47 protein-coding genes (1 of these 47 running past the window's edge) are annotated in these 57671 nt (G+C 61.2%); 25 read left to right on the plus strand and 22 right to left on the minus strand.

Features of this window, described 5'->3' with window-relative positions:
• Window positions 1-516: 516 nt before the first annotated feature.
• The 6 genes from EDF61_RS17040 to EDF61_RS17065 form a co-directional block, all read right to left on the minus strand.
• Complete coding sequence (locus tag EDF61_RS17040; protein ID WP_133834923.1) at window positions 517-819, minus strand: hypothetical protein; 303 nt, start codon at window positions 817-819, stop codon at window positions 517-519.
• Window positions 820-938: 119 nt separating this feature from the next.
• Window positions 939-1592 (minus strand): TetR/AcrR family transcriptional regulator, encoded by a 654-nt coding sequence (locus EDF61_RS17045; protein WP_133834924.1) that lies wholly within the window; start codon window positions 1590-1592, stop codon window positions 939-941.
• Window positions 1589-4063 (minus strand): beta-glucosidase family protein, encoded by a 2475-nt coding sequence (locus EDF61_RS17050; protein WP_133834925.1) that lies wholly within the window; start codon window positions 4061-4063, stop codon window positions 1589-1591. The genes EDF61_RS17045 and EDF61_RS17050 overlap by 4 nt, the downstream gene beginning before the upstream one ends.
• Complete coding sequence (locus EDF61_RS17055; RefSeq protein ID WP_133834926.1) at window positions 4060-5196, minus strand: LLM class flavin-dependent oxidoreductase; 1137 nt, start codon at window positions 5194-5196, stop codon at window positions 4060-4062. The genes EDF61_RS17050 and EDF61_RS17055 overlap by 4 nt, the downstream gene beginning before the upstream one ends.
• Before the next feature lie 52 nt (window positions 5197-5248).
• Entirely contained in the window at window positions 5249-6226 is a 978-nt protein-coding gene (locus EDF61_RS17060) for a LysR family transcriptional regulator (RefSeq protein WP_133834927.1), read from the minus strand.
• Between the two features lie 121 nt (window positions 6227-6347).
• On the minus strand, window positions 6348-7553 hold the full coding sequence (locus EDF61_RS17065) for a flavin reductase (protein WP_133834928.1): 1206 nt from the start codon (window positions 7551-7553) through the stop codon (window positions 6348-6350).
• A gap of 177 nt (window positions 7554-7730) precedes the next feature.
• On the opposite strand from EDF61_RS17065, the gene EDF61_RS17070 reads away from it, so the two are divergent.
• Window positions 7731-9380 carry an MDR family MFS transporter gene (locus EDF61_RS17070; RefSeq protein WP_133834929.1) on the plus strand — a complete coding sequence of 550 codons (1650 nt, stop codon included), beginning with the start codon at window positions 7731-7733 and terminating at the stop codon, window positions 9378-9380.
• 43 nt (window positions 9381-9423) lie between these two features.
• On the opposite strand, the gene EDF61_RS17075 is transcribed toward EDF61_RS17070, so the two are convergent.
• Window positions 9424-12810: a glycosyl hydrolase gene (locus tag EDF61_RS17075; RefSeq protein ID WP_133834930.1), complete on the minus strand. Its 3387-nt coding sequence runs from the start codon at window positions 12808-12810 to the stop codon at window positions 9424-9426.
• 118 nt (window positions 12811-12928) lie between these two features.
• Between EDF61_RS17075 and EDF61_RS17080 the strand changes: the two genes are divergently transcribed.
• The 3 genes from EDF61_RS17080 to EDF61_RS17090 all read left to right on the plus strand — a co-directional run bounded on the left by EDF61_RS17080 (window position 12929) and on the right by EDF61_RS17090 (window position 17939).
• Complete coding sequence (locus EDF61_RS17080; protein WP_286172324.1) at window positions 12929-15271, plus strand: glycoside hydrolase family 3 N-terminal domain-containing protein; 2343 nt, start codon at window positions 12929-12931, stop codon at window positions 15269-15271.
• A 59-nt stretch (window positions 15272-15330) separates the two neighbouring features.
• On the plus strand, window positions 15331-16965 hold the full coding sequence (locus EDF61_RS17085; protein WP_133834931.1) for a DUF5597 domain-containing protein: 1635 nt from the start codon (window positions 15331-15333) through the stop codon (window positions 16963-16965).
• Window positions 16966-17063: 98 nt separating this feature from the next.
• Window positions 17064-17939 carry an alpha/beta hydrolase gene (locus EDF61_RS17090; RefSeq protein ID WP_133834932.1) on the plus strand — a complete coding sequence of 292 codons (876 nt, stop codon included), beginning with the start codon at window positions 17064-17066 and terminating at the stop codon, window positions 17937-17939.
• A gap of 66 nt (window positions 17940-18005) precedes the next feature.
• Here EDF61_RS17090 and EDF61_RS17095 read toward each other — a convergent pair whose 3' ends face one another.
• On the minus strand, window positions 18006-20210 hold the full coding sequence (locus EDF61_RS17095; RefSeq protein WP_133834933.1) for a cytochrome P450/oxidoreductase: 2205 nt from the start codon (window positions 20208-20210) through the stop codon (window positions 18006-18008).
• 739 nt (window positions 20211-20949) lie between these two features.
• On the opposite strand from EDF61_RS17095, the gene EDF61_RS17100 reads away from it, so the two are divergent.
• The 5 genes from EDF61_RS17100 to EDF61_RS17120 all read left to right on the plus strand — a co-directional run bounded on the left by EDF61_RS17100 (window position 20950) and on the right by EDF61_RS17120 (window position 26718).
• Window positions 20950-22245 (plus strand): ABC transporter substrate-binding protein, encoded by a 1296-nt coding sequence (locus EDF61_RS17100; protein ID WP_166650867.1) that lies wholly within the window; start codon window positions 20950-20952, stop codon window positions 22243-22245.
• Window positions 22246-22312: 67 nt separating this feature from the next.
• On the plus strand, window positions 22313-23260 hold the full coding sequence (locus tag EDF61_RS17105) for a carbohydrate ABC transporter permease (protein ID WP_286172325.1): 948 nt from the start codon (window positions 22313-22315) through the stop codon (window positions 23258-23260).
• A 2-nt stretch (window positions 23261-23262) separates the two neighbouring features.
• Window positions 23263-24105 (plus strand): carbohydrate ABC transporter permease, encoded by an 843-nt coding sequence (locus EDF61_RS17110; RefSeq protein ID WP_133834936.1) that lies wholly within the window; start codon window positions 23263-23265, stop codon window positions 24103-24105.
• Between the two features lie 13 nt (window positions 24106-24118).
• A complete protein-coding gene (locus EDF61_RS17115) occupies window positions 24119-25168 on the plus strand; it encodes a Gfo/Idh/MocA family protein (RefSeq protein ID WP_166650868.1) in 1050 nt (349 codons plus the stop codon).
• Window positions 25165-26718 carry a family 43 glycosylhydrolase gene (locus EDF61_RS17120; protein WP_286172327.1) on the plus strand — a complete coding sequence of 518 codons (1554 nt, stop codon included), beginning with the start codon at window positions 25165-25167 and terminating at the stop codon, window positions 26716-26718. The genes EDF61_RS17115 and EDF61_RS17120 overlap by 4 nt, the downstream gene beginning before the upstream one ends.
• A gap of 343 nt (window positions 26719-27061) precedes the next feature.
• Here the strand turns inward: EDF61_RS17120 and EDF61_RS17125 are convergent, their stop codons facing one another.
• Window positions 27062-27259, minus strand: coding sequence for a hypothetical protein (locus EDF61_RS17125; protein WP_133834938.1), 198 nt, complete (start codon window positions 27257-27259; stop codon window positions 27062-27064).
• Window positions 27243-27494: a hypothetical protein gene (locus EDF61_RS17130; protein WP_133834939.1), complete on the minus strand. Its 252-nt coding sequence runs from the start codon at window positions 27492-27494 to the stop codon at window positions 27243-27245. The genes EDF61_RS17125 and EDF61_RS17130 overlap by 17 nt, the downstream gene beginning before the upstream one ends.
• A gap of 1150 nt (window positions 27495-28644) precedes the next feature.
• Here EDF61_RS17130 and EDF61_RS17135 point away from each other — a divergent pair.
• The 7 genes from EDF61_RS17135 (at window position 28645) to EDF61_RS17165 (ending at window position 36701) form a co-directional block, all read left to right on the plus strand.
• Complete coding sequence (locus EDF61_RS17135) at window positions 28645-29421, plus strand: DeoR/GlpR family DNA-binding transcription regulator (protein WP_133834940.1); 777 nt, start codon at window positions 28645-28647, stop codon at window positions 29419-29421.
• Window positions 29418-30395: a 1-phosphofructokinase family hexose kinase gene (locus tag EDF61_RS17140; protein ID WP_105662631.1), complete on the plus strand. Its 978-nt coding sequence runs from the start codon at window positions 29418-29420 to the stop codon at window positions 30393-30395. The genes EDF61_RS17135 and EDF61_RS17140 overlap by 4 nt, the downstream gene beginning before the upstream one ends.
• Before the next feature lie 2 nt (window positions 30396-30397).
• Window positions 30398-32392: a PTS fructose transporter subunit IIABC gene (locus EDF61_RS17145; RefSeq protein ID WP_133834941.1), complete on the plus strand. Its 1995-nt coding sequence runs from the start codon at window positions 30398-30400 to the stop codon at window positions 32390-32392.
• Window positions 32389-34071, plus strand: coding sequence for a phosphoenolpyruvate--protein phosphotransferase (gene ptsP, locus EDF61_RS17150; protein ID WP_105662633.1), 1683 nt, complete (start codon window positions 32389-32391; stop codon window positions 34069-34071). The genes EDF61_RS17145 and ptsP overlap by 4 nt, the downstream gene beginning before the upstream one ends.
• 52 nt (window positions 34072-34123) lie before the next feature.
• Window positions 34124-34402, plus strand: a complete 279-nt coding sequence (locus tag EDF61_RS17155; RefSeq protein ID WP_105657931.1) for an HPr family phosphocarrier protein — start codon at window positions 34124-34126, stop codon at window positions 34400-34402.
• Between the two features lie 129 nt (window positions 34403-34531).
• Window positions 34532-35836, plus strand: coding sequence for an MFS transporter (locus tag EDF61_RS17160; protein WP_133834942.1), 1305 nt, complete (start codon window positions 34532-34534; stop codon window positions 35834-35836).
• A 103-nt stretch (window positions 35837-35939) separates the two neighbouring features.
• Complete coding sequence (locus EDF61_RS17165; protein WP_133834943.1) at window positions 35940-36701, plus strand: polysaccharide deacetylase family protein; 762 nt, start codon at window positions 35940-35942, stop codon at window positions 36699-36701.
• 19 nt (window positions 36702-36720) lie between these two features.
• Here EDF61_RS17165 and EDF61_RS18890 read toward each other — a convergent pair whose 3' ends face one another.
• The 5 genes from EDF61_RS18890 to EDF61_RS17190 all read right to left on the minus strand — a co-directional run bounded on the left by EDF61_RS18890 (window position 36721) and on the right by EDF61_RS17190 (window position 42528).
• A complete protein-coding gene (locus EDF61_RS18890) occupies window positions 36721-37152 on the minus strand; it encodes an SRPBCC family protein (RefSeq protein WP_166650869.1) in 432 nt (143 codons plus the stop codon).
• A 142-nt stretch (window positions 37153-37294) separates the two neighbouring features.
• The gene (locus EDF61_RS17175; RefSeq protein WP_105657927.1) at window positions 37295-37669 is read right to left on the minus strand and encodes a hypothetical protein; all 375 of its coding nucleotides are present in this window, start codon (window positions 37667-37669) and stop codon (window positions 37295-37297) included.
• Window positions 37670-37801: 132 nt separating this feature from the next.
• Window positions 37802-39430: a tetratricopeptide repeat protein gene (locus EDF61_RS17180; protein WP_133834945.1), complete on the minus strand. Its 1629-nt coding sequence runs from the start codon at window positions 39428-39430 to the stop codon at window positions 37802-37804.
• Between the two features lie 23 nt (window positions 39431-39453).
• Window positions 39454-40737: an AAA family ATPase gene (locus tag EDF61_RS17185; protein WP_133834946.1), complete on the minus strand. Its 1284-nt coding sequence runs from the start codon at window positions 40735-40737 to the stop codon at window positions 39454-39456.
• A gap of 135 nt (window positions 40738-40872) precedes the next feature.
• Window positions 40873-42528: a thiamine pyrophosphate-dependent enzyme gene (locus EDF61_RS17190; protein ID WP_105657924.1), complete on the minus strand. Its 1656-nt coding sequence runs from the start codon at window positions 42526-42528 to the stop codon at window positions 40873-40875.
• Window positions 42529-42896: 368 nt separating this feature from the next.
• Between EDF61_RS17190 and EDF61_RS17195 the strand changes: the two genes are divergently transcribed.
• From EDF61_RS17195 to EDF61_RS17205, 3 genes are all read left to right on the plus strand, one after another.
• Window positions 42897-44426 carry a sodium:solute symporter family protein gene (locus tag EDF61_RS17195; RefSeq protein ID WP_133834947.1) on the plus strand — a complete coding sequence of 510 codons (1530 nt, stop codon included), beginning with the start codon at window positions 42897-42899 and terminating at the stop codon, window positions 44424-44426.
• Window positions 44427-45019: 593 nt separating this feature from the next.
• Window positions 45020-45301: a helix-turn-helix domain-containing protein gene (locus EDF61_RS17200; protein WP_133834948.1), complete on the plus strand. Its 282-nt coding sequence runs from the start codon at window positions 45020-45022 to the stop codon at window positions 45299-45301.
• Between the two features lies 1 nt (window position 45302).
• Window positions 45303-46589: a HipA domain-containing protein gene (locus EDF61_RS17205; RefSeq protein ID WP_133834949.1), complete on the plus strand. Its 1287-nt coding sequence runs from the start codon at window positions 45303-45305 to the stop codon at window positions 46587-46589.
• Here EDF61_RS17205 and EDF61_RS19135 read toward each other — a convergent pair.
• The 3 genes from EDF61_RS19135 to EDF61_RS17215 all read right to left on the minus strand — a co-directional run bounded on the left by EDF61_RS19135 (window position 46570) and on the right by EDF61_RS17215 (window position 49065).
• On the minus strand, window positions 46570-46683 hold the full coding sequence (locus EDF61_RS19135; protein WP_286172329.1) for an NUDIX domain-containing protein: 114 nt from the start codon (window positions 46681-46683) through the stop codon (window positions 46570-46572). The two genes, EDF61_RS17205 and EDF61_RS19135, sit on opposite strands and share 20 nt — an antisense overlap.
• Window positions 46684-46966: 283 nt before the next feature.
• Window positions 46967-48256 carry an adenylosuccinate synthase gene (locus EDF61_RS17210; protein WP_133834950.1) on the minus strand — a complete coding sequence of 430 codons (1290 nt, stop codon included), beginning with the start codon at window positions 48254-48256 and terminating at the stop codon, window positions 46967-46969.
• Between the two features lie 155 nt (window positions 48257-48411).
• Complete coding sequence (locus tag EDF61_RS17215) at window positions 48412-49065, minus strand: Pr6Pr family membrane protein (RefSeq protein ID WP_105657920.1); 654 nt, start codon at window positions 49063-49065, stop codon at window positions 48412-48414.
• Between the two features lie 176 nt (window positions 49066-49241).
• On the opposite strand from EDF61_RS17215, the gene EDF61_RS17220 reads away from it, so the two are divergent.
• Window positions 49242-50051 carry a MerR family transcriptional regulator gene (locus tag EDF61_RS17220; protein WP_133834951.1) on the plus strand — a complete coding sequence of 270 codons (810 nt, stop codon included), beginning with the start codon at window positions 49242-49244 and terminating at the stop codon, window positions 50049-50051.
• On the opposite strand, the gene EDF61_RS17225 is transcribed toward EDF61_RS17220, so the two are convergent.
• Window positions 50036-51271: an ROK family transcriptional regulator gene (locus EDF61_RS17225; protein WP_133834952.1), complete on the minus strand. Its 1236-nt coding sequence runs from the start codon at window positions 51269-51271 to the stop codon at window positions 50036-50038. The two genes, EDF61_RS17220 and EDF61_RS17225, sit on opposite strands and share 16 nt — an antisense overlap.
• Before the next feature lie 130 nt (window positions 51272-51401).
• On the opposite strand from EDF61_RS17225, the gene xylA reads away from it, so the two are divergent.
• The 4 genes from xylA to EDF61_RS17245 are packed head-to-tail and all read left to right on the plus strand — an operon-like array spanning window position 51402 to window position 55903.
• Window positions 51402-52589: a xylose isomerase gene (gene xylA / locus EDF61_RS17230; protein WP_105662643.1), complete on the plus strand. Its 1188-nt coding sequence runs from the start codon at window positions 51402-51404 to the stop codon at window positions 52587-52589.
• 41 nt (window positions 52590-52630) lie between these two features.
• The gene (xylB, locus tag EDF61_RS17235) at window positions 52631-54058 is read left to right on the plus strand and encodes a xylulokinase (RefSeq protein ID WP_133834953.1); all 1428 of its coding nucleotides are present in this window, start codon (window positions 52631-52633) and stop codon (window positions 54056-54058) included.
• A 9-nt stretch (window positions 54059-54067) separates the two neighbouring features.
• Window positions 54068-55336 (plus strand): FAD-binding protein, encoded by a 1269-nt coding sequence (locus tag EDF61_RS17240; RefSeq protein WP_133834954.1) that lies wholly within the window; start codon window positions 54068-54070, stop codon window positions 55334-55336.
• A 33-nt stretch (window positions 55337-55369) separates the two neighbouring features.
• Window positions 55370-55903, plus strand: coding sequence for a TetR/AcrR family transcriptional regulator (locus EDF61_RS17245; protein ID WP_133834955.1), 534 nt, complete (start codon window positions 55370-55372; stop codon window positions 55901-55903).
• 118 nt (window positions 55904-56021) lie between these two features.
• Here the strand turns inward: EDF61_RS17245 and EDF61_RS17250 are convergent, their stop codons facing one another.
• The gene (locus EDF61_RS17250; protein WP_133834956.1) at window positions 56022-56261 is read right to left on the minus strand and encodes a hypothetical protein; all 240 of its coding nucleotides are present in this window, start codon (window positions 56259-56261) and stop codon (window positions 56022-56024) included.
• A 185-nt stretch (window positions 56262-56446) separates the two neighbouring features.
• Window positions 56447-56854, minus strand: coding sequence for a winged helix-turn-helix transcriptional regulator (locus EDF61_RS17255; protein WP_128470770.1), 408 nt, complete (start codon window positions 56852-56854; stop codon window positions 56447-56449).
• Window positions 56855-56941: 87 nt separating this feature from the next.
• Between EDF61_RS17255 and EDF61_RS17260 the strand changes: the two genes are divergently transcribed.
• Complete coding sequence (locus EDF61_RS17260; RefSeq protein WP_133834957.1) at window positions 56942-57346, plus strand: RidA family protein; 405 nt, start codon at window positions 56942-56944, stop codon at window positions 57344-57346.
• 121 nt (window positions 57347-57467) lie between these two features.
• Here the strand turns inward: EDF61_RS17260 and EDF61_RS17265 are convergent, their stop codons facing one another.
• Window positions 57468-57671, minus strand: partial view of a thymidine kinase gene (locus EDF61_RS17265; RefSeq protein ID WP_133834958.1) — the 3' portion only. Its footprint extends 420 nt past the window's final position; 204 of the gene's 624 nt are visible here — the last part of the coding sequence; its start codon lies off the right edge, out of view; its stop codon occupies window positions 57468-57470.

Raw genomic sequence — 57671 nt, forward strand, 5'->3', positions numbered from 1 at the left:
GGAGAATGACCCCGATCCAATTCGAGGCTACAATGATCGAGTCTGTCGCTCTGGCAGCGTAAACCTTGGTGTCAACCAAACCTTCAGCAGACCCGCCATAGCAGATGAAGACGGAAGACCCTTGTTCCCGTTTATCAGTGGCGTCCGGGTTTAGTTGAGGCAGACAGTATAAAAATCCTGAGAAGGCGCATGGATCCGGGCACAAACGTTCTCTAACTTCTTATACCCAGCTAGATCTTCAGGATCTTCACGACAGTCCCGTTCCCCAGAGTGATGGGGGTGATGGCCGTTAGCGTTTTCTGAATTGCCCGAATCCCTTACGGACACCATTTACGTCGTCGCCTGTGACACCGACATCGGCATCCCATTCACGTAGGGGGTGGATCGCTACGTCGTGCGTGAGCGCACTGAAGCCCCTGTGGGTTGATCCGGGCGTTCATGAGGTGCAGGGAATACACCGACTGATTCCGGCTCCAGGCCTTTCAAGCAGTTTTGGAAAACCTCAGGCAACTGGGTTCAGAATGTTTCGACGTGAGCCCGAACATGGCTTCCATCGGGAGTCAACCAGCCCTTTCCGGCGGCATAGACCAGCATGTTGGCGAATCGATAATTCCAGCCTATGCCGATTCGTCCGGCGCACTCGCTTTTAATCCAGTCAACCGAGACCAGCACGTCCGAGGCATCGAGCTTGCCGGCTGCCGCGGATTCGAGAAGTTCCTGCAGGTCATCTTTTATTTCTTCCGGCAGCAAGACCTTGAAGGTGGTGCAGTCGTCGGGTTCGTCAAGCGCTACGGATCCGGGGCTAACGCGCACGTGCACGGGATATCCTTTCAATCAACAGGGGGTTCATCTTTGATTCCCACTATGCCGAAAGCAGTGGACTGTCCGGAAGACGATCTTTAGGATAGCAGGTATGGCTATTGCTTATGTCGTAAAAATCATGCGTTTGCGGCGTCCTGCAGACACGACATGAGGTAGGAGGCCACCATTCCTGCGAGCTTCTCGGAGATCTCCGGCCAGTCCAAAGTCCCGCTGCCTTCCATAGTGCTGCCGAGGCCCAATCTGCGTGCAACGACGCTGTAGACCACGTTGAAGCACCAGCCGATTTCAGCCTGGCCGAGAAAACCGCCTGGCCAGGTGCTTAATACTTTGGCAAAGTGCGAGGCAAGGGCGGCATGGGATGCCGCGCCTCGCTGCGAAATGGTTTCGTCCTGGGTAGCGCGGAGCATGAAGGGACGGAGGATGTCCGCGTACCGGCGAAGGACCTCGATGATCAGGTCAATGGCTTCCCGGGCCACGGCTTCCAGCGTAACTTCAAGTCGCGTGGGTCGGGGTTCAAAAAGACGCTCCGACACGGCGTCAATGTCATCCATTTTTCTGCCGTGGGCGATCCGAAGGAGCTCATCTTTGCCTTGGAACCGTGCGTAGATGGAGCCGATGGATACGCCGGAACGTGCGCTGACATCTGCCAGCGTGAATTCGTCGGTTCCCCGCTCCTGAAGCAAGGTCAGGGCCGCCTCTAGCGCTTTTTCAAACGACTGGCGGCTCCTGGCTTGCTTCGGCTCGCGGGACTTGGTGTTCGGAAGCGTCACAACGAGATCCTACAGAGGATTCCTTCGTCTGCTGCGTTCCTTGACGCCCTTAGTTCCCATTCCCCGGAGGGAACCCGCCAATCGGACACCGCGGCGTTCCAGCGCCGGAAGCTGAGCGGGTCCACGGCAATACTTGCCTTGGCAGTCGCTCCGGCAGCTACTTGGACAGCCGCGAAGCCCATGAGTCGGAACCCTGCCTCTCCGGCGGGTTTGCCGTAGACCTGGACAAGCTCGCGTCCGGCCGAGGCACCAGAATTTCGCACAGTGACTTCGATCGAAACCCCTTCGACTCCATCTGCCGGGGCAGAACGTTGCACCCCTTGCAGTGCTGCCTGTGCCTCTACCAGCGTGAACTTTGTATAGGTCATCCCGTACCCGAAGGGATACCGAGGTGCCCGGACTGCTTCTTGGAAGTACCGGTAGCCCATCGGTTCGCTGGCTGCGTAGTCCAAGGTGAGCCGCTCATCCAGGGTGTGACCCCAGCCCGGGATGTCCTCATCCCGTGTTGGAAAGGACACTGGAAGTCGTCCAGATGGTGCGATGTTTCCGGTCAAGACAGACGTTAGGGCCCGCCCAAATTCCTGCCCGGGGAACCATACCATCAGCAGGGCCTTTACCTTGTCCGCCCACGGCATAAGCACGGCACGGGACGCGTTCACCACCACGATAGTTTCAGTGTTGACGGCAACCACGGCGTCCACAAGTCGGTCACAGGCGGGGTCGAGCGCCGCGGTCTTCCGGTCTGCACTTTCTCGCGAGGACCCTTGCTCATCACCCACCACCACAATGACGGCGTCCGCGCAGGCTGCGATGGCTACCGCGGCGGTCAGGGGATCAGACGGTTGCTGGAGGGCTGCTACGGCCGTAATGGCCTGGACCCTGCCAGGTTGGAAGTCCATTTCTACCACCACCTCCACCTCACCTGCGGGCAGATCAAGGGTGATCTGCTGGGTTTCGGCTCGTGCCACAACGCCCATCACGTCGTCCGGCGCTGGCGGCGGTACCTCCAAGATGCGTCTGCCATCAACTGCAAGCGAGACTACGCCCGTGCCGCCCGCGCCCAGTGCCCACCGCGCTGGAGCATCAATCTGCAGGTGGGCTGTAACGCGGACACGCCCGGGTGCGTCGGCACCTATACCGGGGACGGGACCAAACCAGACGAATGAAGACGCCTGCCTGACTTCGCTGTATAGAACTTCGTCCACGGCCTCATCGCTGGGCTGGGAGAGTACCTCCAACAACACCCCGGGGGTGCCATCCGGCGCGGTGCTGCCGATGTCCGTAAGAGCTTGGGCCGATGAGGGTGTGGCGCCCGGCTCGAACAGTACCTCCACCTCCGGACCGAAAGCTTCGCGGATGGCGTCAAGCGGTGTCACCATTTCACCCTCTGGCCGGACGGTGGCGAAGGTTCCTCCTTGAAAGCACGGTTTCACTGCGTTCAGACCGACGACAGCCACTGTCTTGATCCGCACCGGATCCAGCGGCAGGACGTTATCCCTGTTCTCCAACAGCACAAATGAGGCCGCGGCCGCGCGGATGAGTGTGTCGCGTTGCTCCTCGGAAGTGCGGAGGAGGGCAGGCGCAGGAAGTGGTCTGCCGCTCCGCCGGCCAGTTCTGTCAGCAAGCCGGGTGAGCCGTTCTACGGCGTCATGCAGCCGCGCCTCGGGAACCTCACCGGCCGTGACAGCATCGGCAAAGTGCACACCCAAATACCGGGCCGGACCGGGCATCTCCAGGTCTAATCCGGCATTGGCTGCTCCAACAGTGTCGTCCACGCCAAACCAGTCAGACACCACAACACCGTCGTAATTCCAATCATTTTTGAGGATGCCGATTAGCTCTGAATGTTGCGCGCAATGCTTGCCGTTGACACGGTTGTACGCCATCAGGAGCATCCACGGGTTTGTCGAACGCACGGCAGTCTCGAAGGGCCGGAGATATGTTTCGCGTAGGGTTGCCGGCTCAACCTGGGAGTTCATCCTACGCCGTTCCGTTTCAGTGTCATTGGCCACTACATGCTTGGCGCAAGACCCTACGCCTTGGGACTGAACCCCCTTGATCCATGAGGCACCGAGCACTCCTGTGAGGAAAGGGTCCTCAGAGAACATTTCGAAAGTGCGGCCCGAGAGCGGGGACCGTGGCAGGTTTAGGTTCGGGCCTAGGACCACGGAAACGTCGCGTTCGCGGGCCTGCTGGCCTATCAATTGGCCCACTTCCGAGACAAGTTCCGGGTCCCAGGTGGCAGCCAGCGCGGTACCTGACGGCATGATGAGAGAAGTGTCCCGTTCATCCATGGCTTTGCTGACGAGGCCCAATGGACCATCCAGTAGCACCATCTCCTCGACGCCTGTTTCCTTGCTCGCGGTAGTGCTCCAGCCGTTAAGGCCGCCCGTGAGTTCAGCTCCCGCGAGGTCGGGATCAGTTTTTGCTATTTGGTCCCCATCAATGCTCATCGAGGAGTCCGTTGTCACTGGGCTGCGACCTTCTCCGCCTCATCGGCAGCTTCGGAAGAACGCAGCAGTGGAAGGACGCGCTCGGAGAAGAGACGCATGGACTGCTCCGTGAAGCGGCGGCGTTCTTCCGTAAGGGGCCCACCCATCAGGGCCAGGAGGACGTTGCCGATGCCTAGGTCAGCGTATTTTTGGAGTTCGGCGGCCACCGTTTCGGGGCTGCCGTACAGGCACCAAGTGCCTTTGTAGCCTTCAGTTCGGGCATCAGGAGCGGGGCGGAGGTTCACTCCACTGATGGATTCAGCTGCCTTGTTGGCGGCGTGTTCACGTTCCACGGCCTGCTGATACTGCTCCAGGATAATTTCAAGTTCAGCCTCTGCTTGTTCGTCCGTTTCTGCGATGTGGACGTGCTGGTAGGAATGGGTAGTCCATTCCAGTGCCGACCTGACCGCTTCCGGTGAGTGGCCAGCTGCTTCCAAGGCGTTGCGGTAGTTGGAGAAGTTCTTCTTAACTTCCTCGTAGGCGTTGCCACTATCGATGACCGGCGGTGTGAAGGCCAAGATGAACGCTGGTTGGGCCTTCTTCGCGGCACGTTCGACGCTGGAGGGTCGAGAAGCTACCGACATCACGCGCGGTTCTGGTTTGGTGTACGGTGCTGGAACGATCCGTGACACCACGGCACCGCGGTAGTGGCCATTGTCGAACGTGACGGGTTCATCTTCGGGCTGCTTGGCCCACAGCTTCTCGGCGATCTCAAGGTTTTCGTTGGCCAGACGAGAGCTGTCTTGGATGTTTACCCCAAAACCGATCATTTCCTCCGGAGTGGTGCCGCTCCCCACACCTACCAGAAGCTTGCCGTCTGTCAATTGGTCCAGCAGGGCTAGCCGCTCGGCGAAACGGACGGGATGGTGCAGGGCGAGGGTTTGGACCGAAAAGCCAAAGTGCAAGCGCTTTAGTTTGCCGGCAAGGTAGGCGGCAAAGATGAACGGGTCGCTGGCAGGCGGAGCGTAGCCCGTGAAGTGGTGGTCAGGAAGGAAGACGGCGTCGAAGCCCTTCTGCTCGGCATCAACGGCATGCTCCACCATGGCCTTCATGACCGGACGGTCCTCTTCGGGACTCCCGGAGCGGGAAGTGAGGAATAATGAAAAATGCATGGAAACTCCTGAATTTATTTGTCGAAAAAATGTGTTTGCTGGTGTTGCTAGGTCATGTGCGGTCTGGGTGCTTGTTCTCATGGGTTGTGAGCAGGGGTCTTTGGGGTGAAACGGGTTCGAGTTGGGTGGCAGCCTTGACAACGAGTCGTCTAAACCACTGGTGTCCCGGATCTTCGGACTTCGAAGGATGCCACCAGGCGCACTCCACCAGGGTTGGGAGGCTGATGGGCAACTGCATAATGCGCACGCCTGCCACCGATAAAAGCATGCGTGCAAGTCGTTCTTGCACCAAAGCCAGCCTTGCTGTGCCCGCAACCGCGAAGGGCAGCATCAAGAAGCTGTCCACAATGATGTCCGTGTTTTCGCCCAACTGAAGGTCATAAACCCTGCGGTCTGCGAGGGTTGAATCGACCTCGGCCCCAAAGAGCCGCGCCCACCGCGCATCCCGCATCTCCTCGACGGTCAAGGTCCGCTCCGGTGAACTCGATCCTGTGACGCACACCCAGTTGTCCGTGAACAGTTCCGTGTGGGGGTATCCGGAGAAATGGCCCTTAGGTATGAGCATCAGATCTGCATTCTGCAGCGTCTCCTTAATACGTTCCACCGCCAAGGGAGTGACTGCATCAAAGTGGACTTGCACTCCTGGTGCCTCTTCCTGAAGCATGGCCATTAGTTTCCCCGACAGGGCCGTGAGGCAATAGTCGGAGGTGATAACCCGGAAACTCCGGGTGGACGAGGCGGGATCGAAGATGGCCTGGGCATCGAAAGTGCGTTCCACCATCCGGAGGATCTCCCCCACGTCTTCTTTGAGTACCTGTGCCAGTGGAGTGAGCTCATAAGCCGATCCCACCCGAGTCAGCAACGCGTCACCGAACTGCCGACGAAGCCTTTGCAGCGAAGAGCTCATGGCTGGCTGGCTGATCCCAATTCTGGCCCCGGCGCGGGTGACGTTCCGCTCGATGAGCAGGGCGTCAAGCGCCACGAGCAAGTTAAGGTCCGCTGTCAGCAGATTGACCATGTTCTTCTCCACGTTGAGGGGTATGAAAGTTTCCGGCAAGTCACCGTCAAAAAATTAGAATTAGAATACTGATACTAATTGTCATCCAAATCACACCCGGGGTCAATGCCAGTCATGGACAGGGACCAAAAAATCATCGCGGAATCAGACCCCCGATCCCTTCAGTGATGGCCAGGGCAGCTGCCAACAGGCGGTCCCGGCAATCTGCCAGACGTGCACTGGACTCAGAGCCGGAGAACCCATTAAGGGTCAACGTGACGGCCACCTGCCCGTCCGCATCGAAGACTGGGGCGTGCAGAGAAGTCACTCCGGCCGGGTCATCGATCGACACGGGCCCAGATGACGCCGTGCGTTCCAGGAGCTTGGGGAGTACACCGCTGAGGTCCGGAGCTGCGGTATCACTGGGCACAACGACCAGGCGTTCAAACTCGGCCGCAGCCGCTGCCCCTGCCGAAACCGCGTACCCGATTTCGCGGACTTGTTGCAGTTCAGCATGCGCAACTGCTGGATCAACATGGCCGACGACATTGCGGGCATTGGTGATCCAGCGGGACTCCGCAGCCTCACCGGCCCAGGCGACATGCAGAGGAGCAAGAGGAGCTGCCAAACCAAAGGAAACACCCACCCGCGAAGGTGATCCGCTGGGGGAACTGGCCACGCCCGCTGCGGTCAAAACAACAACGGAGTTATCGACGACCCCGCTTACCAGGACTTCGAGCTTGAGCTCCTCGGCGAGAGCCTCAATTTTGGGTCGGGCCGCATCTGCTGCCTTGACGTGTCGAGTGAGGGCTGTCGCAGGCGAAACGATCGACGGCATGGTGAATGAGCCATAGCCTCCCCGGAGGAAGAGCAGCGGAAGTTCTTTTGAGGCCCCGACACCCAAGGCCTTGACCCGTCCGATGACAATGTCGTGGTCTCCAGCGCGGATCACATCCTCAATGTCACAGTCGATCCATGCTGATGCTCCCTCAAGCCTGGGGCTGCCGGAGGGTGTGTCGCCCCACTGGTTGGCGCTAAATCGGTCATCCGCTTTCCGTGAGAAAGCCTGACAGACATCCTGCTGGCCGGCGGTCAACACATTGGCGCAAAAGGAACCCGCTGTTTGGATCTTGGGCCAACTGGTGGAACGGACATCCGGCATGAACGCCACTAGAGGCGGATCCAGGGAAACTGAGCTAAAGGTGCCAACAACCATGCCCGCAGGCTCGGCGTTGTCGGGCGCCGCGGTGATGAGCGTGACGCCGGTGGGGTATTGGCCTAGGACGTACCGGAACCAGGCGGCGTTGTCAGGACCGGTCTCTTGGGATTCCGCAGTTGAAGCAGGGATGATCTGTGCCATTGGGAGCTCTCCTCTTCGTTGAGTTTTCATCCAGTAAACGTGTCAAACGGGAGCTACGGAAATTGTTCCAAGGTATGCAAGCTATCGGGAATTCGGATGCCGCATGCCAGCCTCCCGCGAAGCCTTCGATGATAAGTTCATCAGGACGCTGGGGCTTCATGGAGCCCGTCGGCCGGGGTGAACATTCCCCCGGACGCGCACTTGGCTGGCGTCGAGCCAATTCCACTGGCTAACCAGAACGAGGTTGCGGTGCGCCGTTCAAACTTGTCCCAACCCACAAATGCCCACGTCGAAACAGTTGATTCAACTCCGGACGCATCTCCATTGGAGATACCGGGCAACGGTCAAACGCCAGCATCCGGAGTCCGGATCGCTCGGGTCTATGCCGCCCTGCTCATCATCGTCTTACTGGGAGCCTTAGACCACACGATCGTGGCAACAGCATTACCGACGATCGTGGGAGAGTTGGACGGTGCCCAACACATGGCCTGGGTCATAACCGCCTATACCTTAGCCATGACCGTGGCACTACCCGTCTACGGTCGACTGGGCGACCGATACGGCCGACCCGCCCTGATGATGGTCGCCCTGGTGATCTTCCTCGGAGCTTCTGTGCTGTGCGGATTCGCACAGGACATGTTCCAACTCTCGCTGTTCCGCGGCATTCAGGGGCTCGGCGGGGCAGGAATGGCAGTCCTTCCCGGCGCCATCATCGCCGATCTCGTACCCCCGCGGCAACGCCCCAAATATCTTGGTCCCCTTGGCTCAGTCTTCGGAATTGCGACAGTGGTCAGCCCACTGGTGGGTGGTGCCATCACGGACACTGTCGGCTGGCGCTGGGTTTTTTGGGTCAACCTGCCCATCGGTTTGCTGGCGTTGGTGATGGCATTCTCGTTGCGTCGTATGAAGCCCATTCGTGGTTCAGGTGGAATGGACTGGCTGGGCACCGTACTCATGATCATTTTCACCTGTGCCTTGGTAGGGCTGGTTTCACTGTCCACAGCACCAGGTACCGCAACCGAAGTACTGTGGGGCTTAGGCGTCATAACGGCAGTGTCGGGCGTCCTGTTTGTAATGGTGGAGATCCGCTCTAAAAATGCCCTGATACCGATGCATATGTTCCGGAGCTGGCCTGTAGTCAACGCCGCCGGGTTGGGGCTGGTCATCGGCGCCGGTTTGTTCAGCATTGTGGCCTACCTGCCGAGCTATGTGCAGATGGTTTATTCGACGTCGGCTTCGGTGGCGGGCCTCATTTTGTTGCCACTGGTCTTGGGCATGATGGTGTCCAGCAACCTGAGCGGATGGCTCGTCACCCGCACGGGAAGGTACAAAATATTTCCTCTTGCCGGTTCAGCCCTTGCCACTGCTGTTGCAATATGTCTTACCTTCCTTAGTCCGGAAACACCTTTGCCCGTGGTGGGGACCCTGATAGCCCTGTTGGGCTTTGCCGTTGGCAGCTTCATGCAGCTCACGGTGGTAGTCGCCCAGAACGCCATGCCGCATTCGGTCGTGGGCGGGGTTACAGCCTCACTGGGTTACCTGCGGGAACTCGGCGTCACGGTAGGAACGGCGGTTTTTGGTGGGCTCTTCGCCACCCTACTAGCGCAGGCCGCGACCAACAACAGCCTAGGTTTACCGGCGTCGACCATTACGGATCCCCACACAGTGCAGCAGCTCTCTGCGGCCCTCCAGCTCGGGGTGTCGGACATTTATGTAGGTGCGTTTCTGCCTATTTTCACGGTGCTTGCCTGCATCTTCGGCATTGGTGTATTGCTTTCCGTTTTTATGCCGGAGCAGCGCCTTTCGGAATCAACGCCCTCCAAATAGGAAAAATCAGAAGCAATTGTGGAACCAGATACTCATTCCAGCTTCATAGTGTTGATGGCATGTGAGGCTCGCTTCGTATGAACTCCAGCCTTACGGGCCCGTGGAGTCCCGCGGGCAGAACATCGGCGTCCGGGACAAGGATCGTACTGCCTGGACGCCCGTGTTCACCGTCTGTGGCATCGCCAACCAGCCTGTTCCACCACGAATTGGTCACCGCGATCTGCAACTCATTAGCACCCTCGCGGACGGCATTCGTAATGTCGATCCGAAATGGCCGCGTCCAGAGAATGCCCAAGTTTTGTCCGTTCAATCGGATTTCCGCGAGGTCGCTGACTTCTCCGAGGTTCAGAACCAGACAGGTATTCTGTTCGGTTTCAGCCCGGGTTCGGTGAAACGTGTGCCTGTAGGTTGCCGTTCCCGAGAAGTACTTCACCTCCCGAGAATGATGCGCTGCCCCCGGTCCACTCCATGGCCGCGGCATATCAAAGGTGAGTGGCTGAATTGACTGGCTGTCACCGTCGAACGTGACATCCCAACGCCCTCCAAGTTGCACTTCTGCCGCGGTCTCCTGTCCTGCGTTGGCCTCAAGCTGCGTCATGCAGTCAGGCATCTTCGCGACAGCGTGGTGCAGGAAAACGAACGTCGAACCAAATGGTTCCAGTTGAAGGTCGACAATGGTCCGGTCAGTATCGAAGCGCAGTTCAACGGCAGAGCGAGAGACCTGAACAGGATCCCACAGCTCTGCGGAAGCTGCCTTTCCCCTGAAGGAGGCCCGGATCTTCTCCGGTCGGTCAAGTTGATTGCTCACGAAGTACAAATCGCCCTCTTGAACGCGGCGGTGGATGACCGGCATTGTGGCACCCTTAGCAGCACCCATCACCCAGCCCGGAGAAAGGTTGATCCGAGCCAACGCTTCTATAACACCCTCGGAATCCGGCAATCCTGACAGATCGAGCAGACCGTGCCGTTGCTGATTCCAGAGGCGGTCGACGGCGGCGGCCCACTCTTGCTTATCGTCGCCTTGGCTCGGCGATCCCGTGGGTGGCCGGCCGGCAACTGTTGCTCCTGCATCGAGTAGCTCTGTGAGGCGTTGGACCGCGGCCAGGGTCATGCGGTGGCTGGAACCGCCCAAGTAGAGCAGCCGGTAGCTCACGCCGCCGGTGCTGAGAAGACTGCCGTCTTGAGTAACGGTGACGTGGTTAAGCAAGCCATCGAGGTTGATAAAATCGAAACCGTAACCGCTGGGAATTTCTGGAGCTGAATCTCCGAAGACGCCAGTCACTGGCGCTTCCTCTCCGTAGAAGTAGGCGATATCAGCCGCGTGGTTGCCCTGCCGAAGCAGATGGCTGCAGCGGGCCAAATAGTCGATCCAGGGCCGCGCAGCGTGGGCCCACGTCTCGTTCCGAGTAAAGGACTGGCCCAGGTACGGCGAGAGTGTCACCCCAGGCTTCGGGGCAGCTTCTGGCTGATGAGGCGAAGCATGGACGCTGACCAGGTTCACTCCCAATGCGAATCCCATGTCCGCCACCGGTTTGAGTTTCCTAGGCGTGAACATATGTGGCTTTCCAAAGGCACTCATGGATTCGGCACCGACAGTGGCCTTTCCATAGACGTTGGCCACAGAGGCGGCCCCCTGAACGTCGGCGACATAGGTGGGCGCGGGGCCTGCTTCCGGTTCATAGCACCACATGGCACCCATCGGAATATCGGCATGCGATCGCATCTCCAGGTCATCGCCCAGTTGTGGCCGGTGGTCTTCCAGGGCCTCGGCGTAATACCTCATACCTCGCGCTCCGGCTATCTTGGCGATCGTCCCATAATGCTTCTCAGCCAAAAGCTCCGCAATGGTCCTGCGGAAATCCCAAAGGAACGCGTCGCTGCGTTGCGCACCGCCAACCACGACTCCGCTGACTGCGGGCAGCCACGGTAGCAGGTCATAACCGCGGCGGGCGCGGAACTCCTCCCGCATTGCCGCAGTCCAGTTCTGCGGCCCGGACTCGATACTGTCGCTCAGCAGAGCAGTCACGCCCTTCGCGCCGACCAGCCCTTTTCCCAGTGCTTCGTCGAAGAAGCCTAAGTAGTGCTCGAAATATTCGGTGACGAGGCCGGCGTCGAGCTTGTCCACTTCAAGGCCTGTCGCATCCACAGGCGCGGGGCCGTTTAGGTGCCCCGTCAGGGAGTAGCCCATCCGGAGTACAGTCCAGTCCCCTTCCTGCGGTGCCCAATCAAGTGTTCCGTCGGGACGGAGGTGTTCCGTGACGTCCATGACCTCCTCAGGTTGGATTGCTGCCGCTGCCTCCGACGGACTGCCGTCGTCGATGGCGTAGAAGTCCGGGACGGGGGCGTAGCCTGCCTTCTCCTCTGCGCGCGAGATGCGTGGCCCGGTAAAGAGTTGTATTCCTGAAACCTCAAAAAGAGGTGTGGGAGCCTGTTTGGGAGAGAATTGAAGTGGCTTCACACCGGGCGCCACTGGGATGCTTGAGCCGGTTTGCGCCTTGAGACAGAGCCTAAAGTAGCTCGCGGTCACAGCCGGGAAGGTCGCCGAGCGAACGGGGGACGCCGAAGCCGGGAGGTCGATGACAGACCTGAAACTCTCCCCGTCATCGCTGGCTTCCAGCCGGGCATGGTGAGCAGGAGACGCCCCGAAACCATGTTGGGCGGGTAACCCAATCCGCACCGATGCAACTGTGGTGGGTTGGTCGAACTCCAGCTGGAACCAGCCCGTGCCGGAATCAATGCAGCTTGTTTCGCCGTCCGCAAACAGTTCTGCTGCGGGCCAGAACCGGCCGTCGGTCAGTGCATCTAGGCCGCGCCCGCCGGTTACAGGGCCGCTGGCGGTGAGTCGGGCGGGATTCCGTGGCAGGTGACCATCCCGGAGTGGGAAGGCCAACACAGCAACGTCCTGATAATGCTCCGGCACGTCGACTGGAGCTCGTCGGACAGCCGCGAAAGGTATGTCTTGGAAGGGTCCGGATGTCGAGGGCGGGGTCGGCAGCGTAATCGGTCCAGACGATGTTGCGGCGACAGTGGAAGTACTCCACACAAGCTTCTTCATCCCGGCGGCGGGCCTCACCCACGGCCCACCTGTCGCGCTCCACCCTGCCGACGTCGCGATGGCCAGCTCAAGCCCCAGTCTCTCGGCGGTGGCGGTGGCGCATCGCATTGCTGACTGCCACGCCGGTGAGCGGAACGCGACCGGTTCGGCAGTATATGCAGGGATTCCCATCGAGCCTGTGAAAATTTGTACACCTCCCACACCGGATGCGCCAAGCCATTCAAGGTCCTTGACGATCCCCGCTTCGTCGATGTTGCCATCCATCCAATGCCACCACACCCTGGGTCGGGCCCCGGCCGGCGGATCCACAAACTCCTCGAAGAGTCGGACATTTTCAATCGATCCGGCGCGGGCAGAGGAGAGCTTGTCTGACATGACGATTCCTTGAGGCAGGGGGGTACGGCACCGTGACCGCGGGCCTGAATTCAGCCTAGGACCTTGGCGTCACCCCGGGGAGCAAAACAACCATGCAGAGAGAAGATGGTGAGCATAGATGAAAGCTATTTCCATGAAGCATTCCTCCTGCCCTATCGTGAATGACAAAAGCCGGCTTCGAAGATTCATTCCGCGCGTGGAGGAAAAGAAGCAAGGCCATTCACTGACCCCACCAACTGAGGAGCAACACGTGACCAACCGTACCGTCGGACGTGATCTGCGGAACGCTACGGCTGAGGCATCCGTCGAAGAACTCCTTGCCGCCATGACGTGGGAGCAAAAGCTCGCCCAACTCCAGATCGCTTTCCGCCCCCGACTCGAGGATGCCAAGGACCTCGCACGGGGTGGAATTGGCGCGGTCTTCTGGCCGCGCAGCGCTGAGGCCACGAATGAACTTCAACGGACCGCCCGTGAGGAGACGCCTCATGGGATCCCGCTCCTGGTCGGGCTGGACGTAGTACATGGCCAACGGACCACTTTCCCAGTTCCCCTTGCGCAGGCCGCAAGCTTCGACCCCGCCGTAGCTGAAACCGACGCCCGTATCTCAGCAAAAGAGGCAGCGTCAGGCGGCGTGAACTGGACGTTCTCCCCGATGGTCGACGTATCACGCGATCCCAGGTGGGGCCGAGTGGTGGAAGGCTTCGGCGAGGACGTCCATGTCAACGGCGTCTTCGGCGCCGCGAAGGTCCGCGGGTACCAGGGTGAATCCCTTGCCGACGAGGGCTCCATTTTGGCGTGTGTCAAGCATTTTGTGGCCTATGGCCAGGCCGAAGGGGGCCGCGACTACAACACCGTTGATGTGTCCGTCCAACGCCTTCGCAACGTCTACCTGGAACCCTTCCGTGCCGCGGTCAAAGCCGGTGCCGCCACGGTCATGGCAGCCTTCAACACGGTGTCGGGTCGGCCCGCTCACGCAAATCGGCTGCTCTTGACGGACCTCCTGAAAGAGGAGTGGGGGTTTGGTGGGGTGGTGGTAGGTGACGCGGACGGAGTCGTTAACCTGATCGACCATGGCGTGGCCGCCCATCTAGGGGATGCATTGCAGCAGTCCTATGCCGCCGGTTTGGACGTCGAAATGGGCGGCAATGCCGTCAGCGCCGAGGGGGATGCTTTGCTGTCCCCCGATGACTTTGATTCCGATCGGATCGACGATGCAGTCCGCAGAGTCCTGAGGCTAAAACACGCGCTTGGGCTTTTTGGGGATCCATACAAGAAGACCGCGCTGGAAATTACGGCCCCCTCTGAGGAAACCCGACTGGCTGCCCGGCAGGCAGCCGAAAAATGCCTCGTCCTCCTGAAAAACGACGGCGGCGTCCTTCCTCTAGGTCCAACAGTCCGCCGGGTGTTGCTCGTTGGACCTTACGCCGCGAGCACTGACCACCTTGGTGCCTGGGTTCAGTCTTTTGCTGAGCCCGCAGCTGCCCTCGCAGACGCTATCCAGATTGAATGCCCCCAGTGGTCGCTGACGGTGAAGGAGGGCAGCGGATTTTTTAACGGGAACCCGGCGCTCCTGGCCGACGCGGTCGCATCGGCGAAGCAGCATGATGTCGTCCTGATTGCCGTGGGCGAACCCTCGTCCCTGACCGGGGAGGCCAGTTCGCGAAGTGACCTCAGATTGCCGGAGTGTCAGGAAGAGCTGATCAAGGCAATCGCCGGAACCAGTCAGCCGTTCGCGGTTGTCATGTTCAATGGCCGCCCGCTCGTGACCAGTGCGTGGATCGATTCGGCTCCGTCCGTCCTTGAAGCATGGCACCTCGGGCTGGAAGGGCCCGCCGCGGTCGCACGGGCCCTGAGTGGAGCAGTGAATCCAGGCGGCAAGCTGCCCATGACCTTCCCCCGGTCCACCGGCCAGGTTCCCATCTATTACGACCACGAGAACACTGGCCGCCCAGCCACCGTCTCTGCACGCATTGAAGAAGCGGACATGGATGTTGCTCTCATGGGTCCCGGCAACACAGACGATCGCTTCACCTCCAAGTACCGCGATCTGGCGCTGGGGCCGCAGTTCACCTTCGGCCACGGGCTGAGCTACACGTCTTTTAGATACGGTGAGCTTTGGGTAGAAGCGAAGGATTTGGCGCTGGAGGCGTTGCGTGACGGCCAAGTGTTCCGCATTAAGATCCCACTGTTCAACACCGGAGACTGCTTTGGCGATGAGGTGACTCTTGTTTTCATCCGTGACCGGGTGGCATCGCTTGCCCAACCCGTGCGGAGGCTCCGTGCATTTACCAGGACGTCCTTGCGTGCTGGCCAGTCTGAGGTTCTGAGCTTCGATGTGGGGTGGTCCGACCTGGGTTTCTGGGACAACGAGGGTCTTTACGTCGTGGAACCGGGCGAATTTGAACTTCATATCGGTGGCGGCCTCGAAGGCGATGCCCACTCGATGCTGCGGGTGACCTGAGCACAACCCTTCATCATGAATCAGTTGAACAACGTACTCAAGCCTGAGGAAAGAACGTCATGAACAACATTCCACGTCTCGAACGCCAGCAAGGTCACGCCCGACTTCTGGTCGATGACCGGCCTTATCTTTGCTTGGGTGGAGAGCTGCACAACTCAAGTTCGTCTGATAGGGAGTACATGAGGGACGTCTGGGACAAAGTATCCAATTCGGGCGTCAACACTGTGATCGCCCCGGTGGCGTGGGACCAGGTGGAGCCGGTTGAAGGTACCTTCGATTTCTCCATCGTTGACGGACTTCTCGAAGATGCCCGTTCGGCTGGCCTGCGGCTGGTACTGATTTGGTTTGGCGCCTTCAAGAACGCTTCGTCCACCTACGCACCGACGTGGATCCGGGCCGACCGCGAACGCTTCCCCCGCGCTGACCGGGGCTCTGATCCCATGGAGACGCCGTTCTCCTACAAAGGGTCAATGTCACGGCCCACACTTTCAGTCTTTTCCCGTGAGCTCTTCGAAGCGGACAAGGCTGCCTATTGCGGCTTGCTAAGTCATCTCGTCAAAATAGACAAGAACCGCACGGTGATCCTGATCCAGATTGAAAACGAGGTTGGTTTGCTCGGTGCAGGAAGAGATCAGAGCCCATTGGCCGAGGCGGCTTGGAACTCCCCGCTGCCGAAGGAGCTACGTAAACAACTGGCAAACGACCCTGCTTCTTTTGATGCCTCAGTAGCTGGAGTGCTCCAGTTGGCCGTCGATGAGGAAAAGAGTTGGGCCGAGCACTTCGGTGACGGCAACCCGGTAGCTGACGAGGTCTTCATGGCGTGGGCTTTTGCCTCCTATGTCGGGGGATTGGCCACTGCTGGCAAGGAAATCCTGGCCTTGCCGGCTTACACCAACGCGTGGCTTGGTCCGCAGGACGGCCAAGATGTCCCTGGTCTCTATCCGAGTGGGGGTCCCACGGCTAAGATGCTGCCGGTCTGGCGGGCCGCGGCACCAGCGATCGACTTCCTGGCCCCGGACATCTATGTTCCTAATTCTGCGGAAGTGATGGCACAGTATGCGTCCGCTGATAACCCCCTCTTCATCCCAGAAGCAAAATTCCGCGCAGGTGACGTCTTTCTGGCGGTAGGCCGGTTCAACGGTTTTGGATATCACGTCTTCGGTTTGGAGGACGGCCGCGAAGGCAGCCAGTTCGGTGAGGCGTGTAAAGCCTTGCTCGCCCTCACCGATGACATCGTCGATGCCCAGCGTGACGGCAGGATATTTGGCTTCGCACTGGAACAGGACGAGGCCGCTGTCACGGCCACTTTGGCTGGGACTTCTGTCACCATCCGCAACGCCGCGAAGCTATATAGCGCCATGCTCCTGGACGCCGGTGTAGTCCTTCCACCGCCCCCGGAACTGCCGGGGGAAACAGTTGGAGCGGCTCACGGGAACACACCCGGCGACGGGCGTCCGTTCGGACTCATCATCGCGATGGGCCCCCTGGACTATCTCATCGTTGGCCAGGGAGCCATCTTGGATTTCCACAAGGAGGGATCGGAACTCGAACTTGACTCGGTCCGTGAGCTGCGGCTGACACAGGAGGGCTGGCAGGAGGGCCGCTTCCTGAATGGCGACGAGAGGCTTCAGGTTCTGCAGGGAGACAAAATCAGTGCCGCCCGGATCCGGCTCCTGGAAGCCGTCAAGAACTAACAAAGGAATGCTCTGTGCCTTTTCACCCTGAGATTGTCTCCAGGCTGGAACTACTGGGTGGAATCCCATCCATTGCGGAAGCTCTTTCGGACCCGGCAATGCGTCGTCAGCTGGAAGCCTTCGATTCCTATCCCGACGCTGCACAACCCCCTGACGTGGTCACCGAAGAACGCAATATACCCGGCCCGCACGGCCCCGTCCCTGTGCGGATATATTTTCCTGCCGCTACTGCCTTGCGTGGCAGACCGGGGTTCGTTTGGATGCACGGCGGCGCTTTCCGGTTCGGCGACCTTGATATGAAGGAAGCCGACTGGACGGCCAGGGAACTAGTTCACAAAGCTGGCGCAGTAGTGATGAGCGTTGACTACAGGCTCGCCGTGGAAGGCGTGAACTATCCTGTCCCGTTAGACGACGTTGTGGCTGCGATTCAATGGGTACGGGAAAATTCCGCAGACCTGGGCATCTCGTCGATTTCAATAGGCGGGGCGAGTGCAGGCGCGAATCTTGCCGCTGGGGCAGCCCTACGCCTCCGCGACGCGGATAACTGGAAGTGCGAGCATTTGGTTCTGGCGTATCCCTCCATGCACGTTGATCTTCCGGACCCTTCGAAGTCCCTAGAGCTCGCACTGGCGGAGATGCTACCAGCCATGCGGCTGACGCCGGGGATGTTCCGCTCAATGAGAGAAAACTATCTGGGTGCGCTGAGTTCCAATCCACCCAGCTACGCAATGCCGGGTCTGGCCGACCTGCGCGGGCTGCCGCCGACGTTGGTCCTGAATGCTGAATACGACGATCTCCGGGCGTCCGGCGAGGCATTCAGCGCCGCGCTGGCAGGAGCCGGCCTAGACGTTGAGCAGGTCCTAGTGAGAGGAATGCTCCACGGATTCCTCAACCTGTCCACGTCGTTTGAGCCGGTGGACGATGCCCTCGAACGCATCGCGGACCGCCTTCGGGCCTTGGACCACACTTCATAATCACAGCTCAAAACACCAAAGGGGTGGGCGTCACAGCAGAGGTGGCACCCACCCCCTTTGATGTTTCTAGAGATCCAGTACCAAGCTTCGGCCGCGGCACCGAGAGACACACGTCATCATGGTCTGGTTGGCGAGCCGTTCCTCAAGGCTGAGGACGGAGTCGCGGTGCTCCGGGACTCCGTCAAGGACTCGCACCTCACAGGTTCCACAGGTACCTTCTCGGCAGGTTGAGAGTATGTTGGCACCTTCCCTGTTGAGGACATCAAGCACGCTCTCGTCATCTTCCACCGTCAGTGTTTTCCCGCTTCGGCCGAGCGTGACATCGATGCGGCGGTTGGGCTGGTGCTCCAGCTTTCTGGCTGTAAAGCGTTCCACAACAAGCTTGAAGTCTGCCTCGTGCCTGTTTGCGGAGTCCTCCAGGCCAGCCAAGAGTTCATCCGGGCCGCACGCGTACACGTAGGCTTCCTCAGCCGGTAGCTTCTGCCAGATCTCGTCGAGGTTATAACGGCCGCGCTCGATGCTTGGCCAGACGTAGATGTTTGACGGGTAGCTCCTAACGAGGTCCTCCACGTACGGCATGCGTTTCCGGTCTCGGCCAAGGAAGAGCAAGCGCCAAGGAGTGCCACTCCGCTCAGCTTCGTCAATCATCGGCAGCAACGGGGTAATCCCGATTCCCCCGGCAACGAACAGCAGGAACTGTGCCGGTTTAAGCCGGAAATGGTTGCGCGGTCCCCGGATACTCAACCCGTCTCCTACGCTGACCTGCTCATGGATCAACTTCGAGCCACCACGCCCCCTGTCCTCCTTCAAAACGGCAATCCGCAGCTCAGATTCCCCAGACTGTCCGCACAGTGAATACTGCCTCAAGGAGCCATCCGGGAGTTCAAGGTCCACGTGGGCCCCAGGCTCCCAGTCCAGCGGTCCGGAAGCCTGCGTCTCCAGCGTCAGTTCGACGACGTCTGCCGTCACGAGTCGGCGGGACTTGACAGTGACGGGGATCCCCGCGGCCGAAACGCGATCGACGACGGCGGCCTGGGTCCGTTCCGTGACGGAAACCGGCTTCCATTCGAGCGGCAGGTCTACCATGCCCCGCCCCTCAGACACGACCGTGTACTCGAGTTCTTCGTAGGGAGCACCGAGACGCAGGTCCGGGAGGCGATCGTGAAGGACCGCCAATTCGATCCTCAGAAGCAGCCGGGCCAGAGGTGCGCCGAGGCATGCGTGGATTCCCTGCCCGAAACCCAAGTGCGGCACGGCCCAGTTGCGGTTAAAGTCGATGTCATCCGGGTTGCCGAACTTGGTCGCGTCACGCGATCCCGCGGCATACGTGAGGAAGACCGTTTCTCCCGCCTTCAGCTCTGTTCCGCCAAGAGTGACATCCCGGGTAACCAGCCTTTTCATGCCCGTAATCGCGGACTCGTACCGGAAGATCTCCTCAAGCGCCTCAGCCCTCGAATCATCGTCCCTCTGCGCTCCTGCATAGCGTTCCGGGTCGGCCAAGAGATGCGACAGTCCCATACAGATCAGGTTTGACGAGGTTTCGTGCCCGGCAAGCATGAGGCCCGGGAACATCGACAACATCTCAAAGTCCGTCATCTCCACGGCTCCTGAATCGCGCTCATTCCAGATGTGGCTGATCAGGTCATCTCTTCGGTCATGTTTGCGTTCTTCCATGACTTCCAGAATGTAGTCGTGCAAATCAAGGAGGAGCTTTGCCTTCTCATCCGGGGTGCCCGGATGGTAGATGTCGCGGGGGCCCATGAAGAAGCCTAGTGCCGCGCCAATCCATTCGGACCTGTCAGAGTCGAGCCCAACCACGTGAGCAATCACTTTCAGCGGCAGGGGCAACGCGAAGGAAAGCTTCAACTTTGTGTGGCCGTCCGCGACAAAGTCATCAACCAAAAGGTTGGCCTGCTCCCGGATCCAGCTCTCATATCTGGCCAGCTTTCTCGGCATAAAGAATGTGTTGACGCTAGCGCGCAGGCGGTCGTGGTCCGGATTGTCCAAACCCAGCAAAGTTCCCCTGCTGGGAACCTTGCCCTCGAGTTGTTCGCGCCATGGAGAAGGCACAGTCCCGACAGCGGGCTGCGAGGAGAAGGTTGCAGGGTCGTGCAGGGCCTGGATAATCTCGTCGTATCGTGTTACGACGCGGCTTTCGAACGTGTCCGAAAAAGGAGCTTCTGCAAGGGTCCGCGCTTCTGCGAGGTCTCGGAAGAGCCGCTGGGGGTTGAGGAAGGGGCAACCGCTCTGCAGGGGCTGGGAAACAGTCATTGGATCTCCAACAGGAAAGAGGTCCCGCCGGAGGTACTCAGGCGGGACGAAACAGGGGGTACGTTCTCGTCTGCTTGCCCGGTACTCGTTGGCACCGAGGGGGATTATTCACGTGACCTGTTTGCCACGAACCCTCACCCCACCTGAATGACATCAAGCATACGGCCTAAGCATTGGATGGCGGAGGCGCACGGTATCGCAAAAATTTATACGTCCTATAATCAAATCTGTCTTGGCCTTTGCCCCGTGAATCTGAACTTAGTCCCAGACCAGACCGTCTGCTCCCGTGAGAGCGACAGAGCCGATACGGAAAAACTCGATCTGAACAAAAGTCCACTTCTGCCACCGTCGAAGCTGTGAGTTTTCGGCCAGCCTTCGCCACCTGGGATCGAGACCAATCCGGTCTATACCGTTCTGTCGGTTTTTTTGCCTGCCGTTTAGGGGTCCAACAGCACCATTAAGAACCACGGGTCCCTATTCGTTCATAGCCGTTGTAGATGGCGCATCTAAACCAACTCATTGCTTGAACTCGCTCACGAACCCAAAGGTTCCGGGCGAATGAGACCACCATCACTTCCATGAATGGACGCCATATGCAAAGTCGCATGGACGGGACGAAAGAACTTAGGTCTACTGGAATCTGTAAGAGGCGAGTGGTCTTGAACCCAATCGCCGAAGCCAAGAGGACTTTGTGCTTCCGTGAGGTTGCCCCTCGACAAAGATGTCTGAAAGGTCACCTGTGTCATATTTCTCCAATTCCCGCAGGGGATGGTTAACAATCGCGGCCACTGCCGCTGTAGGTTCGCTCGCTCTGTCCGGATGCTCTGGTGCAACTTCCACTACATCGCCGGGAGAGGAACCGCAGACGATCAAGTTTTCGTTTTCGACCACCAACCCCACCGACACTTTTTTGCAGGACACGGCAGCTGCTTTTGAAAAAGCCAATCCCGGCACCAAGATTGAGCTGATCAAGTTGCCGGCTGACACTGAGCCACAGACCGTCACCACCCAGCTGCAGGGTGGAAATGCCGCAGACGTCATGAACATCCGTTCTGGGCAAGGCCAGAACGCTGCCATGACCGGCTTCGCCAAAGCAGGCCTCCTCCTCGAGCTCAACGACAAGGAATTCAGCGAACGGTTACCGGAAAGCATCGAAAAACTTTTCAAATACGAGGACAAAGTCTATGCCGTCCCTCTCTCATCAATGCCTACGGGTCTCATCTTCAATGAGGCTAAGGCCAAGGAACTCGGCATCACACTGAACGCCGAGTCCTCCTTTGACGACGTCCTGGACCAATGCAAAGTAGCCCGTGACAAAGGCGTCTCCCTGGCCGCAATCGCAGGGACCGTACCCCCAAACACCGGCATCATGGCCATGACATTGGCAGTCTCCAGCGTTTACGGACCCAACCCGGAATGGAATGCTGACCGCGCCGCAGGAAAAACTACCTTCGCAGATGAGAAAGGCTGGCAGCAGGCCCTCGACGGTGCGAAGCAAATGTTCGACGCAGGATGCTTCCAGGATGGCGCGGCTGGCGCCGGCTTCGACACCCTCATCGGTTCCATGGGTCAGGGGAACGCCCTCGGCTTCTTCGCCCCGGCCGGTGCAACCAAGAGTATTGCTGACAGCTCCAAGGGCGCTGTAAACCCAGTTATCATTTCCATGCCCGCACCGGGCGTATCAGAAACGTATCTGGGAACAACCGCTGAGCTTGCCCTCGCAGGGAATGCCAAGACCAAAAGCCCCAAGCTGGTCAAGAAGTTCCTCAAGTTCTTCACAGAAAAAGAAGGTGCTGAAATGATCGCCAAGGGTCAGGGCACACTTCCTGTCAACCTTGGAGACTACCCTCTTCCAGCCAGCTATGAACCGATATCGGAGCTATACAAGGCCGACAAGGTTCGCACCCTTGGACAGACTGACTGGCCCTCCGCCAAGGTGTACGACACTCTCGGTAAAGGCGTTACGGCCATGATTACGGGACAGAAATCAACCGAGGATGTCCTGAAGGAAATGGACTCTGCCTGGGGCAAATAACGGACCCGGTGCCGGCCAGCCGGTCGGCACTGATCCTTCCCTCCAGCAACACTCAAGGAAAATAACAGTGACTATTACCGATGGACGAACAGTCCCGCCTGGGACTGACAAAGAGCAACAAAAACCGGAAGCATCACGGCGACCCTCCGGCGTCGGCTTCGGCCGTTGGTGGTGGGCACTGCCTGCTGTGGCCCTTACCCTCGTTGTCACGTACATGTCGACGGCGTTCGGAGCCTTCTTCGCTTTCACGGACTGGACAGGGCTGGGTGATTTCAACTTTGTCGGCCTTGACAACTTCATCCAGGTGTTTCAGGATCCCGCCCTGCTAGGTTCCGTTCGCAACACCTTGTTTCTAGCAGGAGGCTTCATTGTTTTCACAAACATTCTGGGACTCCTGTTTGCCTTAGCCCTGAACCGGACGCTCAAGACACGCTACCTGCTGCGGGCGCTGATTTTCATGCCGGTAGTGCTCAGCTCTGTGGCTGTCTCCTTCATCTGGAAGTTCATCTTTGCCTTTGACGGTCCTCTGAACCAGCTTCTGGGGGCTGTCGGGCTCGGTCAGTTTAAGCAGGACTGGCTGGCAAACCCCACACTGGCACTCTGGTGCATCTTGGCCGTCATGGTGTGGCAGAGTATCGGGTTCGTCATGGTGATCTATTTGGCGGGCCTGGCCACGGTTCCTGTGGAATTGGAAGAGGCGGCAGCTCTCGACGGAGCCGGCATGTGGCAGAGGTTCCGGAGCATCACGCTGCCCACCATACAACCCTCTCTCGCTATAGCGACTGTACTCACCTTGATTCAGGGGCTTTCTGTTTTCGATCAGGTCCTCACTCTCACCGGAGGCGGCCCAGGGGATGCGACCCAGACGTTGGCCACACAAATCTACACCCAGACGTTCCTGTATGGCGCGTTCGGATTGGGGGCTGCAGCCGCGCTCGTCCTCACGGTCTTCATCCTGATCCTCGCAATCATCCAGCAATTCATTGTGCGCGATCGCGCCAACATTGGAGACTAGAAATGCATCGCTACACAAAATGGTCCTTAATCAGGGAGATACTGGTGATCGTTGCCAGCCTCATCATCCTGCTTCCGTTCTGGATATTGATCAGTACATCGCTTAAAACAACGGAACAGGTGCTGACAACGTCCGCCTTTTCCCCGCCGCCCACTCCCACCTTGGATAACTTCATTCAGCTGCTTTCGCCTGCAGGAAGCCAGTCCGGCAACGTATATCAGGGCCTGTTCAGCAGCCTGCTGATCACAATATCCACTGTTCTTGTGCTGATCGCCCTGTCATCGGCGGCGGCGTACGTTTTCGCACGCAGCACCCGAAACCTCTCCAATAGGGTTTTCCGCATCTTTTTGATCGCCATTGTTCTGCCGACCCAGCTTGGCGTCCTTCCGTTGTACATCGGTGCCCGCAGCCTAGGCCTGGTAGGCACCCCATGGGGCATGGTCATTATTTACACAGCCATGACTATGCCTTTCGCTGTCTTCCTCTACTCAGGGTTCTTCCGTCGCTTGCCAAGAGACTATGAGGAAGCGGCCACGCTCGATGGGGCATCCCGTTTCCAAATATTCTCGCGCGTGATTTTCCCGCTCATGGGCCCGGCTACGGGAACCGTCGCCATTCTGTCGGGCCTGCTCGTGTGGAACGACTTCTTTACAGCGGTTATCTTCCTAAACGGGTCCCCCTACATGACCCTTCCTGTTGTCGTCTACAACTATGTAGGAAGCCTAGTGTCGCAATGGAACCTGAGCTTCGCCGTGGTGCTCATCGCGATGGCACCTGTTCTCGCCTTTTACATCGTTGCCCAGAAAAAGATGATGCAGGGCTATGCTGGCGGAATCAAGAGCTGATCGATCTCTCCTGATGCAGAATCCCCATAATTCAAAGAAAAACCCGAAGGTCCCGGCAGGAACTTTGCCACATTCGTCCCGAGGAAACGTCCGGTGGGGCATCGCCGGAACGGGCGGAGTATCGCGGCAGATAACGGCGGACTTTTCCTTCATGGACAATGCTGAGGTCGTTGCAGTATCCAGCCGGCACGCGTCGTCGGCAAGGGAATTCGCCGACACCTTTGGAATTCCCACGAGCTTCGTCGACTACATCAAAATGCTCGACTCCGACATCGATGCTGTGTATATCGGGACGCCCCACGTTACGCATTTCGAACTCGCCCGTGAAGCGCTCAAGCGTGGGCGCCACGTCCTCTGCGAGAAGCCCATCGGCTTGAATGCTGCGGAGGTGCGGGAACTCGCAGCTATCGCGGCGGAATCCGGGGCTTTCCTGATGGAGGCGATGTGGATGAAGTTCAACCCGCTCTACCTGCGCCTGCGCGAGATCGTCGACGCCGGAGCGATCGGTGAGATCCGCAGCATCAGATCTTCCTTCGGCGCACCTTTCCAGCGAGATGACTCAAGCCGCTGGAAGCCCGGAGGTAGTACCCTGCTGGACCAAGGCATCTACCCCGTGACACTCAGCCACATGTTCCTCGGCGAGCCGTCGGGCATCACTGCAGCCGGGATCGTAGAAGGGAACGCAGTAGACCTGAGCCAAAACTACACCCTCAACTACCCCCGGGGACGATTCGCCCAAGGTGCCAGCTCGATGGTTAATTTTCTGGACCAGTCCGCATCACTTTGCGGAACGGGCGGGTGGATCACTATCGACACCGGCTTCTGGTTCGCGTCGCAATTCACGCTCCACCGGTTCAGCGTCGAAGATGGCGAGACAACCGAGACATACGAGACCACGCGGGAGGGCAACGGCTACGTGCCTATGCTCCGAGAGGTGACCGCTGCAATCTTGAACGGGGACGCTGAGCATCCGCTCCACACCATGGATGAGGCTGCTCGTACCTTCGACACCATGGACGAGATCCGGCGCCAAATCATGATTACTGGAAAGGTCACACCTTGAACACCTCAACACCTCCCAATAGCTTCCTCAGCGTGGGAAGTCGGGCCGAAGGCCAGCGCAGAGCCGACCTCGGCAACGGCACCTACCTTAACCCTGTCTTTGCGGGAGACCATCCCGATCCCGCAATTCTCCGAGACGGCGACGATTACTACCTGACCTTCTCCTCCTTCGAGTCCACCCCGGGCCTCATTATCTGGCACTCACGGGACCTGCTCAATTGGAAACCGCTGGGTCCCGCCTTGCCGGAGCCGATCGGCAACGTCTTCGCAGTCGACATCTGCAAGGTGGACGACAGGTACTACATCTACATCCCAATCATCGCCACTGCGGTCTCGCCAGATCCGGCCGCCCCACCGCAGATCTACGTCATTCATTCCGAAAGCATGGCCGGACCTTGGAGCGAGCCCATCAATCTCGGCGTATCAGGGCACATTGATCCAGGACACGCGGTGGGAGAGGACGGTCACCGCTACCTATTCCTCAGCGGAGTCAGCCGGGTTCGACTGAGTGCTGACGGCCTTGGAACGGACGGTCCGGTGGAGCACGTCTACGACGGCTGGCGTTACCCCGACGACTGGGTTACTGAGGCCTACGCCCTTGAAGGACCGAAGTTGACGCGCCGGGGCGACTGGTTTTACCTCACCGCGGCGGTGGGAGGCACTTCGGGTCCGCCTACTGGGCACATGGTCACGGTTGCCCGTTCACGTTCAATTAACGGCCCCTGGGAGGACTGTCCCCGGAACCCCATTATCAGGACGTGGAATGCAGTCGAGCCGTGGTGGAGCAAGGGCCACGCCACCTTGTTTGAAGGGCCAAACGGACAATGGTGGAGCATCTACCACGGATACGAAAACGGCTTCACGACCTTGGGCCGCCAGACGCTCCTGGAGCCCATCGAATGGGACGACGACGGGTGGCCCCGCGCAGCCGGCGGTGACCTCTCAAGGCCCTTACCTGCGCCTACTGATCCGGTAGAGGAGCCATCCCACGGAACCCCCCTGTCCGACAACTTTACTGAGGAGCGTTTCGGTATCCAATGGTCCTTCCACGCGCCATCAAAGGACGAGTACCTCCGTGCCGCAATAGGCAGCGGGCTGGTTCTGCAGGCGCGGGGAACCAGCCCGTCGGACAGCTCGCCACTGACCAGCATCGTGGGTGACCGACGGTATGAGATCAGCGTTGAGATGGATCTCATCGATGGTGCACAGGGCGGATTGTTGCTCTACTACAGCGACCGCCTCTACTGCGGTATGGGCCACGACGGCGATGCCATGACGAGCTACCGGGCAGGCAGGGCCATACCCTACTGGCGTGAACCTGCCCCCTCAACAAAGACCATCCACCTGCGCATAGTCAACGACTCCCACATCGTCACCCAGTACTACAGCACCGATGGAATTGAATGGACCAGACACGGACTGCGATTCAACGTTGCCGGGTACAACACGAACACAGCTGATGAGCTCCTGAGCCTTCGTCCGGCACTGTTTGCGACAGGTACCGGGCAGGTGCGCTTCCGGAACTTCCAATACCGCGCACTCGAGGACTGACTTTACCAAGGCCCCGGACCTCGGGTCTTGGGCCCTGGTAAAGCTCAGCTATACGGCGTATTCCTTCATTACTCGGCTGTTAATGGCACAGGCAACTGAAGGAGATCGCCAATTCACGGTTTACCGAGTCAGCGTCGAAGAAGGCGAGACAACAGAGCCTACGAGACCACACGAGAGGCAACAGGTACGTTCCGATGGTCCTGGCAGTGACAGCCAGCCCCCTCTGTTGGCTCTGCCGTCTATCGCTGGTTGAGATTTCTGATCCTTCGCTTGTAGATGACCAGAACAACCAAGGCGATGACGATGAGACCCACGAGGACCGATCCCGCCAAGCGTATGAAATCTAGGCGGCTCCTGTTCCTGGTATATCCAGGAGTATGCAGTTGCCTTCGATGAGGGGTTGGTATCGCAGCAGCCAATCCTTAACCGGTGCGAGCACGGCCCCGAAGGGGATGATGCAGCAACCCAAGGCCAGCGCGACGATGAAGCCCAGAAGGATGCTGTCGTCAGAAATTTCTGATCCGTCATTGCTGCTGCTCATTTCCTTCCTGTACCTTCTTGTTCGTCAGGTCGGCGTACATGGAGGCAGAGTCTGCTTCGCCTGTTTCGATGTCTGGGTAGTCAAGGATGAGGTAGTCGTCGTCTTCTGGTTCAACGTGTGTGACGATCCCCCACAGCTTCAATGCCTCATCGATGAGAACCCCATCGTCTTCCTCCAGAGAGATGGCTTTCTCCTGTGTTGCAGGTCGGTACCCTTCAAATAACCCGCTTGACACCCCTAACGTCTCTAAACCTATGGGTTACAAGACGTCTCATCGCACACCACTCGCCAGCTGAGAATCCTTGAGAACTCACCAGTCCTGGAATCTCACAACTATGTGTCGCAACTAATGTCGTTGAATCGTGCGGGCGCTATTAGTTGCGAGACGCTCTTCAAGAATTCCATAATCAGTCTCATCGGATCCGTTGCCAGGTCAACCAAGGCTAAGGCACCGACCGCCAAGTCCAGGACTCCCTCGCCCTGGAGTCCGTTGTGGAGACCTCTAGATTTATCACGAGCTATGCGGTGCGCTGGTAGGACGTGCCGAATTCGATACAGCCCTCGACGCGCTACACCCCCGATGCAACTCCGGTGATTACTTTCTTGGTTCGGTCGGGATGCTTGAACTAGAAAACAATCGAGTTCTCCGACGAAGTTCGTGAATACAACCTCGGACTGCGTGTCTCTGACCTCGACGGCAGTGACCCCGATATGAAATTGCCGATCGGAACCATAACTTTTCTCCGACATGGCGGCTTTGACCCGAATGGAACTCGAAATCAAGATCGAACACATCAACGACCCCATCGCCAATCGCCGAACCAACGAAGGAGACCATGGCGAACGCCGACCTTATTTGCTCACTCCAACTGCCTTCCGGAACTAGCTTCCGGATCGCCTCCACGCTGCTCTGGTCGAAGCCATCCCGGGGCAGAGTGATATCCGTGGGAAAAGGAATCCGCCATAGACTGCTGCGCTGCGGCTTTGTCGCCCGAGTGCATGCAGGCACGGAGAGCGCCATGCCTCGATCCAGGCCTTTTGTCCTGGCGCAAATCATACGCCCAGCGGCCTAGGATTCCTGTCGAAGTCAAGACCCACTGGCCCCGTGCCCCTGCCCGTACCGATGCCTTGCACCTTAGCCTGGCTTCCAATCACCTAAGGCCGTACAGAAGTCGATTGCCAGAGGCCAGAATCGGGGCGCACGCAGCTTGGATTGACGCGTGGCTACCACCCTCGATTCGGCATAACCCCTAGCAAACCCACTCAAAACCAACTAAAGCCAAAGATTCCCCGGATTTTCACTTGACGATGCCACATAATCGGGCATAAAGTCATGGAAACACAGATCAATGTGTTGCAGGTCATGAGGAATTGCGGAGGCAAGAATGTTCGCCGAAGAACGACACCGGCTGATCGTTGAGCAGCTGGAAGCTGACGGGAAAGTAACCGTCGCCCAGCTCGCGCAGCGCTTCGATATCACCCGGGAAACCGTGCGGCGGGATCTGGCCCAGCTGGAATCCGAGAACTACCTGCGCCGCGTCCACGGCGGAGCGGTCACCATCACCGAAGCCAGCACCCGCGAGGAAAGCTACGTGGTGCGCACCGCCATCCATTCAGAGTCCAAGGCCCGCATCGCCCAGCGCGCGCTGAGCCTGCTGCCGGTCTCCGATGCCTCGGTCATCATCGACGCGGGAACCACCACGGAAATCCTGGCCGAGCGCATGCTCAAGAGCACCGCGGGCACCGGACTGGTGGTCATCACCCACGCCCTGCCCATTGCCTCGGCGCTGGTCCACAGCCCGGATGTCGCCTTGGAGCTGATCGGCGGGCGGGTCCGCGGCATCACCGGCGCCTCCAGCGGAGCCCGCACCGTGCAGGAGTATTCCCAGTACCGGGCAGACATCGCCTTCATCGGCACCAACGGGCTGCATGCAGGATTCGGCCTGAGCACCCCGGACCCGCTGGAAGCTGCCGTCAAGCGCGCCCTGGTCGCCAGTGCCCGCCGCGTGGTGCTGCTGGCCGACGGATCCAAATTCGACCAGGAAACCCTGGTCTGCTTCGCCCGGCTCGAAGACATCGACACCCTGGTCACCGACCAGCAACCCGGCACTGAACTTGCCGCTGCGCTGGAAGCGGCGGATGTCGAGGTGGTGATCGCATGATTATCACACTGACCGTCAACCCGGCGCTGGACAAGACCATCGAATTGGTCGCCGCATTGCAGCCCGGTGCGGTGCAGCGGGCCGCTGGCAGCCACCTGCAGGCCGCAGGCAAGGGCGTGAATGTTGCGCGGGCCATCCTCGCCGCCGGGCAGCGGACCCTCGCTGTACTCCCCGGAGCCGGAAACGATCCGCTCATCGCCGCCCTGGCCGCCGACCAGTTGCCCTACCGGGCGCTGGAAATCAATGCTGCGCTGCGCACCAACACGACGCTGACCTCGCCGGATGGATCGACCACCAAGATCAACGAGGCCGGTCCTGAGCTGGACGCGGCCACGTTGGAGCAGCTCTCGGAGCTGGTGCGCGATTCCTGCGCTGGCGCCGATTGGCTGGTCATGGCAGGGTCGCTGCCACCCGGGGTGCCGGCGAACTACTACGCTCTGCTTACCGCGTCGTTGCGCGAGCAGCTGGGCTCGAAGTGCCCGAAGATTGCGGTGGACACCTCTGGGGAGCCGCTGCGCCAGCTCTTCGCCCACGACGAGATCCACATCCCGGATCTGGTCAAGCCCAACGCCGAAGAGCTTGCCGAGCTGCTGGGCGAGGACCTGGGCGAAGCCCAGCTCGAAGCGGACCCCGGGCTGGCCGCTCGCGCCAGCTCCAAGCTGCTGCGCCGCCCCGGGGCCGCGGTGCTCACCACCCTGGGTGCGCACGGCGCGGTACTGGCCACTGCCGAGGGCTGCTGGCACGGCTGGCCGCAGCCGATCACCCCGCGCAGCACGGTAGGTGCCGGCGATTCCTCGCTGGCCGGCTATCTGCTGGCAGACACGGCAGGCCACTTGCCGGCGTTCAAGCTGCGCCAGGCCATCGCCTACGGAACCGCGGCGGCCTCGCTGCCCGGCTCCGGCATCCCAACCCCAACCGACCTCCGCATCGATGCGGTCAGCGTCATCGAACTCACCCCAAGGCAAGGATCCTGACCATGAGCGATCTGATCGAAACCCGGCTCGTCACCCTGGATGCGCATCTAGGTTCCACGAGTACCGACGTCATCAAGTACCTGGCCCAGCAGATCACGCAGGCCGGGCGAGCCGCCAGCGCTGCCGAATTGGCCGAGCATGCCTTGGCCCGCGAGGCGAAGACGGCCACCGGCGTGCCCGGCGGCATCGCGATTCCGCATTGCCGCTCAGCAGCGGTCACCGTTCCCACCCTGGCCATGGCCCGGCTGGGCACCCCGGTGGACTTCGGTGCCAAGGACGGCCCGGCAGATCTGGTCTTCTTCATTGCCGCCCCGGAAGGCGCCGACAAGGAGCACCTGAAGCTGCTCTCCAAGCTGGCCCGCGCACTGGTGAAGAAACCCTTCACCGCGGCCCTGCGTGCAGCCAGGAGCAACGAGGAAATCGTCGCGTTGGTCTCCGAAGTACTCTCCGATGCCCCCGCCGCACCAGCTGCACCAGCAGCTGCACCCGCTGCCACGGCGCGGCCGAAGATCGTGGCCGTCACCGCCTGCCCGACCGGCATCGCCCACACCTACATGGCCGCCGATTCCCTGGCACAGGCCGCCGAAGAACTCGGCATTGACTTCGCTGTGGAAACCCAGGGGTCCTCGGGGTCCAAGCCGTTGGATCCGGCATTGATCACCCAGGCCGACGCGGTGATCTTTGCGGTGGACGTCGACGTGCGCGACCAATCGCGGTTCGCCGGCAAGCCAGTGATCCAGGTTCCAGTCAAGCGCGGTGTGGATGAACCCGAAAAGCTGCTCAAGGATGCCTTGGCCGCGGCCAAGGATCCGGCGGCCCGCAAGGTACCAGCCGGCAACGAAACGGCAAACGAGCGCTCCACGGATTCTGCTTCCGAGGGCTTCGGCGCTGGCCTGAAGCGCGCGCTGCTCACCGGTGTCTCCTACATGATCCCGTTCGTCGCCGGCGGCGGCCTGCTCATCGCTCTGGGCTTCCTGCTCGGCGGATACGCCATCACCGATGTAGCAGACCAATACTTGACCGAGAATACGCTGTTCAACTTGCCGGAAGCTGGCTTGCTGGCCTACCTCGGCGCGGTGGCGTTCAAGATCGGTTCCCTGTCCATGTCCTTCCTGATTCCGGCGCTGGCAGGCTACATCGCCTATGCCTACGCCGACCGTCCGGGCATCGCCCCGGGCTTCACCGCGGGTGCCGTGGCAGGCTTCATGGGTGCCGGATTCATTGGCGGCATCATTGGCGGACTCATCGCTGGCCTGGCCTGCCGCTGGATCAATTCCTGGACCGTGCCACGCTGGCTGCGCGGGCTGATGCCAGTGGTCATCGTGCCGTTGCTCGGTTCCATCATCGCTTCGGGCCTGATGTTCCTGTTCCTTGGCGGGCCGATTGCCCAGCTCACCGAAGCCCTCAACGGCTGGCTGGCGGGCATGTCCGGCACCGCGGCGGCGATCCTCGGCCTGGTCCTGGGCCTGATGATGGCCATCGATTTGGGCGGGCCGATCAACAAGGTCGCTTATTCCTTCGCGGTAGCCGGCTTGGGCGCCGGTTCGGTGGCCGAGAACCCGGCCCCGCTGATGATCATGGCAGCCGTGATGGCTGCCGGCATGGTTCCGCCGCTGGCGATGGCCCTGGCCACCGCGGTGTCCCCGAAGCTGTTCACCGGGGCGGAACGCGAAAACGGCAAGGCGGCCTGGCTGCTGGGTGCCGCGTTCATCTCCGAAGGCGCCATCCCCTTCGCCGCGGCCGACCCGCTGCGCGTCATCCCGGCCTCCATGGTGGGTGCCGGGGTCACCGGCTCGCTGATCATGAGCTTCGATGTGCTCTCCCAGGCACCGCACGGCGGCATCTTCGTCTTCTTCGCGATGGACAGCACCTGGCCGATGTTCCTGGTGGCCACCGTGATCGGCACGCTGGTTTCCGCGGCGCTGGTGATCATCCTGAAGAAATATGTCCGCAAGGCCCCCGCACGGGCCGCTGAAGAGGCAAAGGCCGCAGCATGAGCCAGAAATTCACCGGAGTAGGCGTCAGCGCCGGACGGGTCATCGGATCCGTGCGCCGCATGCCCGACCCCATCCTCCCGCCCGCCGACGGCGCGCCCCTGCCAGCAGGTTCCAGCGCGGAAGCCGAATCCCTGCGCCTGGCCGAGGCCACGCAGGCGGTCGCCGCGCAGCTCAAGGAACGCGCGGCGCAGGCCACCGGCGATGCCCAAGCCGTGCTCAAGGCCACCGCGCTGATGGCCAGCGACCGCACGCTGCTCAAGTCGGCCACCAGGCTGGTGGCATCGGGCACCTGCGCCGAATCGGCCATCTGGGAGGCCGCCGACGCGGTCGCCACGCAGCTGTCGGCGCTCGGCGGCTACATGGCCGAACGCGCCGGGGATGTGCTCGATGTGCGCTCGCGCATCGTCGCCGAACTGCGCGGCGTGCCCGCCCCGGGCATCCCGGACTCCGACCAGCCCTTCATCCTCGCCGCGGTGGACCTGGCTCCGGCCGATACCGCGACGCTGGATCCGGCCAAGGTCCTGGCGCTGGTCACCTCCGATGGCGGGCCGCAATCGCATACCGCCATCATCGCGCGCTCGCTGGGCCTTCCGGCCATCGTGGCCGCTGCCGGCACCACAGCGCTGGCCGACGGGGACCATGTCTTCGTGGACGGCATCGACGGGCTGGTCATCACCGGTCCCGGCGAGGCCGAAGAGCACCTGGCCGCCACCTACGCCAACCGCGAGGCGCTGCCGGAGTTCTCCGGCACCGGGCAGCTGCGCGACGGGCACCGCGTGCCGCTATTGTCCAATGTCGGCAGCGGCGACGACGCGCAGCTGGCCGCCGCGGCGGGCGCCGAGGGCGTGGGCCTGCTGCGCACCGAGTTCTGCTTCCTGGGCAAGGACAAGGAGCCCTCCCATGACGAGCAGGTGGCAGCCTACGGTGCGGTCTTCGCCGCCTTCCCCGGCCGCAAGGTCGTGGTGCGCACCTTGGATGCGGGAGCGGACAAGCCGCTGCCCTTCCTGACCGATGCCAGCGAGCCGAATCCGGCCCTCGGCGTGCGCGGCTACCGCACCGACCTGTCCAGCCCGGGCGTGCTCGAACGCCAGCTGCAGGCCATCGCGCAAGCCGCTGGCGAGCACCAGGCCGAAATCTGGGTGATGGCGCCGATGATTTCCACTGCGTCCGAAGCGCAGGAATTCGCGCAGCTGGCCAAGGCCGCTGGCCTGGCCACCGCCGGGACCATGATCGAGGTCCCTTCGGCGGCGGTGCTGGCAGGCCAGATCCTGCAGCGCTGCGATTTCGTCTCCATCGGCACCAACGACTTGACCCAGTACACCATGGCCGCGGACCGCCAGCTCGGTGCCCTGGCCGAGCTCAACGACCCCTGGCAGCCGGCAGTGCTGCACCTGGTGGCCGCCACCGCCGCCGGTGCGCAGGCGGCCGGCGGCAAACCCGTCGGGGTGTGCGGCGAAGCGGCTGCCGACCCGGCGCTGGCCGTGGTGCTGGTGGGCCTGGGCGTGGACACCCTGTCCATGAACAAGCGGGCGTTGGCACCGGTTGCCGCGGTGCTGCGCACCGTAGACCTGCCCACTGCGCAGCGCCTGTCCCAGCTGGCCTTGGACGCCGAGTCGGCCGAGGCGGCACGCACTGCCGTGCGCGCGCAGCTGGGCGAGCTGGACCGATTCGGCCTCTAGGCCCCCCGAATTTACCGCAATCAACCGTTCAATAGATCCTGAAGGAGCCATCATGGCAGAACGTACAGCAATCATCGGCAGCCGCGTCGGCCTGCACGCCCGCCCGGCAGCCATCTTCGCCGAGGCCGCGGCCGAGGCGCCGGTCGAGGTCACCATCGCCCTTCAGGGCGAGCCCGTGGACGAGGCGCTGGACGCGTCCAGCATCCTCTCGCTGATGGGCCTGGGCGCGGAATACGGAACCACCGTAGTGCTGCGCGCCGAAGGCGAAGGAGCCGAAGCTGCCCTGGAGCAGTTGGCGGCCATCCTGGAAACCGACCACGACGCCGAGTAGCGCGAAGCCGAGCTCCGGGGACCACGCGCCATCGCGTGGTCCCCGGAGTTATTTAATTACCATCCACTGATTGACAAAGCTCAATCAGTGGATGGATGATAGTTCCTACGCACTACCGCAGGAGCTTCCATGAGCGCGCTCAAAACCTCTGCACTGCGCCTCATCAAGCCGTTCGCCTACCGCGACTACGCCCTGCTGGCCAGCGCACTTGTCCTCTCCACCTTCGCCGCCGGCATGTGGGCCGTGGCAATGGTCTACCAGGTGCGCCAGCTGGGCGGCGGGCCCATCCAGCTTTCTGCCGTGGCCACCGCCAGTGCCGCCGGGCTGCTCTGCTTCGTGCTGCTCGGCGGGATCATGGCGGACCGCCATTCCTGCCGGCGGATCGTGATGCTGGTCGAGGCGCTGTCGCTGGCGGCCATGGGCATCACCGCGGTGCTGGCCATGGCCGGTGCCCTGGAGCTGTGGCACCTGATGCTCGCCGGCTTCTGCGGCGGGGCCGGGTCGGCCTTCTTCTACCCCGCCTACTCCGCACTGCTGCCCAAGATGCTGCCCGCCGAGCAGCTGCTGGCCGCCAACGGATTGGAAGGGACAGCCCGGCCGGTGGTGCACACCGCCCTGGGCCCGATGGCCGCCGGATTCGTGGTGGCGGGACTCTCGCCGGCGCACGCCATCGTCGGCATCTGCGTAATCCACCTCGCGGCGCTGCTGATGCTGCGCCGGATCCCCAACCGCCAGGCGTACAACGCGCCAGGCCCCGTTGACGGCCAGGGACAGCCCGGGATGTTCCGGCAGCTGCGCGAAGGCATCGGCTATACGGTGCGCACCCGCTGGCTGCTGTGGACGCTGCTGTTCTCGGTCATTTCGGTGTTCACCTTCATCGGGCCCTTCGAGGTGCTGCTGCCCTTCATCGTCAGCGGCAACCTGCACGGGGACGCGAAACTGTTCAGCTTCGCACTGGCCTTCTTCGGCCTCGGTTCGGCGATCGGCTCGCTGCTGGTCGCGTCCGCGAAATTCCCGCGGCGCTACTTGAGCTTGATGACCGCCTGCTGGTGCCTGGGCACCTTGCCCCTGGCCCTGGTGGGCTACGTCGATGCCGCGTGGATGCTCTTCGCGATCCTGCTGGCCTTCGGCATCACCGACGCCGTGGGCATGGTCATCTGGGGCACCTTGCTCCAGCGCCGGGTTCCCGGACACCTGCTCGGGCGGATCTCCAGCCTGGATTTCTTCGTTTCGCTGGCGCTGATGCCGCTGTCCATGGCGGCGGCGGGACCTTTGACCCAGGTGCTCAGCTTGCAGGCGATATTCGTCATTGCCGGCCTCGCCTCGCCGCTGTTCGGAATCATCGCATGGTGGGCCGGGAAATTTGCCCGCGACGAAATAGCGCATCCGCTCTCGGACCCCGTTCCGGCGGAGCTGGACGGCGAGCGCAGTTGACCGGTTGCGACCAGCTGGCGCTGGGCCGGCACTGATCAAACTCCCAGCAGATTTTCGCGTGTAGTTCCCGGGCACGGACCGGGCATGACGGGAAGGTGGAAGGATGACTTCTCGATTGCCCGACATGGCGCGCCTGGCCCTGTTGGCGCTGTTGGCGCTGGGCCCGGCATTCCTGGTTTCCTGTTCCCCTGCACCAGCGCCTGCTCCCGATGCGCAGCCCACGGGCTCCGCGGCAAGCGAGCAGGTGGATTGCGCCGTGGCTCGATGCGTGGCGCTGACCTTCGATGACGGACCTGGCCAGTACACCGGGCGGCTGCTCGACGAGCTGAACGCCGCGGATGCGCCAGCCACCTTCTTCATGGTCGGGAAGAACATTGCCAAATACCCCGACGCGGTCAAGCGCATGGCCGCCGAAGGCCACCAGCTGGGCAGCCATACCTGGGACCATGCGGATCTCACGACGCTGACCAGAGAACAGATCCAGCATGAGCTGGGATGGACCAGCGAAGCGGTAGAAAAGGCCTCCGGCCACGAGCCCACCGTCTTCCGCCCGCCCTATGGGAATCACGGTGCCGTCTATGACCGGCTGGTGCCCTACCCGTTGGTGCTGTGGGATGTTGACACCCTGGATTGGAAGCACCACGATCCGGAGAAAACGGTGCGCATCGCCATGGACGAAGTCCATCCGGGCTCCATCATCTTGATGCATGACATCCATGAGAGCTCAGTCAAGGCACTGCCGGATCTCGTGGAGAAGCTGAAGGCCGAGGGCTACACCCCGGTCACCGTGGACCAGCTATTCAATGGCCAGCTGGAGAATTCGACGGCCTATGCTTCGGCTCCTGCTCCCGGCGCGACGAAATAGTCTTGCGCCGCGCAGGTGCTCAGGGGGCCTGCTCTGCGTACAGCCGCAGCTGGTCCAGCTTGTCCCCTTCGCTTTCGCGGATATTTGCCGCCAGCTCCTCGCACTGCTCCACCGTCAGGTCCGGGTTGATGATTGCCACCTGCAGCACTACCTCGGTATGCCCCGCGTCGTCCTTCAGGTCGTAGCGGTAGGAGAGCCCATCGGGATTCTCCGAGGTGTGCAGGATCAGCAAGCGGTTCTCGATCAGGTCATGGACGCGATACACGCGTTCATGGCCGGCAACGCGGTATACCAGCTGGGTGCCGACCTTGAGCTGCGGGTCGTCCGAATGCATGGAGCCGATCCCATGGATCCACAAGGGTGTTGCTGCCCAATCGGTAAGCAGCTCCCAGACACGGTGCACCGGCAGGTGAATGACCACGGTGCTCTCGAAAACGCTGAACTGGCTCATATCCGCATAGTGCCACCCTCGGCGGCCAAATGGAATAGCTTCATGGCTGTTGGCATGCAATCCGGTTTCCGGCCGCCTGCAGCAAAGGCCGGCACCCAGCGCGCGTACGCTGCTGGGTGCCGGCCCCTGGGCGGCAGAAGGCTTACCAGTCTTCTTCGTCGTCGCCATCCGCCTCGGAGATACCGAGTTCCGGCTCATTCTCGAGGTCGAAGTTGTACCAGGCCTCGGTGAAGTCAACCATCGCATCCAACGCGTCCTGCGCGTCGGAATCCAGGGCTTCCAGCGCCTCTGGGCTGTTGAGCACTGCGGTCACCGCGAGGAATGGGTGATTATCGAAGTAATCGGTGGGGGTGGCCTCCCCATTGAACGTCAAGTTCTCGCTCTGCGCGAAGAGGTCGACGTACTGAGCCACTGCCTCGGGCAGACGGCTCAGATTAATGCCAGTCAGGGACTCATTGTAGATTTCAGCAGTTGCGTCAGCCCACTGCTCAATGAGCTCTTCGCTCATCTGTGCCATCAGATTATCCACCTCGTGGTTGGGGTTCTAGTGCTCACGGGAATCGGTAGCAATTCATCTTATTTCTTCAGCGGGCGCGTGCCAAGACAGAAAGGCCCACGGCGTTGTGATCTTTTCCGCGTAGGTTCCTGCTCACTGGTTCGGGACGCCGAGGGACGGGATATCGGGCATGTCCGGCAGCGAAGGGATCGAGTATTCACGGGGCTGGGAATCCGGCGTTTCCACATCCTTGAGCTGATTCAGCAAGTCTTGGTCGAGGACGCTATCCTGGCTTGGATGACGGGGCTCCGGTGGCGAATCCAGCGAACCCTCCACTCCCGATATGAGCAGCCCCAGCGAAGCAGCCGCGGCAAACAGCCCGGCGAACAGATGCACCCCGATGAAATACAGGCCGCCGATATTGCCGCGAAGCATGGCCAAGTTCCGGTTTTTGGCCGAGGAGCTGACAGCCAGCCCGTAGGCAAAAGCATTTTCCTTGAATCCAAGACGGACTTGCGCTGCCAGCAAGGAAATGCCAGGCACCAGCAGTCCGGCGGCCACCGATCCGGCTGGCACGGCAGCGATCCTGCTTTCATTGGCCAAGCAAATCCCTAAGAGCACTAGCTGGATGAGCGCCAGGCACGCCCGCTTCCAGAAGCCAGCCACGTGCAAGCCGCTGCACCGGACCAGGTACCGGCGTTGCTCGTGGCGGTCGGAGCCCTTTCTTGGCGGGCCAGCATTTTCTTGCAGGATCCACAGTGCTCCTAGCTGGCTTGCCAGCACACCGAGCAGCATCACGATGATGCCAGCCACCGGCAGGAAACAGCCCAGGACCGCTCCGCTTGTGCTCAGGAGCCAACCAATCCGGTAGGAGCGAATAGCTCGGGGCAGTTTGGGGAAGCGCGCATCAATGTCCTTGGCGTAGCCGGAGGGCAACGACCTGGCCGCCTTGCTGTACGCCTTCTTGTTCCACCATCCAAAGAGCCCGGCCACGATGGCAATGGCGGCAATCGCCAGCAGCGCCCCGGTTCCACCAGCCCGCTGCCCCAGGGCAGCGGCAACTGCCAGCACCGGAGTGAAAAGCCAGAACCGATTAGCGTAGGCAGTTTGCTTCGCAACGAAGGTCTCCGCGTAGTCCTGATGCAGGCCTTCGTTCATCGGATCCATGGATATCAATCCACGCAGCACATCGCCTTGTTCCCCGACGATTTTTTCGCCATTGCCGATACTTCCGGCCGCCCGCAAAAGCCCCTGGTGATTGGGGTCGATCTGCAGCCCGGATTGGAGGAATCCGAGAGCCACCCGGTTGTCATCTTGGGCTTCGGCAGCAATTGCCGCGCCCTGGTAGTAATCGGGGTTCCCCGGCTCCAGCCGAATCGCGTGCTCGATGGCTTGGCGGGCCAGCACCCTGTCATCGTTGCTCCGAATATCGCTGAGCGTGATCATGCTCAGCCAGTAGTGCCCGTTGCCGTATTCCGGTTCCGTTTCGATTACCTGCCGGATCGCCAGCAGCGCCTCCTCCCGTCGATGCTGGCGCATCAGGGCGACGGCCAGGCACTCCCCGGCCACCGGGTTGGCAGGATCCAGATTCAGCCCGGCTCTGGCAGCGGACTCCGCTTCGGCCCACTGCTTGAGGCTCAAATGGCATGACGAATAGAGGATCCAGAAGGCAGGGACCTGATGGTGCTCGTTGAGGTTATCCTTCAGCAAGGCAATCGCTTCGGTTTCCCGTCCGATCGCCAGGTGGTGGGTGATCCGGTGATGCAGTCGCTCGAATTCCATGCGGTGTACTCCCCCGGTGCTTTCTAGAGCATGTTCTGCGAAACCAGATACTCGGATAAATCATCGTAGCGGCCATGCTGGTTGCTGAAGCGCACCACATTTCGCGCGGATTCCAGCCACGGCAAAGTCGACGCCTTGATTTCCGCCAGGGCAGTTCTGATATGGCCCATGTCCAAGGGGAGAACCTCGTTGCGCTCGATGGATTGCATCATTGCCTTCTCGGCGGCAGTGGTGCACACGTGCTCCAGGTCCGCGCCCGAGAATCCGTCGGTCTGTGCCGCAATCCATTCCAGGTCGATTCCGGCAATCGGGCGGTTCTTCAGGTGGTACCGCAAGATGGACTCACGTGCCGGCGCGTCCGGCGGAGTCACCAGCAGGGTCCGGTCCAACCGGCCTGGACGCAGCAGTGCTTCGTCCAGATCCCATGGGTGGTTGGTAGCCCCCAGAACGTAAAGGCCATCGTTGTTTCCCGCAAGCGAATCCATCTCGATCAGCAGCTGATTGACCATCTGGCGCATCCACGCGCCCGATCCAGTCAGCGAACCGCGGCGGATGCCGATGGCATCAATCTCATCGATGAAGAGAACCGTTGGAGCATTCTTGCGGGCCTGGTCGAAAATCGCCTTGAGCCGCTTTTCCGTTTCACCGATGTAGGAGTCAACCACATCGGTAATGGTGACAGACATGAAATTGGCTTTCAGCTCACCGGCCACCGCGCGAGCCAGGAAAGTCTTGCCGCATCCCGGTGGCCCATACAGCAGCAGCCCGCCGCGCAATGATTTGCCAAAGGCCTTGGCAATTGCGGCGTTGCGCATCGGTGCCAGGAAGGATTCGTCCAGGCGGTCCTTGACCGCCTGCAAGCCACCCACATCATCCAGGGTGACACCCTTTCCGGCCGGGTTCTCGATGGGAGCTTCCGGGGCATCGGACCCCGCATCTGAGCGCAGTGGGACCCGTCCTTCAATAAAGGGCGCCGGCAGCGAACTGCCGAGTTCCTTGGAACCCGCTTCCCAGTCGTAGCCTGGTGGCGTATCGTTCTGCTGGTTTCCAGCCGGCGCGGCATCCGCTGCGGGTTCGACGGGCGCCTGCGGGGCCATCGCTGCGGCCATCGACGCGCTGATCGTTCCAAGCCTTCCCAGCGCGGACGCGTTCCCCGGATCCTGCTGCAGCACGATGCTGACATGGGACAGCGCTTCGGCGGATCGACCGGCACCATCGAGCTGTTCAGCCAGGTGCAATCGCAGGGCATGGTCGTCCGGCGCTGCTTCTACGGCCCGGAGAAGGCTAGCAATAAGGGCATCGTTCATTCTAGGGCCGCTCCACGGTTGAAGGTCTCGGTCTGTTGCCTCTGCTGGTTAAAGCATCCAGCGGGTATCGCTAGAAACGATACCCGCTGGAATTATACGTCGCAGACCCGACTGTTCGCTGAGCGCACCCAGTGCCTAGTAGGCCTTGACTCCCTGCTCTACCACCAAATGGATCAACGCGAATTTCTTGTTTTCGTCAATGGCCTTCAGCGCATTTTCCAGGGCAGCCGGGACATCTGAATCATTCTCGACGCGGACGCCGAACCCGCCGAAGGACTGCGCCATCAGCGCGAAGTCGGGGTTGGCCAACTGGGTTCCGGAAACCCGTTCCGGGTACTGGCGTTCCTGGTGGGTGCGGATGGTGCCGTACTGCTGGTTGTCCATGACGATCACCAGCGGGGTGGCGCCGTACTGGGCAGCGGTAGCCAGCTCCTGGCCATTCATCAAGAACTCGCCGTCACCTGCGATGGTCACCACGCGGCGCCCCGGGTAGTTCAGCGAAGCGGCGACGGCGGAAGGAATCGAGTAGCCCATGGAACCGTTGCGTGCCGAGAGCATCGAAGCGTAGCCGTTGGTTGGGAAGTAGCGGTGGGCCCAGTTGGTGTGCTCGCCAGCGCCGAAGGTCACCAGGGCGTCTTCGGGCAGGGATCCAACCAGATTAGCCATCATGGTCGCCATCCTCGCCTGGCCCGCGGAAGGCTGCGCTGGTGGAAGTTCGGCGAACTTCTCCTGCTCGCCGCGCATCCGGGAAGTCCACTCCTTCCAGGATTCCTTGACCGGCAAATCCATCAGCAGCAGGTCGCGAACGAAGACATCGGGCTTGGCGACAATCTGGTGCGATACCGGGCCGGAACGTCCGCGCAGCGACGGGTCGATGGTGACCAGGAAGTTCTTCTTGTCCCAGTTCTGGCGGACATTGAAGCCGTCGGTGATGACGTCGCCTGGAACCGTGCCGACGAAGATCAGCAGATCAGTCTCTTCCAGCAGGTCATAGGTCGGCTTGGGGCGGCCGTAGCCGATCGGGCCAACATAGGATGGCGAGTTGAAAGGCACGGTACCCTCGCAACGCCATTCGGCAGCGGCTGGCAGGTCGTGTTCCTCGAGCCAACGAGTGAAGTCCGCTGCGCCTTCGTGGGACCAGTCGTTGCCGCCGAAAATGAACAGCGGCTTATCCGCTTCCTGCAAGGCAGTATTCAGCGCCTTCCAGTCGGTCACGGTCATGCCGCCGGTAGCCACCGGGATTTCCGGATGGACTTCGGCGGAAACTTCGTTGCGGATGATGTCTTCTGGCAGGCCGACGACCACCGGGCCCGGGCGTCCGGACATGGCAGCGAACATGGCCTCGGCGACGACTTCGCTGGCGCGATCGGCGTGGTCCAGGATCATCACGCGCTTGGCGCCGGTGCCGAACCATGCCTTGGGATCGAATTCCTGGAAGGCTTCCTTTTCACGGTGCTCGAACGGGATCAGCCCCACGAATAGCACCAGCGGGGTCGAATCCTGCCATGCGGTATGCAGGCCGACGTGGGCGTTGGCAGCTCCCGGGCCACGGGTCACCATGGCAATGCCGGGGCGCTGGTGCATCTTGCCTTCGGCTTCGGCCATGTAGGTGGCTCCGCCTTCGTGGCGGCAGACCACGGTTTCGATTGGCGAGTTGTGCAGCCCATCAAGGACATCCAGGTAGCTTTCACCCGGCACCACGTAGGCGCGTTCCACGCCGTGCGCGGCAAGCGTGTCGACAATGACGTGTCCGGCCGACTTCTTTGTCAGGCCCTGACCATTTTCACTCATCTTCTAGGCGTCTTTCTGGTTTCGAGAAATCGTCTGACGCAACGGCGGAGAAAACGGCCCTGCTGGCCAATGATGCAACGCTGCGTCAACGTGAAACAGTACTAAACAAGCTGCGATTGCACACATTGCCGATCGAATGCTACGCATATGTGACACGATGCCGTATGTGAATCATATTTGAGTGCAAAATGTCTAGAAAGTTTCACTGAATGGAACGGTTTGCTTCGTCACATTGCGGCTGGCCAGAGCAGTGCGGTGGGCAATGTTCGCGATTTCCATTGATCGGCAGCGCCAGCGCTAGTAGCCTGTGATGCAACAAAAGTTTACTTAAGGTAAGCGCTGCTTTTATCCGGACATCGAGGTTCTCCATGGAATTCATCAACGGCGCGATTGTCGCCGCCTACCTGGCCGCAATGCTGGCCTTTGGCTGGTGGGGCAAATCCCGCACCAAGAACAGCAGCGACTATCTGGTGGCCGGCCGGCGCCTGGGCCCCTTCCTCTACACCGGAACCATGGCGGCGGTGGTGCTCGGCGGAGCCTCGACCGTGGGCGGCGTTGGCCTGGGCTACAAGCACGGGATCTCCGGCATGTGGCTCGTGGTGGCTATTGGCGCAGGCGTGATCCTGCTGTCGCTGGCTTTCGCCTCGACGCTGCAGAAGCTCAAGGTCTTCACCGTTTCGCAGATGCTGACCCTGCGCTACGGCAGCGCGGCGGCAACCAATACCTCCGGCATCGTCATGCTGGCCTACACGCTGATGCTCTGCGCCACCTCAACCAGCGCCTACGCCACCATTTTCGTGGTGCTCTTTGGCTGGGAGAAATGGCTGGCCATCGCCATCGGCGGCGCCATCGTAGTCATCTACTCCACTATCGGCGGCATGTGGTCCATCACCCTGGCCGACCAGGTGCAGTTCGTCATCAAGACCGTCGGCATCTTCGCCCTGATGCTGCCATTCTCCATGAATGCCGCAGGCGGCATGGATGGCATCCGCGAGCGCGTGGGCGCCGAATTCTTCAGCTTCACCGGCATGGGGCTGCAGTCGATCATCACCTACTTCGTGGTCTACACCTTGGGCTTGCTGATCGGCCAGGATATCTGGCAGCGCGTTTTCACCGCCAGAACCCCGAAGGTCGCCCGCTGGGGCGGGATGACCGCCGGCATCTACTGCATCTTCTACGGTGCTGCCGGCGCACTGATTGGCATGGCCGCGAAGGTGGCGCTGCCGAACATCGCCGGCGCGGCGGATAACAAGGACGTGGTTTATGCCGAGGTCGCCACTCAGTTGCTGCCCGTTGCGGTGGGCGGATTGGTCATGGCCGCGGCCGTGGCCGCGATGATGTCCACCGCCTCCGGTGCGCTGATCGCCGCCGCCACCGTGGCCCGCACCGACGTCACCCCATTTGTCGCCAGCTGGTTCGGCAAGCACTTGGAAGTGAATACCGATGAGAACCCGGAGCATGACGTGCGCGCAAACCGCATCTGGGTCATGGCCTTGGGCGTCGTGACGGTCGCGCTGGCGATCTTGGTGGATGACGTGGTCGCAGCATTGACCATTGCCTATGACATCCTGGTGGGCGGATTGCTGGTGGCAATCATCGGCGGCCTGCTGTGGAAGCGCGGCAATGGCGCTGGGGCCACAGCCTCCATGGCGGCAGGATCAATAGCTACTTTGGGCACGATGATCATCTTGGAGATCCAGGCTGAGAACAAGTTCGACGGCGTCTACGCCAATGAGCCGATCTACTACGGTCTGATCGCTTCGGCAGCAGCGTTCATTGCTGTTTCGCTGTTGACCAAGTCGACGGACCGACAGGTGATTGAGCACTGGAACCTGCGCGTTGCGGGCAAGATCCAGGACGCTCCGGTCAATGCCACGGCACAAGAGCCTACGCTCTAGTCCGCCAAGAATACCGAGTGGAGCATATAAGATTCGAGCCCTGTGCCCAGCGGTGAAAACCGCTGGGCACAGTACTCGTTTTCTGTTCGACATCCAGCGCCCCAGAATAGGCTGCGCAGGAATCCAAGCGGAACATGAAATTATGAGTTCACAATTCAGCAGGACGCGTCTTTGCCGCACGGGAACTTAGAAACGGCAGTATTGCAGCGTTGGCATCTCGGCTTCTTTATCGCTCCCGCAGACTTGAAACCCTTTATTTCTGATCTGTCGTTGATGCTCATATTTTCATCACCCGAAATAGATGGTGTGGCAGCTGACCCAGGCCGATCATGATGATTGCCAGCACCACCAGCACGACCAGCTTGCTGGTGGTGCTGGCCTTTTGGCACCTTAGCGGTAATGCGCAGTTTTTTGGTCTTTAGTGGCACACAGTGATTAAAGATCAAATTTCTGGGCATTAATGCTCACCATGCGCTAATGCACAAGATTCTGCTCATTAAAGCCACTGACCTACTAAAGCGCAAAAATCAGTACATTATGATGTCATCGGGGTTAATTCACGATAAAATGGGCTTTAAGAGAAAGGCGGGCGCATGCGAAACGACCCCAAAGCCATAGGAAGCACCTTGCGCAAACAGCGCATCGACCTCGGACTGAGCCAAGAGGACGTCGCCGACCAGCTCGGCATCTCCCGCAACACCATCAGCGCGATCGAAAACGGCAAGCTCGGCAACGCCAACATCCTGCTCGAAATCATGTCCATCCTCGGCCTGGATCTGCTCATCGCCCCGCGCCACTCCGGCGAGACCAACGCCATCCGCAACAGCATGGCCCACAACGCCCGCAGCATCCACCACCGAGTCAAGAGGAGCTGAGGTGGCGGACCCACAGCTGGCACTATGGTTCGATGGAGTGCACACGGCCACCATCACCGATCACGGCTTCGGCACCATTTCCCTGCAGTACACCCCCGAAGCTCAAAACAGCAGCGCACTGCTGTCCACCAAGCTGCCCATCCGGGAAGAACCCTACCCCTGGGTCGAATGCGTCCACTTCCTGGACGGCCTGCTGCCAGAAGACGACATCCGCAAAATGCTCGCCGACAAGGCGAGAATCGCTCACGTGGACACCTTCATGATGCTCGGCGCCTACGGTAAGGACTGCGCCGGCGCCGTCCAAGTGCTCCCCCTGGGCGAAGAACCCAACAACGAACCGCACAATATCCGCTGGACCACCGCCGAGGAACTGGCCAAAGCCATCACCAACCTGCCCACAGCACCCCTGGGCATCGGCATCGACAGCTCCATCCGGGTGAGCCTGGGAGGACTCCAAGGCAAGCTGCTCGTAGTCCGCGACGGACCCCGCATCGGCATGCCCCTGGACGGCAGCCCCACCACCCACATCCTCAAACCCGCGCGGCTGAACGAAGACGGCACCGAACAATGGCCGTCCATCGCCGAGCTGGAACTGTTCGGCCTGAGGCTGGTCGAAGCCTCCGTGCGCCTGAGCCGCTCCAAACGCCAAATCGCCGCCGCCGCCGAAGTCATCACCGTCCAAGGCCGCAAAGCAATCCTGGTTGAACGCTACGACCGCGACGCCCAATCCGAACCTGTGCGGCGCATCCACCAGGAGGACTTCTGCCAAGCGCTCGGCATGAAGCAGAAGTACCAGAAACCCGCAGAGAAATCCCCCACGCTGAAGCTAATCGCCCAGGTCCTCACCGACAACGCTTCAAATCCTCCGCGAGAGCGCGAACTCCTGCTCAAATACCTGACCGTGAACTTGGCCTTGGGGAACTGCGACATGCACGCCCGGAACATCGGGCTGACCATCGACCGCGGAACCGTGCGACTGGCGCCGGCCTACGATGTGGTCCCCACCGCAGCATGGGAGCACGCCGACCGCGAGCTGTCCCTGCACGTAGGCGCCGGCGTGCACATCGACGAAGTCAACGGCAGGCACCTGATGGACGAAGTGTCCTCGTGGGGTATCCCAGCGAAAATTGCCGCCAGGCAGATCCGCGCCACTCTGGAAGCGATGCTGGATGCGCTCCCGGCGCTCATCGAGCAATCGCGCGCAGAAGGCTGGTTCACCCCCATGATCCTCGACGTTGCCGCTGACACCAGAAAACGGATCGACCGGCTCACCCCGCCAGGTACATAACAAGACACGGGGTTGTCCGTAGCTCCTCACTCACTTCTCGCACGGCCGCATCGATAGGAGGTCCGTCCGGCTCCGGCTTGCCACCCGGAAACATGAAAGATGCCGTGCCTCATTTGCGGCCTGTCAGAACCTGCCCGGCCTCATGCACGGCAATGCCCGCTGACAAGTAATCTGTTCCGGCATTCGAGTTTCTTCGTGATCCATCCACGTGCTGGTTGTGCATGTCCGAAGAAACCGCCATGCCCGCCATCCAGTCCGAGAATTTCATCTTGGGGTGCCTGAACCGCACTACCAGCATGTCTTAGGTTCTAGTGCACGAAAAGGAGCCGCCGCAGTTCATCAGCTGATGAACTGCGGCGGCTCCTTGGCTACAGGAACTAGTCCTTGATCAAATCGTGGCGCACGATCGTCTGATCGCGGTCCGGGCCTACGCCGATGGCGGAGATGCGGGTTCCGGAGATCTTCTCCAGGGCCAGGATGTAGTTCCGGGCGTTCTCCGGAAGATCTTCCATGGTCTGTGCGCCCGAGATGTCCTCGGTCCAGCCCGGGAAGTACTCGAAGATCGGCTTCGCGTGGTGGAAGTCGGTCTGCGTCATCGGCATTTCGTCGTGGCGCACGCCGTCAACGTCATAGGCCACGCACACCGGGATCTGCTCGATGTTGGTGAGCACGTCCAGCTTGGTCACGAAGTAGTCGGTGAAGCCGTTCACGCGCGAGGCGTGGCGAGCCAGCACGGCGTCGTACCAACCGCAACGACGCGGGCGTCCGGTGTTTACGCCGAATTCGCCACCGGTCTTCTGCAGGTAGAGGCCCATGTCGTCGAACAGCTCGGTAGGGAACGGACCAGCACCCACGCGGGTGGTGTAGGCCTTGATGATGCCGATGGAGCGGGTGATGCGGGTCGGGCCGATGCCCGAACCCACGGACGCGCCACCAGCAGTCGGGTTGGAGGACGTCACGAATGGGTAGGTACCGTGGTCCACGTCCAGGAAGGTGGCCTGGCCGCCTTCCATCAGCACGACCTTGTCCTCGTCCAGAGCCTTGTTCAGCTCGTAGGTGGAGTCGATGACCAGCGGGCGCAGGCGCTCGGCGTAGGAGAGGAAGTACGAGACGATTTCCTCGACCTCGACGCTGCGGCGGTTGTAGATCTTGACCAGCAGCTCGTTCTTCTGGCGCAGTGCGCCTTCGACCTTCTGGCGCAGGATGGACTCGTCGAAGACGTCCTGCACGCGGATGCCCAGGCGTCCGACCTTGTCCATGTAGGCGGGGCCGATGCCGCGGCCGGTGGTGCCGATGGCCCGCTTGCCCAGGAAGCGTTCGGTGACCTTGTCCATGGTCTGGTGGTACGGGGCCACCAGGTGGGCGTTGGCCGAAACGCGCAGCTTCGAGGTGTCGGCGCCGCGCGATTCCAGGCCGTCGATTTCTTCGAAGAGGGCTTCAAGGTTCACCACGCAGCCATTGCCGATAATCGGAGTGGCGTTCGGGGAAAGGATGCCGGCAGGAAGGAGCTTGAGCTCGTACTTCTCGCCGCCTACGACCACGGTGTGCCCGGCGTTGTTGCCGCCGTTTGGCTTCACTACATAGTCGACCTTGCCACCGAGCAGGTCGGTAGCCTTTCCTTTGCCTTCATCGCCCCATTGGGCTCCGACGATCACGATTGCTGGCATGGGATCCTCCCCCTTGCTTAAAGCAGCGGTTGCGGCGTGCTTAGCGCCGTCCCGGCACGGTGCCGGACAAAAAATATGCCCCTGTCCTGCTCACTGAAACCTGAAGGTCCGTTGCAAGAGTTAGGGGCTCTTACGACCAAAGTTTACCGAAACGATTAGCGAATCTCGAGTTGCACGTCACGATGTCGCCCACGCAGGCCATAAGCGACAACCAGAAAAGCTATTCCCGCGAAGAGCACGGCAATGGAAACAACGTACAGGGCAATGACGGGGTATCCCTGATCCGGGTCGAGGAACGGGTAAGGAACCCATCCATCGGACGCTCCGCGAATCAGCACTACCCCGGTCCAGAGCAACGGGTAAATCAGCAATAGCGGCACCGCCCGGTAGGACAGGGAAGTACGGTCCCTGGCCAAGAGCCAATCGGCCAGAACCAGCAGGGGACCGAGAATATGCATTACCCAATTCGCCCAAGGAAGCGGAACCCCGCCTGCGGCCCCTAAGGGTGCCAGCAGCGTGAGGTAGATCAGCCCGACCACGACCATGCACACGCTCGCCATGGCACGCAGGCCCACAACCCAGCGGGGCATCGAAGCACCCTTGGCTAGGCCCATCAGTCCTGCGATAAGCCCGACCAGAACCACCACCAGATTCGACTGGATGGTGAAGTAGCCAAAGAAATTCAGTGGCTGCACCGGGCCCCGTGAGGCAGTGTCGGCGTAGGTCGCCACGATAGCGCCCAGGGTGGCCAGCGCCCACAGTATCCGAGCCAGGTTGAGGAAGCGCAAGGCGGTTTGACGGGTCTTCACCCTGGAAGACTATAGCCAGCTGCTGCCTCATCCAAGGATTCATGCGTAGCTGCTCGGAGATTCCGGAACTTTGCCGGCCGTCAAAACCGCCCGGGAGAACTCTCGCGATGCAACAATTATTCCAAAACCAGCCAAGGGCTTGACCCTGACACAGTGTGAGGGCGGAGAACTGAAGCATGCTATCCATCGGGGCGTTTGCGCAGATCGGCCAGGTTACCCACCGCATGCTGCGGCACTGGGATACCGCCGGGGTGCTCAAGCCCGCCCACGTAGACCCGTGCAGCGGCTACCGTACCTACGACCCTTCCCAGCTCCAGCGCTTGCATCAGATCGTGGCCTTGCGCGAGCTGGGTTTCGGCCTGGAAGAGGTTTCCCTGATCCTGGATCAGGGAGCCACCGCGGAAAAGATTGCTGAGCACTTGCAGAATCGTGCCGCGCAGGTCGAGGCCGAACACCGGCTGGCCACGCAGCGGCTGCAGGATGTGCAACGGCGCCTGCGCTTGATCTCAAAGGAGAATCTCATGTCACGCATTGAAATCATCCACAAGCCACTGCCCGCAGTGCGCTTGGCCGCAGGCCGCTTCACGGTGTCCGAGCAACCTGAAATCGCTGGTCGCATCGGCCCGCTCTTCGACAGAATCGCGCAGTCCATTCAGGGCCAAAGCCTTGCCACGCCCATTGCGCAATACAACGGAACTGAGGATGGAGTAGAGGTCATTGCCGGATACGCCACTAACGCTCCCAACCTCGCCGATGTCGAAATCATCGAGCTCCCCGCGGTGCCCGAAGCCATCTGCGGAGTGCACCTCGGCTCCATGGACACCATCCATGAAAGCTGGCAGGCCGTGCACGAAGAAGTCCTAGCCCGCGGTTTGGTTCCGACCGGTCCGTGCCGCGAAGTCTACGTGCGTGCCATCTCCGAAGACCAAGGTGATTGGGTGACCGAACTGCAGCAGCCGGTAGGCGTTTCTCAACCCACCAGCTGATGCGGGGCCTCCAACAGGTCCCCCGCCACGCTGCGCGCGGCACCGACCAGCGCACCTGTTTGGCCCAGCGGCGAGCACAGCAGTCGAGCCTGGCCGGCGATGCTCGGCGCGTGCATCTGGAGGCTGGCTTCCATGGCAGGACGTAGCCACTGTTCCAGGGCGGCAAAGTGCCCGCCAAAGACTACCGTGGAAACGTCATACAGGCGCATGGCCGAGGCCACCGCAATTCCCAAGGATTTTCCGGCCTCGGCTACCGCGCTCAGCGCGGGTTCGGTTCCGGTTTCCAGCGCTTGGAATAGCTGGTGGATCCGCCGTTGGCGCGAGGCGCTATCGACCATCGCCCCTAGATCAGCGGCAGCCAGGATCGCTTCCTGCCCGGCAATGGTTTCCAAGCATCCACGACCGCCGCAGCTGCAGGCCCTGCCCTCGGGGGCAATCACCACATGCCCGAGTTCACCGGCGTGTCCCTGGGGACCGGCAAAAAGTTCAGCGTCGATTATCAATCCGCCACCGATGCCCACTTCCCCGGAGACAAACAGGAAGTCGCGTTCTTGGACGTCCATCAACTGCTGCTGGGCCAGCGCTGAGGCGTTGGCTTCGTTAAAGAGCCTGAAGCGGGTTTTGGCGTCGGGCAGCAATGCTGCGACATCCAGGTCTTGCCGCTCCCAGCCGAGGTTAGGGGCCTGCAGGACGGTGTACCGCTCCTCGTTGACCAAACCCGGAACAGCCAACCCGCCGCCGAGAATCATTAGCCCTTGGGCCCGGGCGGCAGCTTGGAGCCTTTGACTCAGCTCTCCCAGCGCTGCGAGCACTTCGCTGGCTGTTGAGCTGTGGTTGGCACGGGGCAGGATTTCGTGTGCCAGCAGTTTGCCGCCGAGGTCCACCAGCCCGGCGGCTATGTAGTCAACGTTGATTTCCATGCCCATGACACAGCGTGCGGGGTTCAGGATGAGCCCCACCGAGGGCCGCCCGCGTTCCCCGTCGCGGTGCACGCCAATTTCGATAACTAGTCCGGCCGCCAGCAAATCGGCGACCAGGCTGGAGACCGAGGCCTTGGTGAGCTGGCTGAGTTGGGCGATATCGGCGCGTGATAACCGCTGGTCTTCCCCTGCGCCTGCGATCACCGATAGGACCCTGGCCAGGTTGGCTTTGCGCACGTCTCCGACGTTACCCGGGGCCGAAGAGCTTGCGGCACGGGCGCTAGACGCTGGTTGGCGCATGCCTTCTCCTTGAGAATTTATTGGGACGAATCGTTCACTGCTCGCTATTGACTCTAGCGCATCACCACCCATATAGTTCAGGACATAAACTAAATGGCATCAGCCAACCCCCGATCCAAGGATGCATCCCATGACTCTTCAGCCAACCGCCGCCGACCGCTTCACTTTTGGACTGTGGACCGTGGGATGGACCGGTGCCGATCCCTTCGGTGTCGCCACCCGCAAGAACCTGGATCCGGTGGAAGCTGTCCACAAGCTGGCCGAGCTCGGCGCCTACGGCATCACCTTCCACGACAACGACCTGATTCCTTTTGACGCCACCGCTTCCCAGCGCGAGCAGATCCTTTCGGACTTCCGTGCAGCACTCAAGGAAACCGGCCTGAAGGTCCCGATGGTGACCACCAACCTGTTCAGCCACCCGGTATTCAAGGATGGCGGCTTCACCTCCAACGACCGCTCGATCCGCCGCTTCGCGCTGGCCAAGGTCCTGCACAACATCGACCTGGCAGCCGAAATGGGCGCCGAAACCTTCGTCATGTGGGGCGGCCGCGAAGGCGCCGAGTACGACGGCTCGAAGGACCTGGCCGCGGCACTTGACCGCATGGGCGAAGGCGTGGACACCGCAGCCGGCTACATCAAGGAAAAAGGCTACAACCTGCGCATCGCGCTGGAGCCGAAGCCGAATGAGCCACGCGGCGACATCTTCCTGCCAACCGTAGGCCACGGCCTGGCCTTCATCGAGAAGCTGGAACACGGGGACATTGTCGGATTGAACCCGGAGACCGGCCACGAGCAGATGGCTGGCCTGAACTTCACCCACGGCATCGCCCAGGCGCTGTGGGCAGGCAAGCTGTTCCACATCGACCTCAACGGCCAGCGCGGCATCAAGTACGACCAGGACCTGGTCTTCGGCCACGGCGATCTGACCAGCGCCTTCTTCACCGTCGACCTGCTGGAGAACGGCTTCCCGACCGGCGGACCCAAGTACGATGGCCCCCGCCACTTCGACTACAAGCCATCGCGCACCGACGGCTACGACGGCGTGTGGGACTCGGCCAAGGCAAACATGTCCATGTACCTGATGCTCAAGGAACGCGCACAGGCATTCCGCGCAGACCCCGAGGTCCAGGAGGCGATGAAGCTCTCGGGCGTGTTCGAGCTGGGCGAGAGCACCCTGGACGCCGGCGAAACCGCGCAGCAGCTGATGGACGATGCGGCAAGCTTCGCCGACTTCGACGCCAACGCCGCAGCGCAGCGCAACTTCGCGTTCATCCGCCTGAACCAGCTGGCCATCGAGCACCTGCTCAACGCCCGCTAGACCGCTCACCCCCGCCCACCGCAGAAAGCAGCCGAAGAACAATGACGCTCGTTGCCGGCATAGATTCATCCACCCAGTCATGCAAGGTGGTCATCCGCGACGCCGCAACAGGCGCCCTGGTCCGCTCCGGCCGTGCCTCGCACCCCGATGGCACCGAAGTGGATCCGGAATCCTGGTTCAGCGCATTGCAGGAAGCGATCGCCCAGGCCGGGGGCCTGGACGACGTGGACGCCATCTCGGTGGGCGGGCAGCAGCATGGCATGGTGGTGCTCGACGCCAGCGGTGCGGTGATCCGCCCGGCACTGCTGTGGAACGACACCCGCAGCGCGCAGGCGGCCAGCCAGATCATCACCGAGGCAGGCCAGGGCGATGCCGCGGCGGGCGCCCAGTACTGGGCACAGCGCACCGGCACCGTCCCGGTCTCCTCGATCACGCTGACCAAGCTGCGCTGGCTGAGGGACAATGAGCCCCAGAACGCGGCCAAGGTCGCTGCCGTCTGCCTGCCGCACGACTGGCTGTCCTGGCGCCTGGCCGGCTACGGCCCGGGCTCCGGGGCAGCAGGGCTGGCCGCCCTGCGCACCGATCGTTCGGATGCCTCGGGCACCGGCTACTACCGTGCCGCCGAAAACGCCTATGACTACGAGGCGCTGGAGCAGCATCTGGGCCACGCCCCGATTCTGCCTACGGTCGCTGGCCCGCTGGAATCCATTGGCCGCACCACTTCCGGAGCACTGATCGGTGCCGGCGCGGGCGATAACGCCGCGGCCGGCTTGGGCGTAGGCGCCACGGTGGGCGACGTCGTCATGTCCCTGGGCACCTCCGGCACCGTCTTCGCGGTTGCCGATTCCCCATCGGCAGATGCCTCCGGCCTGGTGGCAGGCTTCGCCGACGCCACCGGCAACTACCTGCCATTGGTATGCACCCTGAATGCCACCCGCATCTTCGATGCCACCGCCACCCTGCTGCAGGTCAGCCTCGAAGAATTCAATGACCTGGCACTATCCGCCGTCCCGGGTAGCGACGGGCTGGCCTTGCTGCCCTACTTCGACGGCGAGCGCACCCCGAACCTGCCAGAGGCCACCGGCTCGCTGCATGGCATCACCCGAGCCAACTACACCGCCGCGAATCTGGCCCGCAGCGCCGTGGAAGCGGTGGTTTGCTCGCTAGCCGACGGCCTGCGCGCACTGGAAGCCCAAGGGGTTGAAGCGCAGCGCATCATCCTTGTCGGCGGTGGCGCGCAGTCCCGCGCGGTCCAGCAGATCGCCGCCCAGATCCTGGGATTGCCAATTTTGATCCCGGCCCCGGGCGAATACGTCGCCGATGGCGCAGCCCGCCAGGCGGCCGGCGTACTGGCCGGGGAATTCCCCAATTGGGCCCAGGGCACTGCCCAAGTCCCAGCGATGGAACTGGCCCCGCAGATACTGGAACGCTATCGCGCACTGGTTTCCAGCCAGTGGCTCGACAAGTAAGGATTAGCCGTGGAACTGCGCAACAAGGAACTGAACTGGGCCGGAAATCTTGAATACCGGGCCGCGCAACTGCTGTTTCCCGCCAGCCTCGAGCAGCTGCAGGATATTGTTCGCGCAGCCAAGGCCGTGAAGGTCCTGGGCTCCCGCCATTCCTTCAATGACATCGCCGATACCCGCGAAACCATGATCACGCTGGCCAAGATGCCGGAAGCCATCGAGATTGATGCGCTGGCCATGGCCGTGCGCGTCAGCGCCGGCACCACCTACGGCGCCCTGGCTGATGCACTTCAACGCGCCGGCTATGCCCTGCACAATCTCGCCTCCCTGCCGCATATCTCGGTAGCCGGCGCAGTATCCACCGGAACCCACGGTTCGGGCGAAACCCATGGCAACCTCGCCACCGCCGTGCGCGCAGTGGAACTGGTGCTGGCCGACGGCTCGCAACTGAGCGTGCAGCGCGGCGACGAGGATTTCAATGGCATCGTGGTCGGCCTGGGCGCGCTGGGCGTGCTGACCCACCTCACCTTGGATATCCTGCCGAGCTTCGAGATGCAGCAGACCGTCTACCAGGATCTGTCCTGGGACAAGGTGCTCGACGGCTTCGACACCATCCAGGCTTCGGCCTACAGCGTCAGCCTGTTCACTGACTGGAGCGGCGAGCAGGTAGGCCAGACCTGGCTCAAGCGCCGCGTCGGCGATGCGCTGGTAGAGCATTTTGACCAGGGCCGGTTCGGCGGGTTCCCGGCAACTGCTGCGATGCACCCGCTGCCCGGTGCCGATGGGTCCATCTGCAGCCAACAGCTCGGAGCAACCGGTCCATGGTCGGATCGCTTGGCGCATTTCCGCATGGACTTCACCCCCAGCGCCGGCGATGAACTGCAGACCGAATACCTGGTCCCGCGCGAGCACGCGGCAGAAGCGATCCAGGCCGTCCGCGGGCTTTCCCCCGCCATCACTCCCCTGCTGCTGGTCTCGGAAGTGCGCACCATTGCCGCCGATGAACTGTGGCTCAGTGGAAACTACGGCCGTGACGGCATCGCCCTGCACTTCACCTGGAAACCCCAGCAGGAGGCTGTCGAGGCGCTCCTACCGCGGATCGAGGAAGCACTGGCTCCTTTTGCGGCACGCCCGCACTGGGGCAAGCTCTTCGCAGCCACCTCTACGCAGCTGGCCGGGCTGTATCCGAAGTTCAACGACTTCATTGCATTGGCGCAGCGCCTGGATCCGTCCGGCAAGTTCCGCAACGACTTCCTGGACCGCACGGTGTTTGGAGCCTGAGCGCGCACAGGCGTTGCGACTAGACTTGTCACCATGGCATTGACTCAGTTAACGGTCGTGGACACCGCGGTCGGCATCCTGCAACAGTTCGGGTTGGCTGATTTGTCGATGCGCCGATTGGCCAAGGAACTCGATGTCCAGGTCGGTGCGCTCTACTGGCATGTGAAGAACAAGCAGGAGCTGCTGGCGCAGGTTGCCGCCCAGCTGCTGAATACCCCTGCGCTGTCGGTGGATGCCGAGGACTACAATTCCCCATCCGAGGCAATCCTGCAGCTGGCGCGCAAGCTCTACCTCGCGTTGCTGCCGATCCAGGACAGCCCCGAGGTCATCGAAGTCGCCACCGCAATGCAGGCCACCGAGCTCCAGCCGGTGCTGCAGCTTCGCACCCTGCTGGAAGCAGCAGGGCTGCCTGCCGAAAATGCCCGCCATGGACAGCAGCTTTTGCTGAACCACGTGCTCGGCTCGGTCGCCTACCGCCAGAACCTCGTGCAGCTCGATGTCGACGCGCCCCTGGCTGATGGCTTCGACTGGGGGCTGCGGCGGGCCGTTGCCGGCCTCATCGGCTAACGCCTCGCGCCGGGAATTCCCAGCTCTGCCAGCTCCCGCGCGCTAGCGGTCATTTCTCGAACTTCCTTTTTGGCCAAGGCAGCTTCCGGGTTATCGCTCAGGACCGAGACGTCCTCAATCAAACTTGCCAGGTAGTTCTTCGCTTCCCGCACCGAGTCGACAAGCAGCTGGGCTTGTCGAGCACCCGAGCGGCAGCGATCCATTCCTGCGCGAAGTCCCAGTACGGTTGGGCGTCCTGCGTGATCCGGTGGTGGTCGAGCTCTTCGACCAGCATGCCAGGGTCGTGGAGCACTGCCATGGCAACAGCCTCGGCAGTACGCCCTTGCTCGATCGCATCATGCATCAATTCCTTGTTCACGACTCCCTCCAGGAATCCCTGGTATTTGCCTGCGGCCGCAAGCGGGCGGTTGCTTCCGCAATGGGTTTGGGCCCTCTAGCTGTCCGGCATGAATCGGTGCCGATGAATATTCGATTCCGTGGCCTTCGGTACCGCACCTTCGAGAGATCCCGATGCGCCGGAAGCAGGGCCAGCGGGATGAACCTTCATTCTGGAGGTTCTTCCTGGAATGAGCCATCGCCGTTCTGTTCTTCGAGCTGGTCGTATCGTTCCCGCGCTTGTTCGATATCGGGCATATGGCTCACTGTCCAGTCGAGGAGCGCATCGATCGGTGCGCGCATGGTCTTGCCTATCGGCGCAACACGGTACTCGACTGCTACCGGACGGGAGCGCAATACCCTGCGGTCGATGACGCCATTTCGCTCCAGCCGGCGCAGCGTATTGGTCAAGGACTTCTGGCTCACTCCCGGAACGGCTCGCCGCAGCTCGTTGAATCGCTTGGGTGATTCGCAAAGCTGGCTCAAGACATGCAAAGACCACTTGTCCAAGACCTGGTCGAGCAGTTCGCGGTGGGAAGCCGATATGCCCAGCGGCGATTCGGAGGTTTCTTCCATTGCACCTAGTTTCGTTGCAGTTGCTTTTGTAGACCAAGTATAAGTTTTATACCTGCATCCAGCAGCGAACTACTGAAGGAGAATTCCATGCCAGTGAATTATTCAAGCCCCGCCGGGATGCTCCCCGGAACTCCCTACCACCACGTAGCGGTGGGATCCGGCACGCGGCATATCCACATCGCCGGACAGGTAGCCCACATGCCCGACGGCTCCAGGATCCCCGACGATTTGGCTGGCCAGGTGGCGCAGGCGCTACGCAACGTTTCCGCAGGCTTGAACTCGGCAGGGGCGGGGTTCCAAGACGTCGTCAGGCTGACCGTATACGTAACCGACTGGGAAACCAGCAAAATATCGGAGTTCATGCAAGGAGTCGAATCCGTCGCGGAGGAAATCGGGTTGCAGCTTCCAATGCCGCCTGCATCGCTGATCGCCGTGGCCCAACTGTACGAGCCAGCAGTTCTCGTGGAGATCGAAGCTACAGCGATACTCTGACCCGCAACGAAAACGCCGAATGGGCCGCGGCCAGCGCCTTACCCGGCTGGCCGCCACTGGGTGGACCGGCCGCCGGCGGCTATCGGCCGGCGCGAGGCTTCCGGTCCGAAAGGCTACCGAGCTAGCCCAGCTTGCCGCCGGAGGCTTCCAGATAGCAGGCAGCGCACAGCGACTCGTACCAGACCTCTTCACCGTCGATAGCGACCTGGTCTCCATCAAAAACAATGTGGTCACCCGATCGGCGGGTATTGAACATGGCCTTGCGCCCGCAGCGGCAGATGGTCTTCAGCTCTTCAAGCGAGTGCGCCAGTTCCATCAAGCGTGC

The sequence above is a fragment of the Arthrobacter sp. JUb115 genome (assembly GCF_004365035.1).
Classification (GTDB): Bacteria; Actinomycetota; Actinomycetes; order Actinomycetales; family Micrococcaceae; genus Glutamicibacter.

Coding starts and splice junctions, on each gene's coding strand:
- EDF61_RS17055 (WP_133834926.1), bottom strand. CDS start 5,196: ATGCATTTTTCATTATTCCTCACTTCCCGCTCCGGGAGTCCCGAAGAG.
- EDF61_RS17065 (WP_133834928.1), bottom strand. CDS start 7,553: ATGGCACAGATCATCCCTGCTTCAACTGCGGAATCCCAAGAGACCGGT.
- EDF61_RS17075 (WP_133834930.1), bottom strand. CDS start 12,810: ATGTCAGACAAGCTCTCCTCTGCCCGCGCCGGATCGATTGAAAATGTC.
- EDF61_RS17080 (WP_286172324.1), top strand. CDS start 12,929: ATGAAAGCTATTTCCATGAAGCATTCCTCCTGCCCTATCGTGAATGAC.
- EDF61_RS17085 (WP_133834931.1), top strand. CDS start 15,331: ATGAACAACATTCCACGTCTCGAACGCCAGCAAGGTCACGCCCGACTT.
- EDF61_RS17090 (WP_133834932.1), top strand. CDS start 17,064: ATGCGTCGTCAGCTGGAAGCCTTCGATTCCTATCCCGACGCTGCACAA.
- EDF61_RS17095 (WP_133834933.1), bottom strand. CDS start 20,210: ATGACTGTTTCCCAGCCCCTGCAGAGCGGTTGCCCCTTCCTCAACCCC.
- EDF61_RS17110 (WP_133834936.1), top strand. CDS start 23,263: ATGCATCGCTACACAAAATGGTCCTTAATCAGGGAGATACTGGTGATC.
- EDF61_RS17115 (WP_166650868.1), top strand. CDS start 24,119: ATGCAGAATCCCCATAATTCAAAGAAAAACCCGAAGGTCCCGGCAGGA.
- EDF61_RS17125 (WP_133834938.1), bottom strand. CDS start 27,259: ATGAGCAGCAGCAATGACGGATCAGAAATTTCTGACGACAGCATCCTT.
- EDF61_RS17135 (WP_133834940.1), top strand. CDS start 28,645: ATGTTCGCCGAAGAACGACACCGGCTGATCGTTGAGCAGCTGGAAGCT.
- EDF61_RS17140 (WP_105662631.1), top strand. CDS start 29,418: ATGATTATCACACTGACCGTCAACCCGGCGCTGGACAAGACCATCGAA.
- EDF61_RS17145 (WP_133834941.1), top strand. CDS start 30,398: ATGAGCGATCTGATCGAAACCCGGCTCGTCACCCTGGATGCGCATCTA.
- ptsP (WP_105662633.1), top strand. CDS start 32,389: ATGAGCCAGAAATTCACCGGAGTAGGCGTCAGCGCCGGACGGGTCATC.
- EDF61_RS17155 (WP_105657931.1), top strand. CDS start 34,124: ATGGCAGAACGTACAGCAATCATCGGCAGCCGCGTCGGCCTGCACGCC.
- EDF61_RS17160 (WP_133834942.1), top strand. CDS start 34,532: ATGAGCGCGCTCAAAACCTCTGCACTGCGCCTCATCAAGCCGTTCGCC.
- EDF61_RS17165 (WP_133834943.1), top strand. CDS start 35,940: ATGACTTCTCGATTGCCCGACATGGCGCGCCTGGCCCTGTTGGCGCTG.
- EDF61_RS18890 (WP_166650869.1), bottom strand. CDS start 37,152: ATGAGCCAGTTCAGCGTTTTCGAGAGCACCGTGGTCATTCACCTGCCG.
- EDF61_RS17175 (WP_105657927.1), bottom strand. CDS start 37,669: ATGGCACAGATGAGCGAAGAGCTCATTGAGCAGTGGGCTGACGCAACT.
- EDF61_RS17180 (WP_133834945.1), bottom strand. CDS start 39,430: ATGGAATTCGAGCGACTGCATCACCGGATCACCCACCACCTGGCGATC.
- EDF61_RS17185 (WP_133834946.1), bottom strand. CDS start 40,737: ATGAACGATGCCCTTATTGCTAGCCTTCTCCGGGCCGTAGAAGCAGCG.
- EDF61_RS17190 (WP_105657924.1), bottom strand. CDS start 42,528: ATGAGTGAAAATGGTCAGGGCCTGACAAAGAAGTCGGCCGGACACGTC.
- EDF61_RS17195 (WP_133834947.1), top strand. CDS start 42,897: ATGGAATTCATCAACGGCGCGATTGTCGCCGCCTACCTGGCCGCAATG.
- EDF61_RS17200 (WP_133834948.1), top strand. CDS start 45,020: ATGCGAAACGACCCCAAAGCCATAGGAAGCACCTTGCGCAAACAGCGC.
- EDF61_RS19135 (WP_286172329.1), bottom strand. CDS start 46,683: ATGTTTCCGGGTGGCAAGCCGGAGCCGGACGGACCTCCTATCGATGCG.
- EDF61_RS17210 (WP_133834950.1), bottom strand. CDS start 48,256: ATGCCAGCAATCGTGATCGTCGGAGCCCAATGGGGCGATGAAGGCAAA.
- EDF61_RS17220 (WP_133834951.1), top strand. CDS start 49,242: ATGCTATCCATCGGGGCGTTTGCGCAGATCGGCCAGGTTACCCACCGC.
- EDF61_RS17225 (WP_133834952.1), bottom strand. CDS start 51,271: ATGCGCCAACCAGCGTCTAGCGCCCGTGCCGCAAGCTCTTCGGCCCCG.
- xylA (WP_105662643.1), top strand. CDS start 51,402: ATGACTCTTCAGCCAACCGCCGCCGACCGCTTCACTTTTGGACTGTGG.
- xylB (WP_133834953.1), top strand. CDS start 52,631: ATGACGCTCGTTGCCGGCATAGATTCATCCACCCAGTCATGCAAGGTG.
- EDF61_RS17245 (WP_133834955.1), top strand. CDS start 55,370: ATGGCATTGACTCAGTTAACGGTCGTGGACACCGCGGTCGGCATCCTG.
- EDF61_RS17255 (WP_128470770.1), bottom strand. CDS start 56,854: ATGGAAGAAACCTCCGAATCGCCGCTGGGCATATCGGCTTCCCACCGC.
- EDF61_RS17260 (WP_133834957.1), top strand. CDS start 56,942: ATGCCAGTGAATTATTCAAGCCCCGCCGGGATGCTCCCCGGAACTCCC.